At 45.4% G+C, this 57671-nt stretch carries 49 protein-coding genes and 1 tRNA gene (2 of these 50 running past the window's edge); 25 read left to right on the forward strand and 25 right to left on the reverse strand.

The window, feature by feature from the left end; translation table 11 throughout:
- On the reverse strand, nt 1-154 hold the start of the coding sequence (gene folB / locus VCHENC03_RS02180; protein WP_005436044.1) for a bifunctional dihydroneopterin aldolase/7,8-dihydroneopterin epimerase. It extends 206 nt beyond the left edge of the window; 154 of the gene's 360 nt are visible here — the first part of the coding sequence; its start codon is at nt 152-154; its stop codon lies off the left edge, out of view.
- Nucleotides 155-420: 266 nt separating this feature from the next.
- Between folB and plsY the strand changes: the two genes are divergently transcribed.
- On the forward strand, nt 421-1032 hold the full coding sequence (plsY, locus tag VCHENC03_RS02175; RefSeq protein ID WP_009707765.1) for a glycerol-3-phosphate 1-O-acyltransferase PlsY: 612 nt from the start codon (nt 421-423) through the stop codon (nt 1030-1032).
- Nucleotides 1033-1071: 39 nt separating this feature from the next.
- On the opposite strand, the gene VCHENC03_RS02170 is transcribed toward plsY, so the two are convergent.
- Both VCHENC03_RS02170 and tsaD read right to left on the reverse strand, forming a co-directional pair.
- Complete coding sequence (locus VCHENC03_RS02170; RefSeq protein WP_009707766.1) at nt 1072-1887, reverse strand: alpha/beta fold hydrolase; 816 nt, start codon at nt 1885-1887, stop codon at nt 1072-1074.
- A 186-nt stretch (nt 1888-2073) separates the two neighbouring features.
- Complete coding sequence (gene tsaD, locus VCHENC03_RS02165) at nt 2074-3090, reverse strand: tRNA (adenosine(37)-N6)-threonylcarbamoyltransferase complex transferase subunit TsaD (RefSeq protein ID WP_009707767.1); 1017 nt, start codon at nt 3088-3090, stop codon at nt 2074-2076.
- 230 nt (nt 3091-3320) lie between these two features.
- Here tsaD and rpsU point away from each other — a divergent pair, with 230 nt between their 5' ends.
- The 5 genes from rpsU (at nt 3321) to VCHENC03_RS02140 (ending at nt 8102) form a co-directional block, all read left to right on the forward strand.
- Nucleotides 3321-3536 carry a 30S ribosomal protein S21 gene (gene rpsU / locus VCHENC03_RS02160; protein ID WP_001145625.1) on the forward strand — a complete coding sequence of 72 codons (216 nt, stop codon included), beginning with the start codon at nt 3321-3323 and terminating at the stop codon, nt 3534-3536.
- 28 nt (nt 3537-3564) lie between these two features.
- Nucleotides 3565-4008, forward strand: a complete 444-nt coding sequence (locus tag VCHENC03_RS02155) for a GatB/YqeY domain-containing protein (RefSeq protein WP_009707768.1) — start codon at nt 3565-3567, stop codon at nt 4006-4008.
- Between the two features lie 148 nt (nt 4009-4156).
- Entirely contained in the window at nt 4157-5920 is a 1764-nt protein-coding gene (gene dnaG / locus VCHENC03_RS02150; RefSeq protein ID WP_009707769.1) for a DNA primase, read from the forward strand.
- A gap of 99 nt (nt 5921-6019) precedes the next feature.
- Nucleotides 6020-7882: an RNA polymerase sigma factor RpoD gene (rpoD, locus tag VCHENC03_RS02145; RefSeq protein WP_009707770.1), complete on the forward strand. Its 1863-nt coding sequence runs from the start codon at nt 6020-6022 to the stop codon at nt 7880-7882.
- A 144-nt stretch (nt 7883-8026) separates the two neighbouring features.
- Nucleotides 8027-8102: transfer RNA gene (locus VCHENC03_RS02140), tRNA-Ile, on the forward strand.
- A 123-nt stretch (nt 8103-8225) separates the two neighbouring features.
- On the opposite strand, the gene VCHENC03_RS02135 is transcribed toward VCHENC03_RS02140, so the two are convergent.
- Both VCHENC03_RS02135 and VCHENC03_RS02130 read right to left on the reverse strand, forming a co-directional pair.
- Complete coding sequence (locus VCHENC03_RS02135) at nt 8226-8498, reverse strand: hypothetical protein (protein WP_005436028.1); 273 nt, start codon at nt 8496-8498, stop codon at nt 8226-8228.
- Between the two features lie 229 nt (nt 8499-8727).
- Nucleotides 8728-9447, reverse strand: a complete 720-nt coding sequence (locus VCHENC03_RS02130; RefSeq protein ID WP_009707771.1) for an SIMPL domain-containing protein — start codon at nt 9445-9447, stop codon at nt 8728-8730.
- Nucleotides 9448-9611: 164 nt separating this feature from the next.
- On the opposite strand from VCHENC03_RS02130, the gene VCHENC03_RS02125 reads away from it, so the two are divergent.
- From VCHENC03_RS02125 to VCHENC03_RS02100, 6 genes are all read left to right on the forward strand, one after another.
- On the forward strand, nt 9612-9902 hold the full coding sequence (locus VCHENC03_RS02125; protein WP_009707772.1) for a hypothetical protein: 291 nt from the start codon (nt 9612-9614) through the stop codon (nt 9900-9902).
- A gap of 141 nt (nt 9903-10043) precedes the next feature.
- Complete coding sequence (locus VCHENC03_RS02120; RefSeq protein ID WP_009707773.1) at nt 10044-11807, forward strand: lysophospholipid acyltransferase family protein; 1764 nt, start codon at nt 10044-10046, stop codon at nt 11805-11807.
- Nucleotides 11808-12397: 590 nt separating this feature from the next.
- Nucleotides 12398-14350 (forward strand): PTS mannitol transporter subunit IICBA, encoded by a 1953-nt coding sequence (locus VCHENC03_RS02115; RefSeq protein ID WP_009707774.1) that lies wholly within the window; start codon nt 12398-12400, stop codon nt 14348-14350.
- A 113-nt stretch (nt 14351-14463) separates the two neighbouring features.
- Nucleotides 14464-15612 carry a mannitol-1-phosphate 5-dehydrogenase gene (locus VCHENC03_RS02110; RefSeq protein WP_005437419.1) on the forward strand — a complete coding sequence of 383 codons (1149 nt, stop codon included), beginning with the start codon at nt 14464-14466 and terminating at the stop codon, nt 15610-15612.
- Between the two features lie 85 nt (nt 15613-15697).
- Nucleotides 15698-16228, forward strand: coding sequence for an MltR family transcriptional regulator (locus tag VCHENC03_RS02105; protein ID WP_005437418.1), 531 nt, complete (start codon nt 15698-15700; stop codon nt 16226-16228).
- Between the two features lie 108 nt (nt 16229-16336).
- Nucleotides 16337-16981 (forward strand): HAD family hydrolase, encoded by a 645-nt coding sequence (locus VCHENC03_RS02100; protein WP_009707775.1) that lies wholly within the window; start codon nt 16337-16339, stop codon nt 16979-16981.
- Here the strand turns inward: VCHENC03_RS02100 and VCHENC03_RS02095 are convergent.
- The 6 genes from VCHENC03_RS02095 to VCHENC03_RS02070 all read right to left on the reverse strand — a co-directional run bounded on the left by VCHENC03_RS02095 (nt 16935) and on the right by VCHENC03_RS02070 (nt 23662).
- Nucleotides 16935-18329, reverse strand: a complete 1395-nt coding sequence (locus VCHENC03_RS02095; protein ID WP_005437416.1) for a heavy metal sensor histidine kinase — start codon at nt 18327-18329, stop codon at nt 16935-16937. The two genes, VCHENC03_RS02100 and VCHENC03_RS02095, sit on opposite strands and share 47 nt — an antisense overlap.
- Nucleotides 18322-19011, reverse strand: a complete 690-nt coding sequence (locus VCHENC03_RS02090) for a heavy metal response regulator transcription factor (RefSeq protein WP_009707776.1) — start codon at nt 19009-19011, stop codon at nt 18322-18324. Before VCHENC03_RS02090 ends, VCHENC03_RS02095 begins: the two co-directional genes overlap by 8 nt.
- A gap of 94 nt (nt 19012-19105) precedes the next feature.
- Entirely contained in the window at nt 19106-19483 is a 378-nt protein-coding gene (locus VCHENC03_RS02085; RefSeq protein ID WP_009707777.1) for a DUF3316 domain-containing protein, read from the reverse strand.
- A gap of 131 nt (nt 19484-19614) precedes the next feature.
- Nucleotides 19615-20730, reverse strand: coding sequence for a DUF481 domain-containing protein (locus VCHENC03_RS02080; RefSeq protein ID WP_009707778.1), 1116 nt, complete (start codon nt 20728-20730; stop codon nt 19615-19617).
- A 222-nt stretch (nt 20731-20952) separates the two neighbouring features.
- A complete protein-coding gene (glmS, locus tag VCHENC03_RS02075) occupies nt 20953-22785 on the reverse strand; it encodes a glutamine--fructose-6-phosphate transaminase (isomerizing) (protein ID WP_005437406.1) in 1833 nt (610 codons plus the stop codon).
- 115 nt (nt 22786-22900) lie between these two features.
- Nucleotides 22901-23662 (reverse strand): DeoR/GlpR family DNA-binding transcription regulator, encoded by a 762-nt coding sequence (locus tag VCHENC03_RS02070; protein WP_005437403.1) that lies wholly within the window; start codon nt 23660-23662, stop codon nt 22901-22903.
- Between the two features lie 432 nt (nt 23663-24094).
- Here VCHENC03_RS02070 and pykF point away from each other — a divergent pair, with 432 nt between their 5' ends.
- Nucleotides 24095-25507 (forward strand): pyruvate kinase PykF, encoded by a 1413-nt coding sequence (gene pykF / locus VCHENC03_RS02065; RefSeq protein WP_009707779.1) that lies wholly within the window; start codon nt 24095-24097, stop codon nt 25505-25507.
- Nucleotides 25508-25658: 151 nt separating this feature from the next.
- Nucleotides 25659-26336, forward strand: a complete 678-nt coding sequence (locus tag VCHENC03_RS02060; RefSeq protein WP_027726531.1) for a GntR family transcriptional regulator — start codon at nt 25659-25661, stop codon at nt 26334-26336.
- A gap of 91 nt (nt 26337-26427) precedes the next feature.
- Here VCHENC03_RS02060 and VCHENC03_RS02055 read toward each other — a convergent pair whose 3' ends face one another.
- From VCHENC03_RS02055 to VCHENC03_RS02015, 9 genes are all read right to left on the reverse strand, one after another.
- Nucleotides 26428-28308 carry a sensor domain-containing diguanylate cyclase gene (locus VCHENC03_RS02055; protein WP_032803104.1) on the reverse strand — a complete coding sequence of 627 codons (1881 nt, stop codon included), beginning with the start codon at nt 28306-28308 and terminating at the stop codon, nt 26428-26430.
- A gap of 112 nt (nt 28309-28420) precedes the next feature.
- Nucleotides 28421-28915: an acetolactate synthase small subunit gene (gene ilvN / locus VCHENC03_RS02050; protein ID WP_009707783.1), complete on the reverse strand. Its 495-nt coding sequence runs from the start codon at nt 28913-28915 to the stop codon at nt 28421-28423.
- Nucleotide 28916: 1 nt separating this feature from the next.
- Complete coding sequence (locus VCHENC03_RS02045; protein WP_032803106.1) at nt 28917-30641, reverse strand: acetolactate synthase 3 large subunit; 1725 nt, start codon at nt 30639-30641, stop codon at nt 28917-28919.
- 448 nt (nt 30642-31089) lie between these two features.
- Nucleotides 31090-32898, reverse strand: a complete 1809-nt coding sequence (locus VCHENC03_RS02040) for an AMP-dependent synthetase/ligase (protein WP_009707785.1) — start codon at nt 32896-32898, stop codon at nt 31090-31092.
- Nucleotides 32899-33197: 299 nt separating this feature from the next.
- Nucleotides 33198-34157 (reverse strand): LysR family transcriptional regulator CalR, encoded by a 960-nt coding sequence (gene calR / locus VCHENC03_RS02035; protein WP_005437396.1) that lies wholly within the window; start codon nt 34155-34157, stop codon nt 33198-33200.
- A gap of 531 nt (nt 34158-34688) precedes the next feature.
- Entirely contained in the window at nt 34689-35735 is a 1047-nt protein-coding gene (locus tag VCHENC03_RS02030; RefSeq protein ID WP_009707786.1) for an MJ1255/VC2487 family glycosyltransferase, read from the reverse strand.
- A gap of 3 nt (nt 35736-35738) precedes the next feature.
- A complete protein-coding gene (locus VCHENC03_RS27610; RefSeq protein WP_009707787.1) occupies nt 35739-36287 on the reverse strand; it encodes a phosphatase PAP2 family protein in 549 nt (182 codons plus the stop codon).
- A 200-nt stretch (nt 36288-36487) separates the two neighbouring features.
- Nucleotides 36488-37279: an SH3 domain-containing protein gene (locus tag VCHENC03_RS02020; RefSeq protein ID WP_009707788.1), complete on the reverse strand. Its 792-nt coding sequence runs from the start codon at nt 37277-37279 to the stop codon at nt 36488-36490.
- A 217-nt stretch (nt 37280-37496) separates the two neighbouring features.
- On the reverse strand, nt 37497-40565 hold the full coding sequence (locus VCHENC03_RS02015) for a thrombospondin type 3 repeat-containing protein (RefSeq protein ID WP_009707789.1): 3069 nt from the start codon (nt 40563-40565) through the stop codon (nt 37497-37499).
- Between the two features lie 581 nt (nt 40566-41146).
- Here VCHENC03_RS02015 and leuA point away from each other — a divergent pair.
- From leuA to VCHENC03_RS01990, 5 genes are all read left to right on the forward strand, one after another.
- Complete coding sequence (gene leuA / locus VCHENC03_RS02010; RefSeq protein WP_005437391.1) at nt 41147-42694, forward strand: 2-isopropylmalate synthase; 1548 nt, start codon at nt 41147-41149, stop codon at nt 42692-42694.
- A 94-nt stretch (nt 42695-42788) separates the two neighbouring features.
- Nucleotides 42789-43880 (forward strand): 3-isopropylmalate dehydrogenase, encoded by a 1092-nt coding sequence (gene leuB / locus VCHENC03_RS02005; RefSeq protein WP_005430431.1) that lies wholly within the window; start codon nt 42789-42791, stop codon nt 43878-43880.
- A 73-nt stretch (nt 43881-43953) separates the two neighbouring features.
- Nucleotides 43954-45354: a 3-isopropylmalate dehydratase large subunit gene (gene leuC / locus VCHENC03_RS02000; RefSeq protein ID WP_009707790.1), complete on the forward strand. Its 1401-nt coding sequence runs from the start codon at nt 43954-43956 to the stop codon at nt 45352-45354.
- Nucleotides 45355-45370: 16 nt separating this feature from the next.
- A complete protein-coding gene (gene leuD / locus VCHENC03_RS01995) occupies nt 45371-45973 on the forward strand; it encodes a 3-isopropylmalate dehydratase small subunit (protein ID WP_009707791.1) in 603 nt (200 codons plus the stop codon).
- A gap of 135 nt (nt 45974-46108) precedes the next feature.
- Nucleotides 46109-46891, forward strand: a complete 783-nt coding sequence (locus tag VCHENC03_RS01990) for a DUF547 domain-containing protein (protein WP_009707792.1) — start codon at nt 46109-46111, stop codon at nt 46889-46891.
- A 139-nt stretch (nt 46892-47030) separates the two neighbouring features.
- Here the strand turns inward: VCHENC03_RS01990 and djlA are convergent, their stop codons facing one another.
- Nucleotides 47031-47891, reverse strand: a complete 861-nt coding sequence (gene djlA, locus VCHENC03_RS01985; protein ID WP_009707793.1) for a co-chaperone DjlA — start codon at nt 47889-47891, stop codon at nt 47031-47033.
- 269 nt (nt 47892-48160) lie between these two features.
- Here djlA and lptD point away from each other — a divergent pair, with 269 nt between their 5' ends.
- From lptD to apaH, 6 genes are all read left to right on the forward strand, one after another.
- Nucleotides 48161-50506 carry an LPS assembly protein LptD gene (lptD, locus tag VCHENC03_RS01980; protein WP_009707794.1) on the forward strand — a complete coding sequence of 782 codons (2346 nt, stop codon included), beginning with the start codon at nt 48161-48163 and terminating at the stop codon, nt 50504-50506.
- Between the two features lie 60 nt (nt 50507-50566).
- Nucleotides 50567-51850, forward strand: coding sequence for a peptidylprolyl isomerase SurA (gene surA, locus VCHENC03_RS01975; RefSeq protein WP_009707795.1), 1284 nt, complete (start codon nt 50567-50569; stop codon nt 51848-51850).
- Nucleotides 51840-52838: a 4-hydroxythreonine-4-phosphate dehydrogenase PdxA gene (pdxA, locus tag VCHENC03_RS01970; protein WP_009707796.1), complete on the forward strand. Its 999-nt coding sequence runs from the start codon at nt 51840-51842 to the stop codon at nt 52836-52838. Before surA ends, pdxA begins: the two co-directional genes overlap by 11 nt.
- Nucleotides 52835-53644 (forward strand): 16S rRNA (adenine(1518)-N(6)/adenine(1519)-N(6))-dimethyltransferase RsmA, encoded by an 810-nt coding sequence (gene rsmA / locus VCHENC03_RS01965; RefSeq protein WP_009707797.1) that lies wholly within the window; start codon nt 52835-52837, stop codon nt 53642-53644. Before pdxA ends, rsmA begins: the two co-directional genes overlap by 4 nt.
- 76 nt (nt 53645-53720) lie before the next feature.
- The gene (gene apaG / locus VCHENC03_RS01960; protein ID WP_005437382.1) at nt 53721-54101 is read left to right on the forward strand and encodes a Co2+/Mg2+ efflux protein ApaG; all 381 of its coding nucleotides are present in this window, start codon (nt 53721-53723) and stop codon (nt 54099-54101) included.
- Between the two features lie 12 nt (nt 54102-54113).
- Nucleotides 54114-54920 (forward strand): bis(5'-nucleosyl)-tetraphosphatase (symmetrical) ApaH, encoded by an 807-nt coding sequence (apaH, locus tag VCHENC03_RS01955; protein ID WP_009707798.1) that lies wholly within the window; start codon nt 54114-54116, stop codon nt 54918-54920.
- 67 nt (nt 54921-54987) lie between these two features.
- Here the strand turns inward: apaH and folA are convergent, their stop codons facing one another.
- The 4 genes from folA to cgtA all read right to left on the reverse strand — a co-directional run.
- Nucleotides 54988-55467, reverse strand: coding sequence for a type 3 dihydrofolate reductase (gene folA, locus VCHENC03_RS01950; protein WP_009707799.1), 480 nt, complete (start codon nt 55465-55467; stop codon nt 54988-54990).
- 9 nt (nt 55468-55476) lie between these two features.
- Complete coding sequence (locus VCHENC03_RS01945) at nt 55477-55950, reverse strand: threonine/serine exporter family protein (RefSeq protein ID WP_005437379.1); 474 nt, start codon at nt 55948-55950, stop codon at nt 55477-55479.
- Complete coding sequence (locus VCHENC03_RS01940) at nt 55950-56750, reverse strand: threonine/serine exporter family protein (protein ID WP_032803107.1); 801 nt, start codon at nt 56748-56750, stop codon at nt 55950-55952. Before VCHENC03_RS01940 ends, VCHENC03_RS01945 begins: the two co-directional genes overlap by 1 nt.
- A 116-nt stretch (nt 56751-56866) precedes the next feature.
- Nucleotides 56867-57671: the 3' portion of an Obg family GTPase CgtA gene (cgtA, locus tag VCHENC03_RS01935; RefSeq protein ID WP_005437377.1), read on the reverse strand. It continues 371 nt past the right edge of the window; 805 of the gene's 1176 nt are visible here — the last part of the coding sequence; its start codon lies beyond the right edge, outside the window — the gene reads right to left on this strand; the stop codon is at nt 56867-56869.

The following is a 57671-nucleotide window of genomic DNA, read 5'->3' on the forward strand; positions in this document are numbered from 1 at the left end:
CATCTTGAACATCATCACTCTTGCCCGCCGGCTTGTTATCGTGCGCCATTTCGATGTCCAGAACCAGCTTCTGCTTGATTTGCTGTTCCCAATCGTAAACGCCGATGGTGGTGATCACTTCTAACTGTTCAATAAAAACTTTATCCAGAGCCATCTTATGTCCTTCTATTACAGAGGTCGGATACCCGATTTGGGCATTTTGATCGTACTATTCTATACCCAAGCAACCTGTTGCGGCCTTTAACCACGTCAATTGGTGGCAAAAAGTCGCTTGGGTATAAACTGCGAAGACTCTTTATATACAAGAAATCCCATAATGCAAGCTCTATCGCAGAGAGTATTTTTGCTCGCAGCCGAATCGCGGTATGATAGCAATTACTCAGGAACTGAGCATTAAATTCCAATCCATCAAGGACTTCTATGGACGCACTGGCACTAATAATGACAATGGCCGCCTATTTGCTGGGTTCGATCTCCAGTGCGGTTCTAATTTGTCGTTTGCTGAGACTGCCAGATCCACGCAAAGTTGGCTCGAATAACCCAGGCGCCACCAACGTATTACGTATTGGTGGTAAAGGGGCAGCGATTGCCGTATTGCTTTGCGATATGCTCAAAGGCACCATTCCAGTGTGGGGCGGCTACTTCCTTGGTATCGACCCAATCATCCTTGGTGTTATCGCCATCGCGGCCTGTCTTGGCCATATGTATCCGATCTTCTTTCACTTTAAAGGTGGCAAAGGCGTTGCAACGGCACTGGGCGCAATTGCGCCGATTGGTTTGGATTTAACTGGGCTGGTGATGCTCACTTGGCTCTCTGTGGCGGCTTTATTCCGTTACTCTTCCTTGGCTGCCTTGGTGACGGTTCTGGTTACTCCTTTTTATACTTGGATGTTCAAACCCCAATACACTCTGCCCGTGGCCATGTTGTGTTGTTTAATCGTCTTTAAGCACCATCAAAACATCCGCCGATTATTGTCCGGTGAAGAGCCCAAGATTGGCGAGAAGAAACTGATAGAAAAAAACTCGGCTTAATGCCGAGTTTTTTGTATTTGAATCATGCTGTTCAAGATTTTATGCATGTACTTTGTTGAGGAAATTCAACAGCATTTGGTTAACGAACTCTGGCTGTTCTAAAGAGCTGATATGTCCCGCTTCAGGAATCTCCACTAACTCGCTGCCCGTAATGCAATCATTCATTAAGTAAGATTCAAACACTGGACGTGGCTTATCCTCACGACCGACCGCAATCAACGTTGGCAGTGCAAACATCTCAGAATCTTCAATCACATCACGACGGCCAAACACCATACGTCCAATACGAGCAACTTCGACTGCACGCTCACCTTGCAGAGCTTCCAGACTTTGTTTGAATGAAGCGACTAACTCAGGGTTCACTTGCTCGGCATTATTGGCAAAAAACAGCGGAGTAACGGCCTCAACAATTGGCGCTGGCACGGCTTGCACTTGGCTGATGGTATCTAACATCGCAAAGTACTTCTTGTGCGTCACTTCAGGCTCAAGCCCAATGAAGGTATCCATCAACACCAATGACTTCACACGCTGTGGCGCTTGAGAAGTCAGCTCTGCACCCCACATGCCACCGACAGACAAACCAACAATAGAGAACTGTTCGATCTCCAAATGATCCATCAATGCCAGCATGTGCTGAGCGTAATCCACCAAAGAACGGGTTGAAGCTGGCGCAGCATCTGACTCACCATGCCCCCAAAGGTCTGGCACAATACAACGGTACGATTGGCTCAACACTTCAATTTGTGGAGCCCACATTTGGCAATCCCAAAGGTAGCTGTGACCAAACAGAAGCACAGGACCTTCGCCCTTGTCTAAGTAAGCAAGTTCTTGGCCTTCAATTTCAAACTTATTCATTGTTATATCCATTTCTTATTCTTGCGCATCATCCTATCACCAAAACAATATAGAACTGCTCGCATCAGTCAGACTTTCACATTAATTACACGAAGCCTTTCAATTCGTTAGCTAAAAATAAAGGCCTCTGATGAGCAGAGACCTTTATTGTCATGAATCTATTTCAAACCTTCAGCTGAAGTTTGCTTACGCGATTGGCGTCAGTTGGTCAATTGGCCAACGTGGACGCGCTTCTACGGCCATGTCTGACACTTCGCCATTCTTCAGGCGTTGCATACCAGCATAGGCGATCATCGCACCGTTGTCGGTACAGAATTCCGTACGTGGGTAGTAAACTTCACCACCGACTTTCTTCGCCAGTTTCTCAAGCTCAGCACGCAAACGACGGTTAGCACTTACACCGCCAGCAATAACGATGCGCTTCATGCCTGTTTGCTCTAGTGCACGCTTACATTTGATTGCGAGTGTTGCACATACGGCTTCTTCGAATGCTAAAGCGATGTCCGCGCGTGTTTGCTCATCATCACCGTTTGCCGCGATAGTATTGGCCGTAAAAGTCTTTAGACCAGAGAAGCTCATGTCCAAACCTGGCACGTTGGTCATTGGACGTGGGAACTTAAAGCGACCCGGAGTGCCTTTTTCTGCCAGTTTAGACAGCAGTGGACCACCTGGGTAATCCAAGCCCATTAGCTTAGCGGTTTTATCAAACGCTTCACCCGCTGCGTCATCAATCGATTCGCCTAGGATTTTGTACTCGCCGATGCCTTTCACTTCCACCATCATTGAGTGGCCACCTGATACCAATACCGCCACAAACGGGAACGGTGGTGGGTTATCTTCTAACATAGGCGCAAGAAGGTGACCTTCCATATGGTGAACAGGTACCGCAGGCACGCCCCAAGCGTAAGCGATACTGCGACCAATCGTTGCACCAACAAGCAAAGCACCAACAAGACCAGGGCCTGCCGTGTACGCCACACCATCGATGTCTTTTGGGGTTAGGTTTGCTTCTTTTAGCGCTTCTTTAATAAGAGGAATGGTTTTCTTAACGTGGTCACGTGAAGCCAACTCAGGCACCACGCCACCGTAATCCGCGTGAAGTTTTACTTGGCTGTAAAGCTGGTGTGATAGCAGACCTTTTTCATCGTCGTAAATCGCGATGCCAGTCTCGTCACATGAGGTTTCAATACCGATAATGCGCATGGTTTTCTCAGTGGGCTTTCTATATAAAGGAAATTTGGGCGTCATATTACCTTGCCTTGGTGCTTCAAACAAATTTTGTACAGACAATAAGCGATAAAAGGCTTTACAAAGCTTATGTGATCGGATTAAAATTCCGCACCATTTTTGATCAAGCTGGTAATAGACCAAACAATTGTGATTTGGTTTACTGAAATCCAGCGTTAACGAATAACCCCTGAGGTGAAAGGCATATGCCAGTAGTTAAAGTACGTGAAAACGAACCGTTCGACGTTGCTCTACGTCGTTTCAAGCGCTCTTGCGAAAAAGCAGGTATCCTTTCTGAAGTGCGTCGTCGTGAGCACTACGAAAAACCAACTACAGTTCGCAAACGCGCTAAAGCAGCAGCTCAAAAGCGTCACGCTAAGAAGCTTGCTCGCGAAAACGCTCGTCGCGTTCGCCTGTACTAATAACTGAGCTCCGGAAAGGAATTTAGTTATGGCTCTGATTGATAAACTCAAAGAAGAGCAAAAATTAGCGATGAAAGCCAAGGACAAATTGCGCCTTGGTACTATTCGTTTAGCTCTATCAGCAATTAAGCAACGTGAAGTTGACGAACAGATCACTCTGGGCGACGACGACATTCTTGCTGTATTGACTAAGATGGTTAAACAACGTCGCGACTCTGTAACGCAATTTGAAGCAGCGGGTCGTCAAGATCTAGCTGATGCGGAACAAGCTGAAATTACGGTTCTTGAGGACTTTATGCCTCAACCACTGACAGACGAAGAGGTTGCTACTCTTATCGAGAGTGCAATTGCGGAATCTGGTGCAGCTGGCATGCAAGACATGGGCAAAGTAATGGGTGTTCTGAAACCGCAAATTCAAGGGCGTGCAGATATGGGTAAAGTAAGCGGTCTAGTTCGCGCTAAATTGGCTTAATACCCCACCCAATTGCAGCAAGCCGTGCTATCCTTTGGAACGCACGGCTTGTTTGTATCTGGCAGAATGGAATAACAAAAAGCCGTACACATGCTTTTCTCTGTAACCCATTCACACCAATCATGATTTTCTTTTTTTGTTAGGTTTTATGGCTGGACACATCCCTCGCAGTTTTATTGATGACCTCCTAGCTCGACTCGATATTGTCGATATCATCGACGCGCGCGTAAAACTTAAGAAAAAAGGCAAAAACTACGGTGCTTGCTGCCCTTTCCATAACGAAAAGACCCCTTCTTTCAGTGTTAGCCAAGAAAAACAGTTTTATCACTGCTTTGGTTGTGGCGCGCACGGCAATGCCATCGACTTCATTATGGAGTTCGAACGTTTAGAGTTTGTCGAAGCGATTGAAGAACTGGCGTCTTACCTTGGTTTGGACGTACCACGCGAACAGCGCAGTGGTGGCGGTGGTCAGTTTAAATCTGGCCCTCAAGCAAGCAGCAGTGAAAAACGCAGTCTTTACGATTTGATGGGCAGCATTGCTCAATTCTATCGTAACCAACTCAAGCAGCCAGCAAGCAAAGTGGCGATTGAGTACCTGAAAGATCGCGGTCTATCTGGCGAAATCGTACAGAAGTTTGGCATCGGCTACGTAGCTGATGAATGGGATTTGGTCCGCAAAAACTTCGGCCAGAACAAAGACAACCAAGACATGCTGGTAACTGGCGGCATGTTGATCGAGAACGACAAAGGTAACCGTTATGACCGCTTCCGTGGTCGTATCATGTTTCCGATTCGTGATCGTCGTGGTCGGGTGATTGGGTTTGGTGGTCGCGTCCTTGGCGACGGTACTCCGAAATACCTAAACTCACCAGAAACGCCTATCTTCCATAAAGGTAAAGAGCTTTATGGCCTTTATGAAGTTTTACAGGCATATCGTGAACCACCACGAATTTTAGTGGTTGAAGGTTACATGGATGTGGTGGCTTTGGCGCAATATGGCGTAGATTACTCTGTCGCTTCATTGGGCACGTCAACGACCGGTGACCACATTCAAATGCTATTCCGACAAACCAACACCGTTGTGTGTTGTTATGACGGTGACCGAGCAGGTAAAGAAGCCGCATGGCGCGCATTAGAGAACGCACTTCAATACCTAAAAACAGGTAACACATTGAAGTTCTTGTTCTTGCCTGATGGTGAAGACCCGGACAGCTACGTTCGCAAATACGGCAAACAAGCCTTCGAACAACAAATTGAACAAGCGACACCGCTTTCGAGCTATCTTTTCGATAACCTGATTGAACTGCATCAAATCAACTTGGGCAACAATGAAGGTAAATCCGCACTACGTGCCTACGCGAGTGCCTTGATAGACAAAATTCCTGACCCATACTTTCAGGAGTTACTTGAAAAACTTTTGGATGAGCGTACAGGGTTTGACAACAACTTACGTCAGACTCGCAGAAAAAACACTGATACTCGACCTCAACCGCATAAAGAGATTAAACGAACTCCAATGCGTGAGGTTATCGCTCTACTTATCCAAAATCCGAGCTATGCTCAAATGGTACCTGATTTGTCTTCGGTAAGAGATTTATCAATACCAGGACTAAGTTTATTTGTTGATGTACTTGATAAATGTCAGGCACATCCCCATATCAACACAGGCCAATTATTAGAGCATTGGCGCAACAGCCAAAATGAGACCCTTCTGTCTCGTCTTGCGAGCTGGGATATCCCCCTCGATGAAGACAATCAAGAAGAAGTATTTTTTGACTCACTGGATAAAATTATTGCCCAGTGCGTAGAAAGACAAATTGAAAACCTGCAGGCCAAAGCAAGAAGTGTCGGTTTATCAACCGAAGAAAAAAGGGAGCTTCAAGATTTAATCATGAGAGACTTGAAAGCGTAACCCTGATTAATTAGTCAGCAACAATTTAATTTGTTATAGTAAGTGGTTTGCATTTCGCATACTAATTCCTTCACCAGATTACGAAGTTGGATACCGTCTATGGATCAAAATCCGCAGTCACAGCTAAAGTTACTTGTTATTAAAGGCAAGGAACAAGGCTATCTGACCTACGCCGAAGTAAATGACCACCTGCCTGCTGAAATCGTAGATTCAGAACAGGTAGAAGACATCATTCAGATGATCAACGATATGGGTATCAAGGTAGTAGAAACTGCCCCTGATGCCGATGATCTAGCACTGAACGATGACACAAACATTACCGATGAAGATGCAGCAGAAGCTGCAGCAGCAGCACTTTCTAGCGTAGAAAGTGAAATTGGTCGTACAACAGACCCAGTACGTATGTACATGCGTGAAATGGGTACTGTAGAGCTGCTGACTCGCGAAGGCGAAATCGACATCGCAAAACGTATTGAAGAAGGTATTAACCAAGTTCAATCGTCTGTTGCTGAATACCCTGGCACTATCCCATACATTCTTGAGCAATTTGACAAAGTTCAAGCAGAAGAACTTCGTCTAACAGACCTAATCTCTGGATTTGTTGACCCTGATGCAGAAGATACAGCTGCACCAACAGCAACGCACATCGGTTCTGAACTGACTGAATCTCAGCTAGAAGAAGAAGACGAAGAAGACGTTGATGAAGACGAAGAAAGCGATGACGATTCAGATGATGCTGAAGAAGATGTTGGTATCGACCCAGAGCTAGCGCTTGAGAAATTCAACCAGCTACGCAGCACGTACCAAAACCTTCAGCTTGCAATCAACGAGCACGGTTACGAGAGCCCGAAAGCAACAGTAGCTAACGAGTTGATGCTAGACGTATTCAAAGAATTCCGTCTAACGCCAAAACAGTTTGATCACCTAGTGAATGAACTGCGCACGGCGATGGATCGCGTTCGTACTCAAGAACGTTTGATCATGAAGGCTGCTGTTGAATACGGCAAAATGCCGAAGAAATCATTCATTGCACTGTTCACAGGCAACGAATCAAGCGAAGCATGGTTGGATGAAATCCTATCATCTGACAAGCCATACGCTGAAAAAATCAAACGTAGCGAAGAAGAAATCCGTCGTTCAATCACTAAACTAAAAATGATTGAAGAAGAGACTTCTCTAAACGTTCAAAACATTAAAGACATCAGCCGTCGCATGTCTATCGGTGAAGCAAAAGCTCGCCGTGCGAAGAAAGAGATGGTTGAAGCGAACTTACGTCTAGTAATTTCTATCGCGAAGAAATACACCAACCGTGGTCTACAGTTCTTAGATCTAATCCAAGAAGGTAACATCGGTCTGATGAAAGCGGTAGATAAGTTCGAATACCGTCGTGGTTACAAGTTCTCGACTTACGCAACGTGGTGGATCCGTCAGGCAATCACTCGTTCAATCGCGGACCAAGCACGTACAATTCGTATTCCGGTACACATGATCGAAACGATCAACAAGCTAAACCGTATCTCTCGCCAAATGCTGCAAGAGATGGGTCGTGAGCCGCTACCGGAAGAACTGGCAGAGCGCATGCAGATGCCAGAAGACAAGATTCGTAAAGTACTGAAAATCGCTAAAGAGCCAATCTCTATGGAGACACCAATCGGTGACGACGAAGATTCGCATCTAGGTGATTTCATCGAAGATACTACGCTAGAACTACCGCTAGATTCTGCAACTGCGACAAGCCTGAAAATGGCAACCAAAGACGTACTTGCAGGCCTAACGCCACGTGAAGCAAAAGTTCTTCGTATGCGCTTTGGTATCGACATGAACACTGACCACACTCTAGAAGAAGTTGGTAAGCAGTTCGACGTTACTCGTGAACGTATTCGTCAGATCGAAGCGAAAGCACTGCGTAAACTACGTCACCCAAGCCGCTCAGAAACACTGCGCAGCTTCCTAGACGAGTAATCGAAGCGATTAAAATCAAAAAAGGTGACCAACGGTCACCTTTTTTATTATCCGTGAAGCTAAGTGAATAAAAACTAAGCGCAATTGCCCTACCTAGTGGCTAGACACCTTGCAACGCTTCCCCTATAATCGTTGACCTATTAAGGCCCCTTAGCTCAGTGGTTAGAGCAGTCGACTCATAATCGATTGGTCCCCAGTTCAAGTCTGGGAGGGGCCACCAAATTCAGAAGGCTCGTAGAGAAATCTACGGGCCTTTGTTGTATCAGGAAGACAGAGATTCCATCCAATACCAACGACCCAACACTAACTTTAGAGGTAGTTTAGAACTGAGGTTTGTTTAGAGCTAAGGGCGCTCTAACTCAAGCTTGCTGACTTGGTAATCCTCTGTCGCTGCGACTAAGTCAGGGCGATTAATGACTTTCCACAAGAAATAAGGCGGGATCAGAAACGCGACGAAGTAAAACGATTCGTGGAAGAAGATATGCGCGATATTTTCTTGATGCTCGCACAGTGCCGCAAGGGCGCAGAAATCCAATAAGATACTCAAAACCCCGAACACCACAGAGACCACGATGGTCAAACCCAGTAACTCTCTGAGGTAATGTTTAAATGCCATTCTAGTAATTCCTTCTAGCTAATCAGTGCGGTCAAAATTACGCCTCTAACTCCTTCTCTGAATTGACTTTTATCAACTTCATCGCCAAACAAATAAGAACTTAGTTTTATAAAAGATCACTTGCACAAATCAGAAAAAGAGCGGCAATTAAAATGCAATTAATTGAACATTAAAAAAGCCAATCAAATGACTGGCTTCTACTGTTATTCAGGGTTAGCAAGAAATAGAGTTAATCTGACAAGTAATACTGAACAGTTGAGACAACGCGTACTTTTTTAATATACGGCGTGTTGCTATCACGATCGTAAATAGAGAACTGGCCTTGCGTCGCACGCTTGATTTTACCAAGCGAGCTTTGCGAATCTTTGGCGAACTTCTCTGCCACTTCACGAGCGTTCTTGGTCGCTTCCTCAATCATATCTGGCTTGATGTCATTGAGCTTAGTAAAGCTGTACTCAACACGATTTGCATAAGGGTCTTGGTTAAGCAAAACGCCCTGTTTACCTAGCTCACCAATTTCATTGATCGCCGCTCTGACGACATCAATATTCTGGCTGTAGACCGTCACCGTTCGATTGGCTAAGTAACGATACTCAATGTCCTGTTCATTGCCGTATTGCTGCGCTTTGCGGTCTGTTACAGCAGGAGAGGAAAGAGAAAAGTTTGATTCATCCAGCCCTTTAGCAGCCAGAAAATCGAGCACCAGCTTAGTTTGCTGATCAATCTCATCAAACATCGTCGGCATATCATTACTCGCAACCGTAAATTGAATTGGCCAAATCACCGTATCTGCTGGGTACTCACGCTCAGATAAGCCCTTTACCGTCACGACGCGTTCATAGGCTTTGTATTTTACCGCGGTCTGTTGAATGAAAAAGCCCAACACTCCTAACCCGATGATTAAGCACAGCCCTAGCCACAGTGATGACTTATTGGAAATCCGCTCCATTCATCCTCCTAATTTCGTTAAACCAATCAATTTGTTATCTAGATAACATAGCCCAGATACCGCAGGAAAATAGCGACTGAAAGCTAAGTTTTTGTCATATCGCTCGAAATGATAAGCGCAATAGCATAAAATCGAACAGTGTTTTATTTTCGAGTTTCATTACTATGTTAAAAACAAAGTTGATGGTGTTGCTCAGTGCCCTACTCGTCTCTGCGTCTTGTTTGAGTGCTGACGAGATTTCCTCTGAAGAGATGAGTGAAGAACAAGTTGTCGAAAACGCAGTTCTAGACGAATCAGCGGTTGCTTGTACTGAGGAACATTGCGAAGGCAAGGGCTTTGATGGGCGTATTCTGTTAGACAACGAGCCAACCAAGCAGGTATTGAGCTCTCTCGAAAGCCTTGGTGAAACACTGAACTCACTGAGTTTCTTAATGTTCGCTGGGGATAAAACCTAAAGCTACCATTAGTAACTCTCGCCTCAACGCCTTTGGTCAATAAAGCTTCATTGGTTTGTCACCAAAGGCTCATGCTTTTGCCTCTTAACTGTCATCTGTAATTTCTACTATCCAATCAGCAACTTGTACGCTGAGGTAAATATGGATAGTTCGACCCCTTTTCGTCTCCCACGTAAAACGCCGTTTGGCATTGGTGAAAACGTTGCTGAATGGGCAACCGGTTTAAACCAACTTGATAAGTTCTACGCCCAGCGCCCCGTTAATGCCGATACCAAAACTTTTCTTCGCTTCACGCTGGATATCTTAGGTATCGACTATCGCATTGCTCATGGTTCACTCGACTCAGTTCCTAAACAAGGTGCTACCGTCATTGTGGCGAACCACCCGCTTGGTTGTGTGGAAGGCGTGATCTTGGCTGAATTACTGTTGATGGTTAGAGACGATATCCAAATCCTAGCCAATCAATATCTTAAAACCGTGCCGGAGTTAGATCAGCTCTTTATTGGTGTCGATGTATTTGAAGGCAAAGACGCCGTCAAATCGAATATGAAAGCCCTGAGAGCGGCCAATAAACACCTCGCAAGTGGCGGCTTATTGCTTGTATTTCCTGCCGGTGAGGTTTCCCAGTTAGTCGATGCCAAACAGCAACGCTTGGAAGACAAATCGTGGAGTCGAAGCGTAAGTAGCCTGATCCGCAAAAACAAAGCAACGACAGTTCCAGTATTCATCAGTGGTCAGAACTCGAAACGCTTCTATATGGCAGGGAAAATCCATCCACTTTTGCGTACCCTACTGCTCGGGCGAGAACTGCTGAACAAACAGGCGCAAACCATCGATTTATCTTTTGGCCAAGCAATCAAATTCAAAGAGCTCAACACACTTAGCGATGATCAAGTGGTGAACTATTTACGGCTCAACACTTACTTGCTCAATCGAGAGACCCAATCGGTGAAACCCTCTTCCTCATCAGAACGGCTCTCTCCAATAGCGGCAGGGTTACCCGTAGGCGAATTGCTTGAAGAGCTGAACAACTTACCAAAAGAGTCCAAGCTGCTAACAAGTGGTGAGTTCGATGTTTACTGCACGGAGTCGCAGAATATCCCTTCTATACTGCATGAAATCGGTCGCCTACGTGAGCTCAATTTTCGACAGGTTGGCGAAGGGACGGGACTAGCAATAGACATTGACCATTTCGATCATGATTACCTGCATCTGTTTGTGTGGGACAGAGAAAACCAATGCTTGGTAGGCGCGTATCGTTTAGGTCTGGTTGATCAACTGATTGAAAAGCGCGGCGTAGCAGGTCTATATTCACGAACGTTGTTTAACTATGACCAACGCTTTATCGACCAAATGGGTAAATCCATCGAGATGGGGCGCTCAGTGATTGCGCAGCAATATCAAAAGAGCATGAGCGCGCTGCTGCTGCTGTGGAAAGGCATCGCAACCTTCGTGCATAAAAACCCAGATTACACTCACCTATTTGGTCCGGTAAGCATTAGCAACGACTATAGCGATACTGCACGCCAACTGCTGGCTCAATCAATGACACTGCACCACTACGATAGCAACTGCGCAGAGTACGTCACACCTTCTAACCCACTTCCTGAGCACCACCGTGACTGGAACACCAGCATGCTTACTGCTCTGGGAGATTTACAGTTACTATCACGCGTAATTGCCAGAATCGATGAAGGGAAAGGTGTGCCCGTTTTACTGCGTCAGTACTTAAGCCTCAATGGCAAACTGGTGTGCTTCAATGTCGACCCTGCATTCAATAACGCTCTAGATGGGTTGATTACGGTGGATTTGCGCGATGTTCAAGAAAAGACGTTGGCAAGGTATATGGGACGCGAGCAAACTCATGAATACCTCACCTACCATGCTAATAGCAACCATAAGTAAGAGCAGTGAGTAAGAAGGGAGTTGTGAGTCAATAAAAGCGGTGTAGCGACTCTCTTTTACTTTTCTATCAATTAGATAAGAGCACTTCGTGAAGTACGCCGAAAAGACTCTTATAAATACATTCTATCGAAGAGTCGCAATGACATTGATCACGCCAATTCCGTCACAAACTTTCACAAAACACCAAAATCGACTTAGATCACATTTTATATCCAGACCAAACCAGCACAGAATGTGACATTGATCGTTACTGGTATTTAATTTGAATTTCAAAAGAAATAAAAAGTGATCAAAGTCACAAAGTATTTTGATTTTAAATTTGTCAGAAGATCGAATTGATCACTAAGATTTTTATTGACAGATTTGAAAGTGGCTTTTTGTTATTAAGTTACAAGTTAATAAGTTGAACTTGGTCACTTAAAAACCGTTTCTCAGCCTAAGAAATGCGGGCGTAGATCACGAAAAACCCGTTGTCAGTTCCAATTGGAAAATGTGTGGTAAATTGATTGGGTACTAAGCAATCAAACAAACGGTTTTGGCGAACCGTTTACTACAACAAGATTCATCAGAACATCGAACGGGGAATTGTTATGATATCACCAGATGCCAAGATCAAGATACAAAATTTTGGTCGTTTTCTGTCAAACATGGTAATGCCAAACATCGGCGCGTTTATCGCGTGGGGCTTTATCACTGCTCTATTTATCCCAACTGGATGGCTACCAAACGAAACGTTAGCCTCTATGGTTGGCCCAATGATTACCTACTTGCTGCCACTACTTATCGGTTACACCGGTGGTAAATTAGTTGGTGGCGATCGTGGTGCGGTAGTCGGTGCAATCACAACAATGGGTGTGATTGTCGGCACAGACATCCCAATGTTTATGGGTGCAATGATGGTCGGCCCAATGGGCGGCTGGGCTATCAAGAAATTCGATAACTACATCGATGGTAAAGTAAAAAGTGGCTTCGAGATGTTGGTTAACAACTTCTCTGCGGGCATCATCGGTATGCTATGTGCGATCCTTGCTTTCATCTTTATCGGTCCATTCGTAAAAATTCTTTCTGGTGGTTTGGCGGCCGGCGTTAACTTCCTAGTTTCTGCTCACCTACTACCACTAACTTCAATCTTCGTTGAACCTGCGAAGATCCTGTTCCTAAACAACGCGATCAACCACGGTATCTTCTCTCCGCTAGGTATCCAACAAGCGTCTGAGACAGGTCAATCGATCTTCTTCCTAATCGAAGCAAACCCAGGTCCTGGTCTAGGTATCCTGCTAGCTTACATGGTGTTTGGTAAAGGTACGGCTCGTCAAACGGCAGGTGGTGCATCAGTCATCCACTTCTTCGGCGGTATCCACGAGATTTACTTCCCATACATCCTAATGAACCCTCGCCTAATCCTTGCGGCTATCGCAGGCGGTATGACTGGCGTATTCGTTCTAACTATCTTTAACGCAGGTATCGTTTCTCCAGCATCACCGGGTTCAATCTTTGCAATCTTGTTGATGACTCAGAAAGGCTCAATCGTTGGTGTACTAGCATCTATCGCAGCAGCAACAGGCGTGTCATTCGCGGTAGCAGCACTGCTAATGAAGACTCAAACGTCAACAGAAGAAGACGGTGATGAAGCAGCACTAGAAAAAGCAACATCACAAATGAAAGACATGAAATCTGCATCTAAAAACGATGCGGTGGTAAACAGCCAAAGCAAAGGTGACGTAGACCTAGCGACAGTACAAAGCATCATTGTCGCTTGTGATGCGGGCATGGGCTCGAGTGCAATGGGCGCGAGCATGCTACGCAAAAAGGTTCAAGACGCAGGTCTGAACATCCACGTAACCAACCTTGCCATTAACAGCTTACCAGAGAGTGCAGATATCGTGATTACTCATAAAGACTTAACGGATCGTGCACGTAAGCATGCTCCAAACGCACACCACATTTCATTGACTAACTTCCTAGATAGCGAAATGTACAACCAGCTAGTCACCAAACTACTAGCAGCACAAAACCAATCCGCAGCCAATGACGACCAGATGGTAAAAGTGTCAGTCATGGCGGCAAACGACGACAGCTTTGAGCCACAACAACCATCGGTATTCCAAATCCAGCGTGAGAACATTCACCTAGGTTTGAAAGCAGCCAACAAAGAAGAAGCCATTCGCTTTGCAGGCAACAAATTGGTTGAACTTGGCTACGCAGAACCAGAATACGTAGACGCGATGTTTGAGCGTGAAGCGTTGGTTCCAACTTACCTAGGCGAATCTATCGCAGTACCTCACGGTACGGTAGAAGCGAAAGACCGCGTGAAGAAAACCGGCATTGTAATCTGCCAATACCCATCGGGTATCCAATTTACTGAAGACGACGATGATGTAGCGAAACTGGTTATCGGCATTGCCGCTAAGAACGATGAGCACATCCAGGTGATTACCACCATTACAAACGCGCTCGATGAGCCGGAGGCAATTGAGAAGCTAACTAGCACCAACGATGTGGAAGAGATTCTGAACATCCTTGGCGGCCAGCAAGCGGCTTAATCACTCCCTTTAATTTGCTCCTGAGCAAACCGAGGTCAGCTGTCACCCCCTATGCGGTTGGCCTCACCCTAAATTCGTTTAGTCAACATTTCAGACATTGGTAGGTGAGAATTATGAAAAACGCAGTTCATTTTGGCGCAGGTAACATTGGTCGTGGCTTCATCGGTAAACTATTAGCAGACGCAGAAGTCGAGGTGACATTTGCAGACGTTGATGCACCACTCGTCGATCAGCTGAGTCACAAGCAAGAATATAAAGTAAAAGTGGTCGGTACTGAGTGCCAAATAGACACAGTAACTCACGTTACCGCGGTTAACTCAGCCAGTGAAGATGTCATCGACCGCATTGTAAAAACCGACTTGGTAACAACAGCGGTTGGCCCTAACGTACTGGACATCATTGCAAAAACCATCGCTACCGGCATTGCTAAACGCTTTGCAGCAGGTAACGATAAACCACTGAACATCATCGCGTGTGAAAACATGGTTCGCGGTACCACACACCTAAAAGGTGAAGTGTACAAACACTTGGATGAATCATTGCACGCAAAAGCAGACGAGTTGGTTGGCTTTGTCGATTCAGCGGTAGACCGCATCGTACCACCAGCAGAAGCGGCGAACGATGATCCACTAGAAGTGACGGTAGAAAGCTTTAGCGAATGGATTGTGGATGAACAGCAATTCAAGGGCGAAATCCCTGATATCGCAGGCATGGAAAAAACCAACAACCTAATGGCATTTGTAGAACGCAAGCTGTTCACACTCAATACAGGTCACTGCATTACCGCTTACCTAGGTTGCTTGAAAGGCCATCGTACTATTCGTGAAGCGATTGAAGACCCAAGTATTCATGCTGAAGTAAAACAGGCGATGCAAGAGAGTGGTGAAGTGCTGATCAAACGTTACGGTTTCGACCGTGACATGCACAATGCTTACATCGAGAAGATTCTAGGACGCTTTGCCAACCCATACTTAGTGGATGAGGTTGATCGCGTAGGTCGTCAACCAATTCGTAAATTAGGTGCAAACGATAGATTAGTGAAGCCTTTACTCGGTACAATTGAGTATGGCACTGAAAATAAAACACTTTTGAAAGGCATTGCCGCTGCGTTGAAGTACACTAACGACACTGACCCACAAGCCGTAGAGCTACAAAACTCATTAAAAGAAGTGGGTGTGAAGAAGACGCTAGCGACATACACAGGTCTTGCAGAAAACAGTGCTGAAGTGACTCAAATCGAGACACTTTACAACCAACTTTGATTTACCTAGGGGAGCTTGGCTCCCCTTCTATATCCATCTCCATTGAAGAGTTGGAATAGCTAATAATTAGAAATGTATTCAGTATATGGCAGATAACATCAACGAAACCGAGATCATTGAGCGATTAAACAGCGCACCATCGGTACGAGGCTTTTTCATTGCAGCAGTCGACGTTTTTAACGATTCGATCGACGGGTTAGTGCAAAGAATTTTTCGTAAAGATAACTTCGCTGTTCAATCGGTTGTCGGTCCGCTGTTACAAGACTCGGGACCGCTGGGCGATCTGTCTGTTCGTTTGAAGTTATTGTTTGGCTTGGGTGTGCTTCCCGATGATATTTACCACGACATCGAAGACATCATTAAGCTCAAAAACCATCTCAATAGCGACGCTTCTGACTACGAGTTCACTGACCCTAATATTCTAGATCCAATCAAAAAGCTGCATTTGGTGAAGAAGATGGGCATGGTGCAACTGGAAGTCAACGAACCAGATGACGACATCGACCTTGAGTTTTATCAGCTACAACTGCAACGTCAACAACAAATCATTAAGTCAGGGCTTTCGCTTGCGATTGTCGAGATCTGCAATGAACTCGGCAAAGAGAGCCCATTCTAACGCCACATTTTATACCCAAGCTACCTTCAAAAGGATTCGAGGTTGCTTGGGTATAACAAGATAACAATGTCAGCCGCTCTACACCCAAAAACGTAGGAGCCCTACCCAATGTTAAAAGCTGTACTTTTTGATATGGATGGACTGATTTTCGATACCGAATCCATCTACAAGCAAAGTTGGCAATACGCCGCGACCGAGCAAGGCTTAACCATCACCGATGATTTCTACCAACAGTTTATCGGTGTCCAAGACCCTGAATGTGAAAGAATACTCGCCGAGCATTTTCAAGATGCCATCGATATGCCGCGCTATAAAGCCGTGCGAGATGAACACTTCCATAATCTAAGAAATCAAGGCATTGCACTCAAACCCGGATTCGACGCACTGTTTTATGCCATCAAACAACATGGCTTATTAACCGCGATTGTCACTTCTTCTCACCTTCCGGAGGTGAAACACAATTTCTCAGGCAGCGAGTACCTTGCACAGTTCGATTTAGTGATTACCGCCGAAGATGTAGAACGTGGCAAACCAAACCCTGATTGCTATCAAATGGCTTATCGCCACTTAGGTGTGGACGCCAAGCAGTGCTTAGTATTGGAAGATTCGAACAACGGCATCAAAGCCGCACTCGCTGCAAAATGCCAAGCTGTCATGATTCCGGATTTACTTCCACCTCTGCCAGAGCTCGAAGACAAAGTCATCATTAAAGCGTCTCTTGAGGAAGTGATTCCACTGCTGAGTCAGCTTTAGCCGCTGGTAGTATCAAACAAAACTGGGTTTGGCCATCTTCTGAAGTGACGCTGATGCTTCCATCGTAGGCGTGAACAATCGATTGAGTGATCGACAAACCCAGCCCGGCTCCCACGCTACCTGAATGTTGGCGAGACTTGTCGACCCGATAAAAGCGGTCAAACAGATACGGCAGGTTTTGCTTGGGAATAGCCTCACCAACGTTGCTGACGGTTATCTTCACAAGTTCACCAACCTGCTCAATATCAACCGAAATCGTCGTCTCGTCATACGCATGGCGAATCGCGTTGGACAATAAGTTACTGATTGCGCGCTCAAACATGTTTCGGTCCATATACAGCATCGCCTCACCTGAAGTGGTAATGGCCAGCGCTGAATCTTCCGCCAGTATTTCGAAGTACTCGATCAAATGAGCCACTTGTTCATGAGCTGCGAAGCGCTCGTTGTGTCGATGGATCAGTTTGTTTTCTGCTTTGGCGATATACAGTAAGTCATTGATGGTTTTGGTTATCCGTTCAAGCTCTTCCAAAGTAGAAGCAATCGCTTCTTGATACTCCTCAGAACTGCGGGCAGCACCAAGGATTACTTGGTTTTGAGTGGTGATGTTAGTCAGCGGCGTTTTAAGCTCATGAGCAATATCAGAGGAGAACTCACTCAAACGATGAAAGCCAGTTTGTAATCGATCCAACATCGCATTGTGCTTTATCGCTAATTCTCTTAGCTCGATCGGCAACGTCTCAGGGTCAATACGAATATCTAACTGTTCAGGGGTAATATGTTGGATGTGTTTGTTTAAGGTAAGGATCGGCCTCAAACCTCGATTTACAATGGTTCGGCTATACAGAGCAGAAGCTAAAAACGCGAAGCCCAACGACCAGAATAGAATCCACCCCAGTTTGTTGAGGAACAGTATATGGTGGTTAATGCTGGTGCCTATCACCACAGTGACATCTTTGGCTTTAAAGGCGAAGGCTCGAATATCCAAAGAATCTTCATGCCATTCAATCGCATTGTTTTGATTCAAAATCTGCGGTGAACTCAAGGTGAGAGACAGTTTGTTAGGAATAGAAAGCGTTGAGTTTTTGTAGGTCTGCTCTCCCTCCTCAAACGCCCACATGTAAGCGGAGCTGTTGTCGATAAGCAGATAAGCCGACTCAGGAGAAACCATCATGGTCTTCTCTATCGCATTATATTTGCTGACCATTTCGTTATAGTCTTGAGTAAAGAAATGGCGCTCGATGGTGTAATAGAGAATAAAGGCTAAAGCGAGGTACACCACCAGCGTCGTGCCGACAAACATCAGCACGAGTTTGTTTTGCATGGATAGGTTGGCTGGGCGTTTAAACATCTGGCGCTTCCAGCTTATACCCCATCCCTCTGATGGTATGAATCAGAGGCGTTTCAAATGGCTTGTCGACTTTATTGCGCAGTCGTTTGATGGCGACATCAATGACGTTCGTATCGCTATCAAAGTTCATGTCCCACACCAATGACGCAATCGTGGTCCGTGATAACACCTGACCTTCTTTGCGCATCAAAAGCTCAAGCAGCGCGTACTCCTTTGCCGTTAGCGTAATACTTTGCCCGCCTCGCGTTGCCACTCGCTTCATCATGTCGAGCTCTAGATCCGCAATTTGCAGTGTCTGAGAAGAGGTCTGTACACGAGAAGAAGTATAATGACGAAAGACATTCTGAATGCGTGCCAGCAGCTCAGCAAACGCATAAGGTTTTACCACGTAGTCGTTGGCTCCTAACTCAAAGCCACGCACGCGATCTTCTATCTGCTCTTTGGCAGTAAGCATGATAACTGGGGTGTGAATGTCACTACTGCGCAGCGTGTTGAGCACTTGCCAACCGTCGAGTTTGGGCAGCATGATATCGAGAAGAATAAGATCATAAGGTTCACTGGTTGCGTGATATAAGCCATCTACACCGTCGCGAACCCAATCAACAACATAGCCCGATTCCACTAGCCCTTTTTGCAAGTATTCCCCTGCTTTAACTTCATCTTCTACAATCAGTAGTTTCAATTTCAGCCCTCTATCTCAACGGGATGTGCTCAGCATTGACGATCGCAAAAAGAGTACGACACAAATTGCATCATACTCTTTTCATTCAATGTTTTTATCGATTACTGTCGCGCTGTGCGTAGTTCACTTTCACGTTCACAGTACCCAGATATTCCAACTGTCCCTGCTCGTTCATGCGCTCTTGTACCGTAACAAAACCACCGTCCTGCAGGTGCGTGCTGTTTCTCGCGACATCGAAAGTTACGATGTTCAACTCTTTATTAAGCTCATGAGACGACATGTCTTTTAAAGAGTTTAGTTCAGCTAACGCTTGTTGATAAGCCGCATCCGAGGTTGCCGTTGGCTCAACAGAAATGGTCTTCATTTCTTCACGGCTAATGTATTTTCCACCAGTGAAAGTCGGTTGAGCGAATGCTGATGCGCTAGTGATTGCCATTGTTGTTACAAGGAGAGCGGTTTTCAGTACTTTCATGTTGATGACCTTTGAGTGTGTTTGTTTTCAATGGCTTCATTATTCAACAACACACCTGACACCAACCTATCTCGAAAATGACATTTTTGTCATAAACCAAAATAGCGATTGATTACCGATAACCACCCAAACTACAGCTCGTAAGTCAGACCAAAATGGAACTTATAGTCGTCTTTCTCTGGCACCACACCTTCCGCATCGGCTTTGGTATCCGAAACATGATCCCAAATCGCTTTAATGCTCAGATCTAGATCATCGACAAGATCGATATCAAAACCGAGCTCGTTGGTATGCCGAGTACCACCAGCATCGTTGCTCGCCCAGTTGAGGTTATAGGTATGACTGAAATCGATGTCATCGGTCAGTTCATACTCAAAGTTAGATTCGAAGGTTAAGGTGTTACTGGTCGCATCGCCAGATTCCCCTTCTTCTACCGTTTTAAAATCGGTGTACTGGTAACCGGGACCGATGGAGACATCCCATTCTGTCTGTGAATTAGCAATGATGAAATAACCCATCTGCATCGAGGCATTAACTTGATAATCAATGTTTTGGAACTCATCCCTGAGCAGCGAGAGCTTAAGTGGCCTAAAGAAGAGTCGGTTACTTAGGTAAATATCGTAGGAGCCATCAAACGAACTGTTATTCGCTGTAGTCTCATCATTGGTCTTGGAGTTTTCGTGCTTGGCTTTCAGTTTAGTCCGCGAGCCCACGGTATTCCTTTCCGCTTCTACTTCACCAAGGAGTGAGAACTCATCAGTGTTGCCTTTGCTGATGTCTAATCCCAAAAAGATCTCAGTCGTCCAGTGGTCTGAATCTGTCTCTGAACCACGATAGATCGACACGACTTCTGTCACAGGGAATGCGATCTCTTCACCACCATTGTTGAGGTATAACTTGTCTTCGCGGATCGACAAATAGCCATCGTAGATATCGCCACTAGAAGTCCGGATGGTAAAGAAACTTGCCGTTTCTAACACCGCAATGTCTTCCAGTTCGATCTCTTGATCGCCAAGATCATCACTATCGAATTCAACTTCTTGATCGAACGAGTTGGTTTCTTCCTTGATCGTGCCAGTCAGTTCCCCTTTGATCACTTCACCAGATTTGAGTTGTAACCAGTCATCGCTTTCATCGATGAATACTGTTTGGCTTTTGCGCTCTTCTGTTTGTGTTTCTTCCTCTGCCATCACTGATGGATGGTAAATCGAGGACGCGATACATAAAGCCAAGAGTTTGATTTTCATAGTGACCTTTTCAGTTCAATGGAAACCACATCCGTTGGGCTTACGATAGTGATGCTCACCGCTCGGCGTGTCAGAAAGTAAACAATTGAATGTCAACGTATTGCGCATCATAACCATGTCTACAGACATAAAAAAAGCGAAGTCATGTGACTTCGCTTTAGGTTCTCGCTACTTACATAGCGCAACATAAACAAGTGTAATCTCAATCACACCTTGCGTTGCTTACTCTACCGTTACCGCTTTCGCTAGGTTACGAGGTTGGTCTACGTCCGTACCTTTGATCAACGCTACGTAGTAAGACAGTAGCTGCATTGGGATGGTGTAGTAGATCGCCGCCGTGATTTCACTAACGTGTGGCATAGTGATGATCTTCATGGTCTCATCGCCTTCGAAGCCTGCATCAGCATCTGCGAATACGTAAAGTAGACCACCACGCGCACGCACTTCTTCAACGTTTGATTTCAGTTTCTCTAGAAGATCGTTGCTTGGCGCAACAACCACAACTGGCATATCTGCATCGATCAACGCTAGAGGACCGTGTTTCAGCTCACCCGCTGCGTACGCTTCTGCGTGAATGTAAGAGATCTCTTTCAGTTTTAGAGATGCTTCCATCGCGATTGGGTAGAACTCGCCACGACCTAAGAATAGAGTGTGGTGCTTATCAGCAAAATCTGGTGCTAGTGCTTCGATTTCTTTTTCGAAAGACAACGCTGCGTTGATTTGCTTCGGTAGAGCGTGAAGCGCTTCTACGATCTCTTTTTCTTTCTCTTTGCTGATGCGGTTTTGTTGCTTACCAAGAGCAGTTACCAGCATCAGTAGCGCAGAAAGCTGAGTCGTGAACGCTTTAGTTGATGCCACGCCGATTTCCACACCTGCACGGGTCATAAATGCGAAATCAGATTCACGAACCAAAGAAGAACCCGCTACGTTACAGATGGTCATTGCCGCCATGTAACCTTTCTCTTTTGCTAGGCGAAGTGCTGCTAGCGTATCGGCAGTTTCACCAGACTGAGAAAGCGTGATCAATAGGCTGTTTGGACGCGTCACAAACTTGCGGTAACGGAATTCAGAAGCGATTTCTACGTCACAGCTTACGCCTGCAATGTCTTCGAACCAGTAACGTGCTGTCATACCTGCATTGTAAGACGTACCACAGGCAACGATCTGTACGTGTTCCACTTTGCTTAGGATTTCTGCCGCGTTAACACCGATTGCCTCAGTAACAACAGAATCAGCCGTGATACGACCTTCCATTGTGTTGATCAGCGCAGTTGGTTGCTCGTAAATTTCTTTCTGCATGAAGTGACGGTATTGGCCTTTATCGCCTGCGTCGTGTTCCGCGTTTGATTCTGTGATTTCGCGTTCTACGCGCTCACCTGTTGCATCAAATACAGTCACGTCACGACGAGTGATTTCTGCCACGTCACCTTCTTCTAGGTACATGAAACGACGTGTCACGTTAAGAAGCGCAAGTTGGTCAGAAGCAAGGAAGTTTTCACCCACACCAAAACCAATGACGATTGGGCTGCCTGAACGTGCTACGACGATGCGTGAAGGATCTTTACGATCCAACGCTACCGTGCCGTATGCGCCATCCAATTGTTTTGCTGTCTTCTGTACCGCTTCTAGTAGCGTTTCTGAAGTGCGAAGTTCCCACTCAACCATGTGAGCGATAACTTCAGTATCCGTTTGAGATTCAAATACGTAACCACGAGATTGAAGCAGTTCACGTAGCTCTTCGTGGTTTTCGATGATGCCATTGTGCACCACTGCAATGTCACCAGACATGTGTGGGTGTGCGTTCACTTCTGAAGGTTCACCGTGTGTTGCCCAACGAGTGTGCGCAATACCAGTACCACCGATCACTTTTGCTTCGTCTACTGCGTCTGCCAGCTCTTGTACCTTACCTAGACGACGAATACGCGTTAGGTTTGTCTCACCATCAACAATCGCAACGCCCGCAGAGTCGTAACCGCGGTATTCCAAGCGACGTAGGCCTTCAACTAAAATTTCTGCAACATCTCGTTGTGCTACTGCACCTACGATTCCACACATGTGTTTATCTCCGTTTGTAGTTTTGTTCTTCCCTGACCATGATTTCAAATAGAGGCAGCAAGCAAAGGCCTTTATCCAGAGGGAAGTGAAATATGAAACTGTTTACATTATTAGATTAGGCGCAAATGACTTTAACGCCATGTTGTTCAATCTGTATTTTGTGTTCTGGCTGTAACTCTGCATCAGTAACCAACACATTAATTTGGTCCCAAGCGAGTTCTAAGTTCGGGATCTTGCGTCCTACTTTTTCTGACTCAATCATGACGATGACTTCACGAGACACTTCTGCCATGACCTTACTTAAGCCAACTAATTCGTTAAACGTGGTGGTACCGCGTTCTAAATCGATGCCATCAGCACCAATAAATAACTGGTCAAAGTCGTAAGCTCTTAATACAGATTCGGCTACTTTGCCCTGGAAGGATTCTGAGTGCGTATCCCAAGTTCCGCCTGTCATTAACAGGGTTGGTTCGCTCTCTAATTCGTTAAGTGCATTGGCGACATGCAACGAGTTGGTCATAACAACCAAGCCTCGTTTGTCGTTTAATTGTTGAATCAGCGCAGCCGTTGTACTGCCACTGTCGATCACAATTCGGTTATGTTCTCGGATCAGTGATGCCGCTGCTTTTGCCAGACTTAACTTTCGACTCGAAACATTCGGACTCATTTCTTCATGGATAACTTCCGTTGGAATCGCAATTGCACCACCGTAACGGCGCAAAAGTTGTCCGTTTTTCTCTAAAGAAGCTAAATCCTTTCTAATCGTGACCTCTGAGGTTTCAAATTTCTGCGCTAGCTCATCTACGCTAACTTCCCCAAGCTCATTTACTAGGTTAGAAATGGCGTGTCTTCTTAATTGAGTGTTTCGTTTCGACATTTAAATTTTGATTTTAAGTTTCGGTTTGAAATTTATTATAGTCAAAACGAAACTTTCAAGTCCATTTATTTCGATCCAAAAAATTAATATTTCTCGATAAAACCTTGTCCTAAGACAATTCTTAAACAGTGATATTGGATTCATTCGGTGGTAGAATTCGCCACCGAAAAGAAAAAAAATTACAGAATTGACGGTTATTTTTTTGCAACTTTCTGCATATAAAGTGGGATTAGTCACAAAAAGGTAACCATAATCGCCGATCTTTTAGTCATAAAATGACTAAACTTGGTGAAAGACTTTCAGAATCTGAAGTTCCAATAATGTGGCGGAAAATCGGTGGGTGGCAGGCACTAAATGTCATCAAAGCGCCCTAACTTCAGAGTAAACAACCGACTTTCAAATTGTAACTATACTTACCGGAGAGTATCTTCCATGAAAAAGACCAAAATCGTATGTACGATTGGCCCTAAAACTGAATCTGTAGAGAAGCTAACTGAACTAGTAAACGCTGGCATGAACGTTATGCGTCTTAACTTCTCTCACGGTGACTACGCAGAGCACGGCACTCGTATCGCGAACTTCCGCCAAGTAATGGAAGCTACAGGCAAACAACTTGCAATCCTTCTAGACACTAAAGGTCCAGAAATCCGCACTATCAAACTAGAAGACGGCAACGACGTTGATCTAGTAGCTGGTCAAGAATTCACTTTCACAACTGACATCTCAGTTGTAGGTAACAAAGACAAAGTTGCAGTAACTTACGCTGGTTTTGCTAACGACCTAAACGTTGGTAACACTATCCTAGTAGACGACGGTCTAATCGAAATGGAAGTGCTTGCAACTTCTGAAACTGAAGTTAAGTGTAAAGTTCTTAACAACGGTGCTCTAGGCGAAAACAAAGGTGTTAACCTTCCTGGTGTTTCTGTAAACCTACCTGCACTATCTGAAAAAGATAAGAACGACCTTAAATTCGGTTGTGAGCAAGGCGTTGACTTCGTAGCTGCTTCTTTCATCCGTAAAGCTTCTGACGTTCAAGAAATCCGTGAAGTACTTGCTGCAAACGGCGGCGAGAACATCCACATCATCTCTAAGATCGAAAACCAAGAAGGTGTTGATAACTTCGACGAGATCCTAGAGCTTTCTGACGGCATCATGGTTGCTCGTGGTGACCTAGGTGTTGAAATCCCAGCTGAAGAAGTAATCTTCGCTCAGAAAATGATGATCGAGAAGTGTAACCGTGCACGTAAGATGGTTATCACTGCAACTCAAATGCTTGATTCTATGATCAACAACCCACGTCCTACTCGTGCGGAAGCAGGCGACGTTGCTAACGCGGTAATGGACGGTACTGACGCAGTAATGCTTTCTGGTGAAACTGCTAAAGGTAAGTACCCAGTTGAAGCAGTAACTATCATGGCTCAAATCGCGAACCGTACTGATTCAGCTCTAAAAGCTGAGCTAGGTTCTCGTCTAGACAGCCCACGTCTACGCATCACTGAAGCAGTATGTAAAGGCGCAGTAGACACAGCTGAGAAACTAGCTGCTCCACTTATCGTTGTTGCAACTGAAGGTGGTAAGTCTGCACGTTCAGTACGTAAGTACTTCCCAACTGCAAACATCCTAGCACTAACTACTAACACTAAGACTGCTGCACAGCTAGTTCTAACTAAAGGTGTTACTCCAGTAGTTGTTGACTCTATCGCGAACACAGACGCGTTCTACGTAGCAGGTAAAGAACTTGCTCTAGAATCTGGTCTAGGTAACAAAGGCGACATCGTTGTTATGGTTTCTGGTGCTCTAGTAGCTTCAGGTACAACGAACACGGCTTCTGTACACGTTCTATAAGACTGACGTATTCAATCATCAGTTCAATAAAAAAGAGGGCTTCGGCCCTCTTTTTTTATATATTTTATCTTGCCCTCATAATCAGTACGCTGTATTATCAACCACAACCGAACTACGTACTGTTTAGTTGTCGTCACGATAATAAAATTTCATGAGGTTGCTTGTGTCTAGTCCTACCCTAACCGATAAAGTTGCAAAAATGATCTGCCAGGACATCCTGACAGGTGCTCTAAAACCAGGCCAAAAGCTTGTGGTTGCTGACCTGAAAGAGAAATACAACGTTGGTGCATCACCTATCCGCGAAGCCCTTGTGCAACTGTCTTGGAGCAAGTATGTAAAGCTTGAGCCACAAAAAGGCTGTTGGGTTGCACCCGTGTGCAAAAAAGAATTGAACGATCTATACGAAAGCCTTCGTGTGGTTTCTTCTGTATTGCTTAAGAAAGCAATCTTGGCGGGTGATGAAAGCTGGGAGTTGGATGTACTGACTTCTTACCACAAGCTATCTCGTCTGAACTTTGATGAAACTTTCTGCTGGCAAGAGTGGGAAGAGCGTCATCACCAGTTCCATGTTTCTCTGCTTGAAGGCGCGGATTCAAAGAACATGTTTGAGTTCTTTAGTGACCTGATTAACCAGATCAAGCGTTACCGTTACTTTGCAATGCAAACGTTAAACTCAGAACAAGACGCACTGTTCAACATTGATGAGCATGAGATGATCATGAAGCTTGTTCTTGCGAAGAACAGCGAAGAAGCAATGGACTTACTTGATAAGCACTTGTTGAGCTCAATGCAACGCATCGAAACAGCGTTAGAGCTAGAAACCGCTTAATTCGGTTCAGCAGCGAATAGAAAAAATCGGGGTTATCCCGATTTTTTGTTTTGTAGAAAAGCCTCAGCCTATCTGTTTATCGCAACAGTCTCTAAGCAATGTCATCGAAACTGTGACAAATCGACACTCGGTTACGCCCTGCACTCTTTGATTCGTACAGGGCGATATCCGCACATTTATAGCTGCGTGTTCGGTCTCCAGTGAGATCACTGTAACCCACACTCACTGTCACTGCTTTTTCACTGTTTAACTCTACGGCAACTCGAAGTCGATTCAATACTACTTCCGCTTCTTGCGTCGTCGTATGTGGCATGATCACGGCAAACTCTTCTCCGCCGACACGAGCAACAAAATCGGTATTTCTTACCCCATTCGACAACGTGTCTGCCACGCCGCAAATCACTTTATCACCCTCATCATGGCCCATTTCATCATTAATGCGTTTGAAATGGTCGATATCAAACAGTGCAAGGCAAGTCGTTGGCGTATCCGGATAACGTTCAACCATATTGGCATATTGCGCGAGCTGCTCTTCAAACTTACGACGATTCCATAAGCTGGTTAAGCCGTCTTTCTCACTCAAGTTTCGCAGTTTCTCTTCTAGCTCTTTACGCTCAGAAATATCCACCAGCGAAGTAATGTAATAGCTAACTTTGCCAGACTTCGCCATGATGGCCTGAATGCGCATGATAGCGGTAAATACGTGGTTGAGCTTAGTGCGACAACGTACTTCCCCTTCCCACACTTGCTCGATACCAAGCTTATTCCAAATCGCCAGAATCTCTTCGATGTCTTCAGGAATGAAGATTAGGTTATGTGCATTCCAACCACGCAATCGCGAAGAGCTATAGCCCATCATGTTTTCAAACTCTTGGTTCACCATCATGATTCGATGTGACGTGTCCGAAATCATCACCGCCGTCATGCCATCCAATGCAGCACGGGCAAGTTTAGATTCAATGCTATGACGACGATAATGCAGTGCCAACGAAGTGATAGGCAGAGCAAACACCAACATTAAACTCAGCACAAAGAAGGCTTCTTGGACTAAGTCATCGATATCTCGGTCAGCTCGCTCCAACAATTGTTCTTGAGAGAGGTCAATGAGTAAATGGAGAGGCTCACCTGGCACAAATTCAATCGTGTTGAAGGCAATCAGGTGTTTACCATCATACTTATAGCCCATCTTCTGTGAGCCGATGTTTTGCCAGATATCAGGATGGAGCAAACCAAAGTTAAAGCGAGCACGATCTGGGATAATATCGCCGTACAGCTTGTCGCTGTGAGAGCTTGCTGCGTAATAACCCGATTGGTTTATCAGCTCGATGTTGAAATCTCTGACTGGGGAATAATTCAAACGAGAAGAAAGGTATTTTACGTCGATATTGAGGATCAAATAGCCTTCACGAATGTCATTCATAGCCACTGGCATCATAATGCGAACAGAAGGGCTGTACGGGTAAACGAGATTGCCGTTCTCTTGCTCGAGTTCAATTCCCCAAGAGCCGATTTGGTCATTTTTTAAATTCTGAGCATATTGGAAATACTCGCGATCGGATTTGTCTTGCAGAGTACGAGCGGCAGCTGCGGTGCCAGTTTTAAAGTCGTAGTTGATTCTGACATTCTCTTGCCCATTGACGTTAAGGAAGCGAATCTGTCGATACCATTTCTGGTTAACCGCAACAGAACTCCACACCTCTTCTAAAATGGCGAGATTCTTTGGGTTTGGGTGGCGCAGGTAGTCGTAAAGGCTTTGGCTATGACCAAGCAGGTCACTGATGGAAGAAATTTGGTCTTGAACGTTGTTGTATTCACGCTCTGAGTAAGCCAGCTGATGAAGGGCTTCTTTCGCTGTATTTTCTACATTAGCCGCTAACAGAGTCTGGTATTTCTGGTAGTAGTAGATAGAGATGAGCGCGCTAAAAAATAGCGTGGTTGCCAGCAAAGCGCTGACTAACTTCCTTACTTTCACGCGTCCTACTACCCAATTTGTTTACGAAAGCAGCAATTATATCATTAATTGTTATTTTCTAAACAAAAAGCCATCGATGAACGATGGCTTTTCTTAAATGCATTCAGTGTAATTACGGTTTGAGACAACGCTCTCCTCGTGCCACACCGACCACACCACTTCGAGCGACTTCAACAACTTCGGTAACTTCAGAGATTGCTTGGATAAACGCATCCAGCTTTTCACTCGTACCTGCAAGTTGAACCGTATACTGAGCAGCCGTGACATCAACAATCTGACCACGGAAGATATCCGCTGTGCGTTTTACTTCTGCACGCGCAAAACCGCTCGCTTTAACCTTCACCATCATCAACTCACGTTCGATGTGATCAAACTCTGTCACTTCTTGCACTTTCAATACATCAATCAGTTTGTGCAGTTGCTTTTGGATCTGCTCAAGCTGCATTTCATCCGAGTTCGTCGTGATGTTTAAGCGCGATAGCGTCTCATCATCGGTTGGTGAAACGTTCAGAGACTCGATGTTGTAACCACGCTGAGAAAACAGACCAACAACTCGAGACAGCGCACCAGGTTGGTTTTCCATTAACAAAGAAATAATGTGTCTCATATTAAGTACGCTCCGTTTTGCTTAGCCACATCTTGTCCATACCCTCGCCTTTGATCTGCATTGGGTATACGTGTTCGGTTTCGTCTACGTTGATGTCAACAAACACCAGACGATCTTTCATGTCTAACGCTTTTTGTAGACCCGCTTCAAGCTGATCTGGCGTTTCAATGCGAATACCGACGTGACCATAAGCTTCTGCAATCGCTGCAAAATCAGGAACAGAACTCATGTATGAGTTAGAGTGACGGCCTTGGTAAATAATGTCTTGCCACTGTTTTACCATGCCTAAGAATCGGTTGTTCAAGTTGATGATCTTCACTGGAATGTCGTATTGCATTGCTGTCGACAGTTCTTGGATGTTCATCTGAATACTGCCGTCACCAGTTACCACCACCACTTCTTCTTCTGGCATCGCGAACTTCACGCCCATACCAGCAGGCAGACCAAAGCCCATCGTGCCGAGACCACCAGAGTTAATCCAACGGCGTGGCTTATTAAATGGGTAGTAAAGCGCAGCGAACATTTGGTGCTGGCCTACATCCGACGCCACATAAGCATCACCGTTGGTCAGTTTATGCAGTGTTTCAATAACCTGTTGAGGTTTGATACGTTCAGGCGACGTTTCGTATGCAAGACAGTTACGTTCACGCCAAACTTGAATGTCGTCCCACCATTGAGCAATTGCTTCTTGGTCATTGCTACTGCTTTGCTCATTCAGCAAGCCAACCATGGTCGCTAGCACTTTATCGGCTGAGCCTACAATAGGCAGATCCACTTTCACGTTTTTAGAGATTGAAGAAGGGTCGATGTCGATGTGCATGACTTTCGCGTTAGGACAGTACTTCTCAAGGTTGTTGGTTGTACGGTCATCAAAACGAACACCAATACCGAAGATAAGGTCAGCTTCATGCATCGCCATATTGGCTTCGTATGTGCCGTGCATCCCGAGCATACCTAGAGAGTTTTTGTGAGTGCCCGGGAATGCCCCCAAGCCCATCAAAGTGCTCACAACGGGTAGATTCAATTCGTCTGACAATGCTTGAATATGCTCGTGGGCACCAGAAATAACGGCACCGCCACCGATGTACAAAACAGGCTTCTTCGCCTCAAGCAAGGCTTTAAGTGCTTTCTTGATTTGACCTTTGTGGCCAGACGTCGTTGGCTTGTAGGAACGCATTGAGATGCTTTCCGGATACTCGTAAGGGAGCTTGATTTGCGGATTAAGGATATCCTTTGGCAAATCAATCACAACTGGACCTGGTCGGCCAGTCGTCGAGATATAAAACGCTTTTTTGATCGTCTCTGGAATGTCTTCCGCTTTCTTAACTAAGAAGCTGTGTTTCACCACTGGGCGAGATACACCCACGATGTCACACTCTTGGAATGCATCATTACCGATGAGATTGTTTGGTACGTTACCAGAGATAACGATCATTGGGATTGAGTCCATGTACGCCGTAGCAATACCTGTGATGGTGTTGGTTGCACCTGGACCCGAACATACTAGTACCACACCCGGCTTACCCGTTGCTCGAGCATAACCATCTGCCATATGCGTAGCAGCTTGCTCGTGTCTCACTAATACGTGTTTGATTTGGTCTGTTTTGGCGTGCAGGGCATCGTAGATATCTAAAACGGAACCACCTGGGTAACCAAAGATTTGTTCTACGCTCTCTTCGACCAGAGATTGCACAACCATCTCTGCGCCTGACAACATTGCTGTCATAATTGCTCTCCTTACCAGTTTTCCTCACCGTAAGGCCAACGGTTTGGTCTGGTTTTACATAGTCTAGGTCTTATTCGTAGCCTAATAGAAATACTTCCACTTTTTCAGCTATGTCTTGCGTCTGTCATAACAAAACGCAAGGTAACACAACAAATGTAACGTTTTATTATCAACGGGTCTAATGAGAGTTGAATCAAATTTTAAACAAGATGCTGTAAATCAGAACAAAGGTAGGGTTTGACGCTATCAAGCGCGTTCAATTTGGAATCAATAAAAGAAAGAAGAAGAAAATAAAGTGAATAATTTCACTCAAAATAGCTACTTCGAGTGATTATTTCTCTTTATCAAGGGGAAAGAAGTGTGAAAGACAGTCATAAAAAATCCCCAGCAGCACAATATTAGGCAACTGGGGATAATTTCATCAATCTGAAATCTAAGTCAGCTTAAGTTACTTTTTATCTGACTTTTCGTTGTACATTTCTTCGATTTCATCTTGGTATTTGTCATTAATGACTTTACGACGAAGTTTTTGCGTTGGGGTCAACTCACCATCATCCATCGAGAACGCTTTTGGTAACAGTTTGAATTTCTTAACTTGTTCAAACTTAGCCAGTTCTTTTTGCAGGTCATTTACGCGCTTTTCAAGCATCTCAACGATTTGGTGGTGTTTGATCAATTCCACACGATCGTGATACTTGATGTTCAGCTCTTTCGCGTACTCTTCTAGCGAGTCATAACACGGAACAATAAGCGCTGATACAAACTTACGTGTATCGGCAATAACCGCAATTTGCTCGATGAAGTGGTCCTTACCGATCGCACCTTCGACAACTTGAGGAGCAATGTACTTACCGTTTGAGGTCTTCATCAGCTCTTTAATACGGTCAGTAATGAACAGGTTGCCATTTTCATCAATGTAACCTGCATCACCCGTCTTCAAGAAGCCGTGCTCGTCGAATGTCTTCTCGGTTTCTTCCGGCATTTTGTAGTAGCCACGCATCACCATTGGGCCACGCACCAAGATCTCGTTGTTTTCGCCGATCTTAACTTGTGCACCTGGCATCGCCATACCGATGGAGCTTGGATCAAAACACTGGTCATCCCAACAAGAAACCGTAGCCGTGGTTTCTGTCATACCGTAACCAAGCTTCACGTTGATGCCAATCGCATGGAAGAAACGACCAATGGTCTCATCCAACTTCGCGCCACCACATGGCATGAAGTTAATGCGGCCACCAAGTAATGCACGTAGCTTGCTCAGAACCAGTTTGTCCGCCAGAGCGTATGACTTACGCAGCATCAACGAAGGTTTACGGCCTTCTTGATGACAAGCCGCCATCTTCGCGCCCATGTTTACGGCCCAAGTGAACATAATCTTACGGTGAACAGGTGCTCGTGATACTTTCTCATGAATTGCTGAGAAGATTTTTTCGTAGAAGCGAGGTACCGCACTCATTACTGTAGGGCGTACTTCACTCAGAGCATCACGTACTTGCATGGTGTCTTGTAGGTAGCAGTTCGTCGCGCCTTTGTAGAGCACGTAGAACGTCCAAGCACGCTCAAATACATGTGATAACGGAAGGAAACACAAAGACACGTCATCTTCAGTCAAACTTAAACGCTCATCGTGGCCTTCAAGCTGAGCCGAAATGTTCGCGTAATCTAACATCACGCCTTTTGGTTGACCCGTTGTACCAGAGGTATAAATCAACGTGAGAAGGTCTTCTTCTTGCGCTTGCTCTAAACGAGAAGTTAACTCGGGCTGCTGACTATCATCACCTTTGGCAATGAAATCATCCCACGTCATTGCAAACGCGTGTTCGCCGAGTTCAATGTCATCCGACATCGCAACGATCAGTTCTAGCTGCTGGCATTCGTCAAAGATGCTGACAGCTGCGTCAAATTGAGGTTGCTCACCGACAAACAGCACTTTTACGTCTGCATTATCGATGATGTAAGCAGACTGTGCTGCTGTGTTGGTTGGGTAGATCGGAACGGTTACACCACGTAACTGCAACGCTGCAAAGTCAGCGATAGTCCACTGCGGCATGTTGTTTGAGAAAATACCGATCTTATCTTGAACGCCCAATCCTTGAGCCAAAAGTGCAAGCGACAAAGCATCCACTTGCTGACCAAATTGCTCCCAAGTAATACCTTGCCATGCGTCGCCTACTTTATGTTTGAGCGCAACACGAGTACCACCCTTCGCAATTTGTTCACGAATACGTTTAACGATATGAAAATCTAACTTGGCCATTCTTTACATTACCTTTTGGCTTACAGGCGTAAGCTATTTGAGCGCACAAGTGTAACCTCGACGCTTAAAAACGCAACTGACCATTATCAAACTTATCATTATTAAGAGAGCACTATCACTAATGAGAGCATAGCTCATGTTTAACTGATGAAGGTTTAATCAACTTAAGTCGCTGTTTCAGCTGTTATTTAGCGGATATAAAAAGACCCCGAGAGACGGCAATCTCTCGGGGCCAAGGAATTGTAAAAATTGATGATTACAAATCCAGTCTGACCAGTTAGTCAGGCTAAAAGTTAGGCTTATTTAAGCGCTACAACTTCACCACAAGTGATCATTAGTTGATCACGTAGCCAGATGTGGCCTTTGTCTTTCTCACTTGATTCGTGCCAGCTTAGGTAGCCGCTGATTTCTTTGTTTTCAAATGGGAAATCTAGGATTTGTAGCTGATCGCTGTTTACTGCGTTTTCAGCCATCCAACGTGGTGCGATAGTCACAAGCTCAGACTGGCTTACTACGTATAGTAGGTTGCTTAGGCTTGAACCTTCGTATGCCGCTTGGCAATCAAGCTCACGGTAAGCTTGCTCAGAGAAGCTACGTTGGCCATGTACACGTGATAGTTTCGCGTGTTTCTCGTTGATCAGTTGCTCTGCAGATACACCACCTTGGATGCGAGGGTGTGTCTTAGATGCAATCACAACTAGCTCATCTTTGAAGATTTCAGTGCTTGAGAAACCTTGGTCATCGAAACGAGCGTAGTCGATTACAAAGTCGATTTCTTGGTAGCGCATGCGCTCAGAAAGAAGACGATCAAATTCCGCATCTAGGTGAAGCTGTACGCTTGGCGCTTGCTCATTGACGTTCGCCATGATGCGAGGTGCAAAACGCATGTCACATGGGCTACAAATCGCTAGCTTAAATAGACGAGTTGAAGACTCAGGTTGGAATACTGAGCTTGGTAGTTCGTTGCGGATAAGCTGTAGTGCTTGGCGAATTGGGCCAAACAGCTGACGAGCGCGTTGAGTTGGCTGAATACCACGACCCTGACGCATGAATAGCTCATCATTAAACATTACTTTTAGGCGAGCAACCGCGTTACTTACCGCTGGTTGAGACATGCCTAGGTTGTGTGCTGCACGAGTGATATTTTGCTCTTGCATCACAGCATCAAATACAGTCAATAGGTTTAAATCTACACCACGCAATGTGCTTTCCATACGGTAGCTAGCAATTGCGCTCATCGCGTCTTTTTTATCTAACATGGAGTGCGCCTCTTATGTAATCGTCAACTTGGTTCAATGAATTCTTAACGAATAGAATCCCTTTGCGCACAAACGACCGTGGCTGGATTCAAATCATTTTTGAAGGAATAGAAAACCGAATTTGTATTATATTTATCGTCCGGATGTTTCCGGCTTGAACTGTACTATCAACTAATCAATCAAGGTTTCGCAACTAGATTGATATTTAATCATTAAATTTTAGCCAATTAGGTATTTAATCTATATTTATCATAACGTTAAGAAAAACATAAAAAAGTATAAAACAACTAAATCAGAGATTTCTGACAACCTATTTAGCACGTTAATGACAATCTACAGGGGTTATACAATCCATTTGCGGGGATTATTATTTCCATTTCACTTCAAAAACCAGCATCAATAGTTCCGTTCACAAAACACACAAATCAGTTAAAGAGGCAGCAAAATCGCAGTGAATAGAAATGATTTTGAGGGCATAAAAATGCAGCCAATCAGGTCATGAATGACTGCAAGAGAAATATGGGGTGAGAGTTAAATATTGGCTACATAACTTGGAAAATCCACTTGTTCCCAAAGTTGTTCAGAAAGCTTCTCCGGCGCGTCCCATGCACCCTGTAATACCCAACTTGCGATGGCTTTGGCTACATCGGGATACTTTACGCTTTCGGCATGTTGCTCCTTCAACCACTGACGTACGATCGAAATATCCAGATTATCCATAGAAGTCGCTAAACCAAGATCTTCTAACGTGGCGACATTACTCTGTTGCTCAAATTGTCCCGCCAGTGGTTTAAGCAGTAACTTCTTACCAAGCGACAGGGCCTCTGAGGGAAGCTCAAACCCACCGTTGGCAATCACGCCACTACAACGCTGCAAATGATATTGGAAATTGGTGTGACACAACGGACGCAATTCAATGTTTTCGATACGCTCACACTCAATCACGTTTGGGTGGTAGCAGACGAAAGATTGTTGATTAAAATGAAATAGCAAATCACTGATGTCTTCAATTGATTCAAACGGCAGGTAAACCAAAACAAAATCTTCACTGCCTGAGGCATGGTCTAGTGTATGAACAATAGGAGGAAGGATGGGCTGATCAAAGTGGTACCAATGCAAGCCTAAGTGATGTTGCGAAGGAGCAAAGTGTTCAATCACCGATTTATCAAACCAACTCGCACCTTTTAATGGAACCGGATAGCGAAATGCATTTTGATGACTGATCCCAATACAAGGTTTGTTTTGCTTACGAGCCGCCCAAGCCGAAACGGGTTCAAAGTCATTGATGACTAAATCATAAGAAGAAAGATCAAGCTGCTTCACTTCTTTAAAAAACTGAATGAGATTATTGTTCAAAGCGGTTTTGGTGTAGTTCACCGATCCTTTTTCCGTCACAAAAGTGAATCCGCGACGCGTTTGATAGTCCCCAAATGCTTCCATAGAAAAGTACTTTTCTGGCTCACGTCCTGAAAAAAGAAAATCGACCTGCACATCGTGCTCTTTGAATGCTTCACTCATGGCTCTTGCCCGAGCGATGTGACCATTCCCCGTACCTTGAACACCGTAAAGGATTTTCATCCACTAGCCTCCTACTATAGCAATTGCTAAAGAACCACAAAGGCTGCCCAACAAGGCGCCAATAATGATGTCCGTAAAGAAATGCACGCCGAGCAAAATTCGTGACGTGCCAATTAAGCTCGCCCATACAAAGGCGAAAGTTCCAAGCTCTGGGTAAAAGTGATTGATGATGGTCGCCATAACAAAACCGGCAGCGGTGTGACCAGAGGGTAAGCTATAGCGATCAGACGGCGTGATAAATGCAGGTAGAAGCGCACTCAATTCTTCAGGACGACGACGCTTAAAACTGTTCTTAAGCATCCAATAGATTGGCAGTTCAAACGCAAATGCGGTAAGCCCTGCGAGTAAAAACCATTGCCCATGCTGCTTATCAAGGAACCAAGCCAGCAAACCTAGCACCAAGTAAAGGTGCCCATCCCCACTGTGGGAGACGCCTTTACTGATATTTGCGACTTGTTGGTTAAAGCGGTGCTGTAAGCACACACTAGAAAACGCCAAATCAAATTTAGCGATGCTTGCCATTGGCTGTGAAATTGTCTCTAAAGCTCGCATGTGACTTCCCTATACTTTGACAACGCCCTTTTATGAAAAGTAGGCGCAGAAAGTGACAGCTACATGACGAGAATTTGGACAATTAATGACACGTGATGGCTTAGGAGAAAGAGAGAAATAAACAATGATTAGACGGAACTAAAAAGCTCGGTGACAAATACATTATCAACCGAGCTTGATCATTGAGAGGAGGAAGTGATTTAAGATTGGTTCGAGCTCGCCATCGGAACATCGATATACCAAACTTTTCTTTTTTTACGGCATGCTCTGAGTGAACCCGCGGTAATATGGCCGTCTTTCGTCAGCTCATAACTCAAATCACGGCAAGTGTAGTTACCGAACAGCTCACTTTCGGCCGGCTCCACAGGCGCAGGTTCATCACCACACAATAAAGGGTTTGGCTTAATAGAGAGAATATCGTGATTGACCTCGTTGATACGCGCATAGTCCTTATGAACATAACCTCGAACCATGCCCTTTTGCTCGACTAACAACCAAGGCTCACCCTCAACTTTTGCAATCGCATTAAACTCTTCATCCTTATTTAGCTCCCCAAGCTTTTCTCCGTCTAAGCTTGGCTTTGAGCGTAAATTCAGGTTGGCTTTAGAGCGGTATGACACATCCATAAACTCTAGTGTTTTAGAGGTGTCCACTCCGTCGACGATTGGGCGACTGACTTCCGCCTCTTTCCATTGGTTAGGCTGAACTCGGATCTTCCACCATGAATATGTATCGGGGTCTTTGCCTTTGAACTTGTTACGATTGTCAGACTCCAACGCCACCAGCATCTGATTCAGAAATGATGCTCGTCCATCTTCACTCAGGTACTGATCCATCTGTTGATTGATCACCATAACGCTTTCAGCATGATCATCCATCATCACAGAAGAAACCGTATGGGGCTGAGAACCAAACTGCAACAGTTGGCACCCAGATAAAGAAACCACAGCGATTGCCAGCGCAGAACGTCCAAATTGTTTTGCTAAATCCATTAATCCCTGACCTATTTACTTTGAAACTCTATAAATGCATCCGCTCTACTATAAAACGCTCTGATGGAATTATGCCAACCAATTGCCCCCTTTGTGTGATACCTCGCAAAGCGTGCGGTATAAAAAGTCATCTCACCCATGTTCCGCTTTCTTGTTCACCCAAGAAACAACTCGTTCTATAAAAAAGCGGCTACCGAAGTAACCGCATTCAGACTTATTAATGATTGGTGGATGTTCGATTCCACACTTCTGTTGACCAGATGTTATTGCTTCGCTCTCGCTGTACGATACCCTTGCTATCGTAGCTATCGGTCTGACGTTGCCACTCGGTCATATCGTTTAACTTTGTGCCTGATTCATCGAAGTATTCCGATGTGCTGTAGCTAAACTGTTGGCATACCTCAGCCTGATATTGCTGGCCGTCCACATCGTAATTAATCGTTTTCTTGCCCGCGTAGGTTTGGCTGTACATCACGTTACCAGTGCGCCAATCGACGAGCTGGTCGTCATCACTATCGCCGCCATACTGAGTTGAAGGATCATGGATTGAGAATTGACTGTACGTGACATTAGGAATTCGATAATAAGCATTTTCACCCCACGCTAATTGCTTAGTCGTTCGAGAGCCCCATTTTATATCAACGTCACTATTCGGCTCATACCCTTCTACGCCCAGCCAATCTCCGTTTTGACTAGTGTGATAGTGCTCTTTAAACCAAGCAGAACTATCGAGTAACGTCGCAAACAATTGCTCCAGACGAACATTCATGTCATTCCACTGATAGTTTTCATTCACTAACAGGTGCCACTCGTAATTCGCCTCCTGCTCAACATACTCATCAAACTCATTGAAGCGAGAGCGCTGCATTCGGTAGGTGTTGATATCGCCAACCTCTGCGACATATTCACCCTCTTCTAGAGATGCCAAACATTGCTCGAAAGTCGCGAACTCACCTTCTGGGACTCTAGAGAGGATCGGGTCTTTACCATAAGCTTGATTATTGATGGTAAAGCCTTCCAATTGCTTGACGTAGTTACTCCATCCCCAGACAGGCGTCACTTTTGCCTCGTCTGCATACTCCATGTATGAACGTTCACTTTTCACCACAAGATTTTGGCCAGCGGTGTAGTTTGTCGTTGTCTCTGAAATATATACAGGCGCAGGCTCGTTGCTGCCATCGTTGTCTGCAAAGGCATAGTTGCCCTCATGTCCTGAAATACACACTTCAACTAGAGTGCCATCCACATTTAAAATATCTTTTCCTTTGTAGAACAAAGTGGTGGCATCTTGATTAAAGGTTGGAGACTCGGCATCGGTGTTCCATTTATGGATGCGAGTGTAATCAACAACGAGTGGAGTATTGAGTACCACGTCGTGCTCTTGCTGAATCGTAGGGACAAAACCCCACCAGCGGTAGTAGGTATCATGGAAGCCGTAATACATACCGCTTACCGCGTCGGTATACTCTAACTCTGCAATCGGATCCCATTCGCTGACAGCACCACCAAAATCCGGTGTCACTTGGGTAACATGGAAAGTTCGATCCGACAGTAATCCATTAGGTAACCCTGATTGCTGGCCAAGTAAGATTTCGGTTTGAGAAAACTGTTGGGTGTCGCCATTGTTCACTTCTCGCGTAATGGAATAAAGTTTACTGTCTCGCCTTTCATCAATCCCCACTGTAGAGAACTGATTCTCAGGTAAAGAAGCAACACATTGCGCTAACGTATTCGGTATGTTGAGGGCTTCAAGTGGTTGGTTATCTTCAGCATCTAAGTAACCGTCACCATCATCATCGGTGTCAGCATTGTTACCTATTCCATCCCCATCGGTATCGAGTGTTTCCGTCGGGTCGTTTGGCAAAGCATCAGCATTGTCGCCTACACCATCTTTATCACTGTCTTTCGATTCTGAAGCATCACTTGGGAAGGCATCATTGTTGTCACCGACACCGTCCTTATCACTGTCTTTAGATTCTGATGCATCATTTGGGAAAGCATCGCTGTTGTCGCCCACGCCATCTTTATCGCTGTCTTTAGATTCTGTCGCATCAGTTGGGAAAACATCGCTATTGTCACCAATGCCATCTTTATCGCTGTCTTTAGATTCTGATGCATCAGTTGGGAAAGCATCACTATTGTTGCCGACACCGTCTTTATCGCTGTCTTTAGATTCTGATGCATCAGTTGGGAAAACATCGCTATTGTCACCAACGCCATCTTTATCGCTGTCTTTCGATTCTGATGCGTCAGTTGGGAAAGCATCACTATTGTTGCCGACACCGTCTTTATCGCTGTCTTTAGACTCTGAGGCATCATTTGGGAAGGCATCGCTGTTATCACCGACACCATCTTTATCACTGTCTGTCGTTTCTGATGGATCGTTAGGGAAAGCATCAGCATTATCGCCAACAGCGTCTTTATCCGTATCTTTGCTCTCACTTGGGTCGAGAGGGAAAACGTCTTGATTATCCCCAACTTTATCACCGTCGGTGTCGTACCATTCAGTATCATCATTAGGGAAGGCATCAAGCGCATCAATAATAAGATCGCCATCGCTGTCATGAGTGGAAACCAGCATCAGCTCATTCGTTTCAGGATCTTTAATCACGATATGATCATCACTAGCATTCTCGACCAAAAGGTTCACTTGCTCAGAATCTGCGATAATATTTTGGGCTTGTTCAAGCTCTTGAACGGAGGCAGGCATAGCGCCAGAAGCAACTAAAGAGACCGCACTTTTTTGTACTTTCTTCGCCTCTTCTGTTTGAGATGCAATATAGTCAGAAACCACCGATGCTTCACTTACCCCAAGAGCTTGTGCAACCTCGCTTACTGCCTGCTGATAAGCATCCACTTCACTAGTATTGGTAACACCCATACGCATTTTAGCTTCAACCAATGTCGTTAATGGCGTAACAACCTTGCCCTGATAAGCGACCATCAACAGATCTTCAGCAATGGGTTTACCATGATCTAAGTCGATCGCGACACCTGCTTCAGCAAAGGTGATGAGTTGGTAGTCATTAATGTCATCGATTTGAGTCAGATCCAGAGACACCGCACCTGTTTCATCAGTGGTACCACTTAGCTCTCCGTCTTCCAAAATGTAGTTAACGCTGTCTTTTCTTTCTAACCATACTTTTGCATTTTGAATGTAGCCATCTATCACCTTAACGGTTAACACATTGTCGGTAACCTTTGGCTGATTGGAATCGTCACCACCACAGGCAGAAAGAACCAAAGTACTACTGATCGCCAATGCAACTCGGGATTTATAAAACATAACTCACCATCCTTGATTAATTTGCCCTCCATTTTAAATATCTCACCGCTAGCCGTAATGCATTCACCCAGCTAATAACAAGAGATCGATCGAAAACAATCAAGAAATGTTACGTAACTAAAGTGCAGCAAAACAAACGGTTACATTTAGTATCAAAGCGCAATAAACACCTGCATTTAAAAGCTATTATGAGACTGAAAAATCTCCTCCTCTGAGCAAACTAAAAACGATTCACGCTGCGAATAACCGCCAGAGCTTGAGTCCCCCTAAAAGCTATTAACAGAAATCCACTCATCCGATATGAATAAAAAATCGACTTTAGGGTTGACGTGTTCCATTGAGTGCGGTACTAATTTGTTAACTTAATTTTGTGGAATGCTTAACAACTATGTCAGCACGTTTTTCTATCCTGCTTAGCCTCCTCCTGATCGTGACCAACTCGCGCGGGTAGGCTGTGGAAGAAAAATAACCACACCATTTTCTAAGAAACCCGCATGCAAATGCGGGTTTTTTTATATCTAAATACCGGAAGTAAACGATTAAATTGCACGAAAAGTGCAGAAATCATGAAGGAAGCAAACATGAACGATCAGGTCATTATATTCGACACCACATTGCGTGATGGCGAACAAGCGTTGTCAGCAAGCTTGACGGTTAAAGAAAAACTGCAAATTGCCTATGCGCTGGAGAGGCTAGGCGTTGATGTTATAGAAGCGGGTTTTCCGGTTTCTTCTCCTGGTGATTTCGAGTCCGTACAAACTATTGCAAAACACATTAAAAACAGCCGAGTTTGTGCCCTTTCGCGTGCCGTTGCGAAAGATATCGATGCTGCAGCTGAAGCGCTAAAAGTCGCAGATGCATTCCGAATCCACACCTTCATTTCTACCTCTACCGTCCACGTTCAAGACAAATTGCGCCGTAGCTACGACGATGTTGTAGAAATGGGCGTGAAAGCCGTAAGACACGCACGTAATTACACGGACGACGTTGAGTTTTCTTGTGAAGACGCAGGTCGCACGCCAATCGACAACCTATGTCGCATGGTTGAAGCGGCCATTGATGCTGGCGCAAGCACCATCAATATTCCAGACACCGTTGGCTACACGGTACCAAGTGAATTTGGCGGCATCATTGAGACCCTATTCAACCGTGTACCAAACATCGACAAAGCGATCATATCTGTTCACTGTCACGATGACTTGGGCATGTCTGTTGCGAACTCTATCGCTGCGGTTCAAGCAGGCGCTCGACAAGTAGAAGGTACCATTAACGGTATCGGTGAGCGTGCAGGTAACTGTTCTCTAGAAGAAATCGCGATGATCCTAAAAACTCGCCAAGAGTTCATGGGCGTGCATACGGGTCTAAAACATGACGAAATCCACCGTACCAGCAAGTTGGTCAGCCAGCTATGTAACATGCCAATCCAGAGCAACAAAGCGATCGTTGGTGCCAACGCGTTCAGCCACTCTTCAGGTATTCACCAAGATGGCATGCTGAAGAACAAGAACACTTACGAGATCATGACGCCTGAGTCAATTGGCCTTAAGAACCAAGCATTGAACCTAACCAGTCGCAGTGGCCGTGCTGCGGTTAAGAGTCACATGGACGCAATGGGCTACAAAGAAGAAGAGTACAACCTAGATGCGCTGTACGAAGACTTCTTGAAGCTTGCTGACCGCAAAGGTCAGGTGTTCGACTACGACCTAGAAGCACTAATGCACTTCTCGAATTTGCGTGAAGAAGACGACTTCTACAAGTTGAACTACCTAAGCGTTCAATCTGGCAGCGTAATGGCAACCACCAGCGTCAAAATGCAATGTGGCGATGAAGAAATGTGTGAAGCTGCCGTCGGTAATGGTCCGGTTGATGCGCTATACCAATGTATCTACCGCGTGACAGGTTACGAAATCGTCCTAGACAAGTTTGACCTAACCGCAAAAGGCGAAGGTGAAGACGGTCTTGGTCAAGCAGACATCATCGCTAACTACAAAGGCCGTAAGTACCACGGTACCGGCGTTTCTACCGATATCGTAGAAGCATCTGGCCAAGCGCTATTACACGTTATCAACAGCATTCATCGTGCCGATAAGATTGAAGAGATGAAGCAAAAGAGAATTGCGACGGTTTAATGATTAATTCATTGGAGCTTGAGCCTCACAACTCAGGCTCAAAAAAAATTCGTTTTAGACAAGCTCAAAAATTTAGAAAACTTAAAGGATTACCATGACAGACAAATCATACAAAATAGCCGTTTTACCAGGCGACGGCATCGGCCCAGAAGTAATGGCGCAAGCACACAAGGTGCTAGATGCAATCGAGAAGAAACACGGCATTGCGTTTGAGCGTGACGAGCATGATGTGGGCGGCATTGCGATTGATAATCACGGTTGCCCACTTCCAGAAAGCACAGTAAAAGCGTGTGAAGAGTCTGATGCAGTCCTATTCGGCTCAGTTGGCGGCCCTAAGTGGGAACACTTACCACCAAACGACCAACCTGAGCGCGGTGCCCTACTGCCGCTACGTAAACACTTCCAATTATTCTGTAACCTACGCCCAGCGCAAATCCACTCAGGCCTTGAAGCTTTCTCACCACTACGTGCGGACATTTCCGGTCGTGGTTTTGATATCGTTGTTGTTCGTGAACTGACGGGCGGCATCTACTTCGGCCAACCAAAAGGTCGTGAAGGTGAAGGTCCAACAGAGAAAGCGTTCGACACTGAGGTGTACCACCGTTACGAAATCGAACGTATTGCAAAAATCGCTTTTGAGTCTGCTCGCCTACGTCGTAAGAAAGTGTGCTCTATCGACAAAGCGAACGTTCTACAAAGCTCTATCCTATGGCGTGAAGTGGTCGAAGAAATCGCAAAAGACTACCCAGATGTCGAGCTGTCACACATGTACATTGATAACGCAACCATGCAGCTTATCAAAGACCCAGCACAGTTCGACGTGATGCTTTGTTCAAACATCTTCGGCGACATCATTTCTGATGAGTGCGCGATGATCACTGGCTCTATGGGTATGCTGCCTTCAGCGAGCCTAAACGAAAGCAAATTCGGTCTGTACGAACCAGCAGGCGGCAGTGCACCAGATATCGCAGGTAAGAACATCGCTAACCCAGTGGCACAAATCCTATCTGCTGCACTGATGTTGCGTTACAGCCTAGGTGAAGAAACGGCGGCACAAGACATCGAAACGGCCGTTTCAAAAGCACTATCAGCGGGTGAGCTAACAGGCGACCTTGCTGGTGACAACCCAGCACTTTCGACGTCTGAGATGGGCGATAAGATCGCTGAGTACATCTTAAACTCTTAATACCGCACGATTTGATAATAATTATTTGCTCCTGATGAGCCGTTGTCGGGAGCTATACACGAGATAGCAAACAATGGGCAAAACACTATACGAAAAAGTCTACGACGCACACGTTGCCGTCGCAGCAGAAGGGGAAAACCCAATCTTATACATCGACCGTCACTTGGTACACGAAGTGACGTCTCCGCAAGCATTTGACGGCTTGCGTGAAAAAGGTCGTAAAGTGCGTCAGGTCAGCAAAACTTTTGCTACGATGGACCACAACGTTTCGACAACCACCAAAGACATCAACGCATCCGGTGAGATGGCTCGTATCCAGATGGAAACGCTATCGAAAAACTGTGAAGAGTTTGGCGTTACGCTTTACGACATCAACCATAAATACCAAGGTATTGTGCACGTTATGGGCCCAGAGCTTGGTATTACCCTACCGGGTATGACCATCGTTTGTGGTGACTCGCACACGGCTACACACGGTGCATTCGGCTCTCTAGCTTTTGGTATTGGTACATCAGAAGTTGAGCACGTATTAGCGACTCAAACGCTAAAACAAGCGCGCGCTAAAACGATGAAGATCGAAGTGAAAGGCAAAGTGGCGCCGGGGATCACAGCGAAAGATATCGTGCTAGCGATCATCGGTGAAACTACAGCAGCTGGCGGTACAGGCTACGTGGTTGAATTCTGTGGTGAGGCGATCACCGACCTTTCAATGGAAGGCCGTATGACCGTATGTAACATGGCAATTGAGCTAGGTGCGAAAGCCGGTTTGATTGCACCAGATGAAACCACATTCGAATACATCAAAGGCCGTAAATTCTCACCCCAAGGGGCCGATTTTGATGCAGCAGTAGAATACTGGAAGACATTAAAAACTGACGATGACGCTCAGTTTGATGCGGTTGTGACGCTAAAAGCAGCAGACATTAAACCACAAGTCACTTGGGGTACTAACCCAGGCCAAGTTATCGCAGTAGACCAACCGATCCCAGCACCAGAAAGTTTTGCCGATCCAGTAGAAAAAGCCTCGGCAGAAAAAGCATTGGCTTACATGGGTCTAGAAGCGGGCAAAGCACTTTCTGATTACAACGTCGATAAAGTCTTCGTTGGTTCTTGTACTAACTCACGTATCGAAGACATGCGCGCAGCCGCTGAAGTAGCGAAAGGTCGCAAAGTCGCGTCTCACGTTCAAGCGCTAATCGTTCCTGGCTCTGAGCAAGTAAAAGCGCAAGCAGAAGCGGAAGGCTTGGACGTTATCTTTAAAGAAGCGGGGTTTGAGTGGCGCCTACCAGGTTGTTCAATGTGTCTAGCAATGAACAACGACCGTTTGGGTCCACATGAACGTTGTGCGTCTACTTCAAACCGTAACTTTGAAGGTCGCCAAGGTCGTGATGGTCGTACCCACTTGGTTAGCCCTGCTATGGCAGCGGCAGCAGCAATTGCTGGTCACTTTGTTGATATTCGTGAGTTGGATTAGGTTAAGGAGAGAACAGATGTCAGGTTTTAAACAACACACAGGCTTAGTTGTTCCTCTAGATGCAGCGAACGTTGATACTGATGCCATCATTCCAAAGCAGTTCCTACAAAAGGTCTCTCGCCTAGGGTTTGGTAAGCACCTATTCCATGACTGGCGCTTCCTAGATGATGCTGGCGAACAACCGAACCCAGAGTTCGTGATGAACGCTCCTCGCTACCAAGGTGCATCTATACTGCTAGCGCGTGAAAACTTCGGTTGTGGTTCTTCTCGTGAGCACGCACCGTGGGCACTAGCGGATTACGGCATCAAAGCGATGATCGCACCAAGCTTTGCCGATATTTTTTACGGCAACTCGATCAACAACCAAATGGTGCCAGTTCGTTTGACGGAGCAAGAAGTGGATGAAATCTTCCAGTTCGTTGAGGCGAATGAAGGCGCAGAAGTGGAAGTAGACCTAGAAGCCAATGTCGTTCGTGCTAACGGCAAAGAGTACAGCTTTGAAATCGACTCATTCCGTCGTCACTGCCTGCTAAACGGTTTGGACAATATCGGCCTTACCCTTCAACACGAAGATAAGATTGCCGAGTACGAAGCGAATATCCCAAGCTTCTTAAGCTAATTAAAATCGCAATTTAAACAAACAAAAGGTTGGCTTATGCCAGCCTTTTTTCTTTTATTTTCATTGCCTCAAGAAAGAAACTTCGCCTTATGCAGGTCTACAATATCAATAAGGTTTTAACCCAAAGGTATCTCTATGAAGCGTCTGTTATTACTCTTGTGTGCGCTCGTTTCTTTCTCGACATTTGCCGCACCTAAATCCGACTTATGGCCGTATTGGAAACAATCGAATCAAGCCAATCAAAGTCAAATCTCTCATCAAGATTGGCAGCAATTGCTCGATACTTACTTAGTTGAACAAGGCGAGAATACCTTGTTTCGTTACAGCCAAGTCACCTCGGCCGATAAAACTAAGCTGAAACAATACATCCAGCGTTTGGCAAAACTCGACCCTCTACAATACAACCAAGCAGAGCAATACGCCTACTGGGTAAACCTTTACAACGCCATCACTGTAGACTTAATCCTAGATAACTATCCTGTCGAGTCGATTACCAAACTTGGCGGGCTATTTAGCTTTGGCCCTTGGGGGGATGATGTGGTCGTGATCAACGGGAAGGATCTGACTTTAAACGATATTGAACATCGCATTTTACGTCCAATTTGGAATGACCCGAGAACACATTACGCGGTTAACTGTGCCAGCTTAGGATGCCCTAATCTGCAGTCTCAAGCATTCACAGCTGACAACACGCAAGCTCTACTGGATGGTGCAGCTAAAACATTTATTAACAGCAGCAAAGGCGTATCTATCCAAGGTAACACGGCACAGCTTTCTTCCATTTATGATTGGTTTGCCAATGACTTTGGCGGTGAGAAGCGAGTATTCAACCACATTGCTCAATATGCCCCGCAATACAAAAATTTCTCTGGCAAAGTGAAATACGAATACGATTGGGACTTGAATCAAGCCAACTAAACTGGGGAATTTGAGGTCAATTAGCATTAGGATCATGATAGGTCAAAAGCTAAAGACATCGGTAACTCAAAGACTAAGACATGAAAAAAGGGCACTCTGTGCCCTTTTTTAAATCCAATACCTGATAGAAAACGTCCGACTACTTAAAGCCTTTGACTTTCTTAATAAGATCGTAAGCGTTTTGAATCTCTTGAGACTTCTCTTTCGCGACGTTCATCATCTCTGGTGGCAAACCTTTTGCCATCAATTTATCTGGGTGATGCTCATTCATTAATTTACGGTAAGCACGTTTGACAGTTTTGCCGTCCGCATCTGAAGAGACATCAAGGATTTTGTAGGCATCCGCCAGTTGATCCGCTTGTGAAGCTTGCTGCCAACCTGCTCCTGAAGATTGATATTGCCCTTGTTGCTGACCATGGAAACCACCTTGGCTTTGAAAACGGAACGCCGCTTCTTGCATGTTCAGGCGACGTTCTAGTTGTTCAGAAGAGAACCCTAAACCACGGGCAATTTTGTGTAATACACTGCGCTCACTCGGGTGGATGGAACCATCAGCAAACGCCGCTGAGATTTGTAGTTCCAAAAAGAACTGCAACAAGTCAAAACGCCCTGCTGAAGAGATTTTCACGCGAACCAATACATCTTCAAGTGGGAAATCACTCTCTTTACCATCACGGAACGCTTCTTGTGCTGCACGACGTTGATCTCCATGCAAACTCATGCGGTCCATCATTGCAGACGCAAGTTGAATCTCTTCTTTGGTCACTTGACCTTTGGCTTTTGCCACATGTCCCATAACTGCGAATGCAGCCTTAAAAAATTCTTCTTGGCGCTGGGCTTGGCTTGGACCTTTACCAAAGCCTCCGGTAGAAAACCCCGCTTGGCTTAAACGACGTGCTTTATCGAATTGGTGACCGATAAATAGGCCAAACAACAAACCGAATGGACCACCGAGTAACAAGCCAAAAAAGGCACCCAAAATTTTGCCAAAAATATGCATTATGTGTTCTCTATCAATGAATTTTTATCGACGACGGCGGTCTTATAGTGCCGGACGCAACGATTTCCTTTATGATAATGGAATTAGTTTTTTTATGATCAGGCTATTTCGCCTGCTTATCTTTGCAGCTATTTTATATCGGCATTATGCCACAGCGAATCCATGCTCTGGGATAATTGCAAACTATAGTTGATTCATTTGGCTATAAAGCGAGGGTACAACAAGCCCTATAGCCATCGAGTAGTAGTGACACAGGAAAGTTCAATTCAATGCAACATTTCTCCCGCACATGTTTAGCGGCCTCTATCAGCACCGCCTTGTTTGTACCCACCACTCAAGCTGAAGCGAATATCAATGATAGTGTGCAGGAAATGCCCACCACAGATCAATGTTTGGTCGAAACAAGTGGTGAGGAGGACGCGCTTAACTCCGAAGTCGTAGTACAAGCAGACCGCTTACAAGCCATCAATGGTGACAAAGCTCAGTACTCTGGCAACGTAGAAGTCACGCAAGGTCCGAAGAAAATCACCGCGGATAGCGTAACGCTTCACCAACAAGACAATGTTGTTGTCGCTGAAGGTAACGTAACCTTCAACGATGGCAAAGTAAAAGCACGCTCAGATCGCGTCACCAACGACATTAATCAAGATACTTTCTCGCTAGAAAACACCGATTACCAATTCCTCTGCCAACAAGGTCGCGGTACAGCTGCGTACATTGCACGCACGGGCCAATCTGTTTACGAACTAGAAGATGGTTCCATTACCTCTTGCCCACAAGGTGATAACTCTTGGCGATTAGTGGCATCAGGAATCGATGTTGATCAAGACGAAGAAACGGCAACTCTGCACCACCCTCGTTTTGAGGTGTTGGATGTACCAGTGTTCTACGTGCCTTACTTGACGATGCCAATTGGCGATACGCGTAAAACAGGTTTCCTCTTCCCTTCTATGTCGTACGGTTCAAGCGATGGTCTGGAAGTTGAAATTCCGTTCTACTGGAACATCGCCCCTCAATACGACATGACGATTACGCCTCTGTACATGCAAAAGCGTGGTACTAAGCTAGATACTGACTTCCGATACTTAACCAATGGTTGGGGTGACGGTGAGCTCAAAGGCGAATACATGGGCAGCGATAAACGTTACCAAGACGAATCGCGCTGGGGTTACCAATTCAAACACGATGGTATTATCAATAAACAATGGGTTGTCAGCCTTGATTACTCCAAGGTGAGTGACATCGACTACTTCCGAGATCTCGACTCTGATATTGGTAACCGCGAAGATGGTCAATTGCTACAAGAAGGTGAAGTTCAATACCGTTCTGATTTCTGGGATGCGTCACTCCGAGTACGTGATTTCCAAATCCTGCTCCAAGAAGACAACCAACCATACCGCTTGCTTCCTCAGCTTGATCTTAACTACTACACGCCGCTTTGGGGCAACTACGTCAACTTTGATGTGAAGAGCCAAGTGAGCCGCTTCGACACCGATGACGCTGCAAAACCAAACGCAACTCGTGTTCACGTTGAGCCAGGTATTACCATCCCGCTGTCAAACTCGTGGGCAGATTGGACGACAGAAGCACGCATCTTATCGACTTACTACTCTCAAGACCTTACTGGCCTAACTGATACAGACTTGCGTAACACACTGGATGAAAACGTGTCACGTGTGATCCCAGAGTTCCGCACGCACGCTCGCATGTACTTAGAGCGTGATACTAGCTGGATCGAAGGTTACACACAGACGTTAGAACCACAGTTACAGTACTTGTATGTTCCTGATGAAGATCAGAGCAACATTTACAACTACGATACCACCTTGCTGCAAACCGACTATTACGGTCTATTCCGCAGTCGTAAATACAGTGGCATCGACAAAATTGCTTCAGCAAACCAGTTAAGCTACGGTGCAAGTACTCGCTTTTTCGATGATGACTACAAAGAGCGCTTGAACGTCTCGTTTGGTCAGATCTATTACTTTGATAAGAAGACGAAGATCAGTAACAACCCAAGCTTGCCGGATGAAACATCAAACTACTCATCGTGGGCGGTTGAGACTGACTTCAACTACAACGATTACCTGTTCTACCACGGCGGTATCCAGTACGACATCGACTTGAGCTCGATGCAGCTTGCAAACAGCACGTTGGAATACCAATTTAATGGCGGCTTTATTCAAGGTAACTACCGTTATGTAACGCGCGAATACATTGAAGATACGATCATTGTCGAAAACCTAGATACGATCACTCGTAAAGGTATTTCACAAGCAGGTATCGTGGCGGCATACGAGTTCAACCCGAACTGGTCTGCAAGTGGCCAGTACTACTACGATCTGAATGAAAACATTGATATGGAATGGCTTGCTAGCGTTCGTTACCAATCAGATTGTTGGTACTTTGGTCTGACTTACTCGAACCAACTACTGGGTTGGGATGACAGAGCAATCGGCAGTGATGGTGCATCACCAGAATACGAGAACAACATCAGTGTGAACTTCGGTATTCAAGGCTTTGCAACCAACCAACGCGCAGATTCGGCCGCGAAAGAGCTTGATGGCTCAGACAACGCGATTAAATACGGTCGTCCATTCTATTTGAACAATTAATTGAATTAAGCGTCTTACCTATAACAAGACGCTTAAACACCATTACTGACGGAATTTTTAATGAAAATTTGGAAATCACTCTTATTCACCACCCTACTATCTTGTGGTGTAACAGCAGCGCCAGTAGAGCTTGATAAGGTTGCAGTCATCGTTAACGATGGTGTAATTCTACAAAGCGACATCAATACCGCGATGAAAACGCTGCAAGCTAATGCTCGCCAAAGTGGCAAGAGTCTCCCTTCGGCAAGTGTGCTGAAAGACCAAGTGGTAGAGAAACTGATCATCGACACATTGCAAGGCCAAGAGGCGGAGCGTATCGGTGTTCGTATTGATGACAACCGCCTGAACCAAGCGATCGCAGAAATTGCTCGCAACAACAATCAAAGCGTGGAGCAGTTAGCTGCGTCTGTTCAAGCAGAAGGTCTAAGCTACCCAGAATTCCGTGAGCAGATTCGTAAAGAGATTGCGGCTTCTGAAGCGCGTAATGCACTCGTTCGTCGTCGTATCAACATTTTGCCAGCTGAAGTCGATAGCCTTGCCGACCAATTAGCGACCGAAACTAACGCTACAGTTCAATACAAGATTGGCCACATCCAACTTCGTTTCTCTGACGATAAAGACAAGTCAGAAGTCGAAGCAGAAGCCAATGCATTGGTTAAGAAACTAAAAGACGGTGCAGACTTCTCTGAAATGGCATACACCTACTCAAAAGGTCCTAAAGCACTACAAGGTGGTGATTGGGGTTGGATGCGTAAAGAAGAAATGCCAACCATCTTTGCAGACCAAATCAAGATGCAAAACAAAGGCAGCATTATTGGCCCATTCCGCAGCGGCATCGGCTTCCACATCCTAAAAGTAGAGGATGTGAAAGGTCTTGAGACCGTAGCGGTAACAGAGGTAAATGCTCGCCACATTCTGATCAAACCAACCGTTATCTTGAGTGACGACGGTGCGAAGAAAGAACTAAACGAGTTCATTCGTCGCATCAAAGCAGGTGAAGCAACCTTTGCTCAACTGGCAACACAGTACAGCCAAGATCCAGGTTCAGCGGCTCAAAATGGTGAGCTAGGTTACCAAACACCTGATTTATACGTACCAGAATTTAAGCACCAAGTAGAAACGCTACCTGTAGGCTCAATCAGTGAACCTTTCAAAACGGTACACGGTTGGCACATTGTTGAAGTTCTAGACCGTCGCCAAGTCGACCGTACAGACTCAGCAATGAAGAACAAAGCTTACCGCATTCTATTTAACCGTAAGTTTAATGAAGAAGCTGGCGCATGGATGCAAGAGCTACGCGCAAGCGCATTCGTTGAAATCGTGGATGACAATGATGGCAACTAATTCGATTCGCAGAATCGTCGTGACCGCAGGGGAACCTGCGGGTATCGGCCCGGATTTGGTACTGGCTCTGTCTAAGGAAGACTGGGCTCATCAAATCGTTGTCTGCGCAGACAAAAATATGCTGTTGGAACGTGCCAACTTGCTTGGCATTGATGTTCAACTGACTGATTACAATCCAGAAGAAGCGCCAAAGGCACAAAAAGCAGGCACCTTGATCGTTGACCATATCGAAATGGCAGAAAATGTCATCACGGGTCAACTCAATGAAGCCAACGGCCACTACGTGTTAAAAACACTAGAAAGGGCCGCTTTGGGCTGTATGAATGATGAATTTGATGCTATTGTCACCGGCCCTGTACATAAGGGGGTGATCAATCGCTCTGGTGTTGCGTTCAGTGGGCATACTGAATTCTTCGCCGAGAAGTCCAACACACCGTTGGTCGTGATGATGCTAGCCACCGAAGGGCTGCGAGTTGCTCTAGTAACAACGCATATTCCTTTGGCTTACGTATCTAAAGCCGTCACGGAAGAGCGATTAGAAAAAATCATCGATATTCTTCATAAAGATCTTGTAGAAAAATTTGCCATCTCCCAACCAAACATCTATGTTTGCGGGCTAAATCCACATGCGGGAGAAGATGGCTGTTTGGGTCGCGAAGAGATCGAGACCATCACTCCAACATTGGAAAAGATTCGACAAGAAAAAGGAATCAATCTGATCGGTCCATTACCGGCAGACACCATTTTCAATGAAAAGTATTTAAACGATGCTGATGCTGTTTTAGGCATGTACCACGATCAAGTATTGCCAGTTTTAAAATACAAAGGCTTTGGTCGTTCAGTAAACATTACTCTTGGTCTACCTTTTATTAGAACATCGGTGGATCACGGTACTGCATTAGAACTGGCAGGGACAGGTCAAGCGGATACAGGGAGCTTCCGAACAGCGCTCACGCATGCGATAGAATTGGTAGAGAAGAAACAATGAGAAATGATGTCCATTTAGGACACAAAGCGCGTAAACGTTTTGGTCAAAACTTCCTGAACGACCCATACATTATTGATGGCATCGTATCAGCAATTAACCCAAGACCAGGGCAAAACCTGGTTGAAATCGGCCCTGGTCTAGGTGCAATCACCGAGCCTGTTGGCCGCGAAGTCGACAAGTTCACGGTAATCGAATTGGACCGTGACTTAGCAGAACGTCTACGTAACCACCCTGAATTGGCAGACAAACTTACGATTCATGAAGGCGATGCAATGCGCTTTGACTTCACGCAGTTAGTGAAGCCAAACAACAAGCTACGTATCTTCGGTAACTTGCCATACAACATCTCTACACCATTGATGTTCCACCTATTTGAATTCCATAAAGACATTCAAGACATGCACTTTATGCTTCAAAAAGAAGTGGTAAATCGCTTAGCGGCAGGCCCTGGTAGCAAAGCATACGGCCGTCTAACGGTTATGGCGCAGTACTACTGTAAAGTGGTGCCAGTACTAGAAGTACCGCCAACGGCATTTGTTCCGCCACCGAAAGTAGACTCAGCCGTAGTACGCTTGGTTCCTTACGAAGAGCTGCCACACCCAGCAAAAGATCTACGTTTGTTGGAGCGTGTATGTCGCGAAGGTTTTAACCAACGCCGTAAGACTGTACGTAATTGCTACAAGTCGCTACTAAGTACTGAAGTACTTGAAGAACTGGGTATCAACCCTAGCATGCGTCCAGAGAACCTAACGCTACAACAGTTCGTCGCCATGGCGAACTGGCTCGCGGACAACCCGCAGCAATAAGAACTCAAACGATAAGCCAAACCCTTGCCGGTTTGGCTTATTATTATTGGGATACAACGTTTCTCGAGGAGTGCACATGGACGTCATTCAACCTTGCATCAAAATCCAAGTTCATACCAAATACATTGAAGAACAGTCCAACCCAGAACTGCAGCGATACGTCTTCGCTTATATCATCACAATAAAAAACCTCAGCCAACAAACTGTCCAATTAGTTAGCCGTCGCTGGTTAATCACCGACTCAAACGGTAAACAAATGACGGTCGAAGGTGAAGGTGTGGTTGGTCAACAGCCTTTTATTCCGGGTAACGACGAATACACTTACAGCAGCGGAACTGCGCTTGAAACACCGGTTGGCGTTATGCAAGGACACTACATGTTGTTGGATGAAAAAGGACAGCAATTTATCACCGAGATTGATCCATTCCGTTTAGCGGTTCCAAACGTCTTAAATTAATCAGGAGATTCAGTGGCGACTTATATTGTTGGTGATATTCAGGGCTGTTTTGATGAGCTTCAGCAGTTACTAGAACAGGTTAATTTCTCTTCACAGCACGACCAGCTTTGGCTAGCGGGAGATCTCGTCGCTCGCGGACCTAAATCTCTAGAAACATTACGTTTTGTTAAGTCTCTGGGTGACAGTGCCAAAGTGGTACTTGGTAATCATGACCTACACCTAATGGCGGTGTCGCACGGACTGAAAAAAGTCAAAGACAAGGATAAGACTGCACCTATTTTTTCCGCTCCGGATAAACGAGAGCTGCTTACTTGGTTGGCTCAGCAACCTCTTATGGCCGAGCATGACGAGTTCGTTATGTGTCACGCTGGCATCTCTCCATTGTGGGATCTTGATACTGCAAGAGCGTGTGCACGTGAAGTTGAAAGCATCATTCAAAGTGAAAAGCTACCTTGGTTGCTAGAAAACATGTACAGCAACCAACCCGATCTTTGGAATGAATCCTTGTCGGGTCTCGATCGTTATCGCTACACCATCAATGCGTTTACTCGCATGCGTTTTTGCTTTACTGATGGTCGCTTGGATATGGATTGCAAACTACCACCGCAAGAAGTGTCTGAAGATGAACTCGTGCCTTGGTTTAAGCTCCCACAACGAGTCCCACTAGAAAAAGCAGTGCTATTTGGGCACTGGGCAGCACTACAAGGTCATATAGATGAAAGCATCATTGGTCTTGATACTGGCTGCGTTTGGGGTGGTTCACTCACCATGATTCGTTGGGAAGACAAGCAAGTCTTCACTCAAGACGCTCTCAGTTAACGGTTCTGATTGCCGGACTAGAAAACAAAAAGCACCGCATTTGCGGTGCTTTTCTCATTCTATCCGATTACTTTTCGAGGACAGTAAAACGCATGTTGTAAGCGTTTTTCTCATCCGCTTGGTACGCTTCAGAGTACGTTTCTTTGAACTCAGTTCCCCAATCGGGGAACTGAGTATCTCCATCAATTTCAGCTTCAATATGAGTAACATACAGCTTGTTAGCCATGGGGAGGCACGCGGCATAAATCGCTCCGCCACCAATAATCATGACTTCTTCCACTTCACCAGCAACCTCAAGTGCTTGCTCAATTGACGTGACCGTTGTAACACCTTCAATGGAAAGTGAAGCATCACGGCTGATGACAATGTTCAAACGACCAGGTAATGGACGCCCAATAGACTCATAGGTTTTACGCCCCATAACAACTGGCTTGCCCATGGTGCAACGCTTAAACCATGCAAAATCGGCAGGAAGGTGCCAAGGCATCTGGTTGTCTTTACCGATGATTCGGTTGTCTGCCATCGCGGCAATCATGCTGATGATCATATTGGATCCTTATACTATGGGTCTGCGGCGATAGAATAACAGCCCCGGAACCGCCAAGCCAACCGCTAAGCCAGCAATAATAAACATCGCCTTAAGAAAGTTTTCCATGCACGTCGCAATAAGTTCAGGTGAGTAACCTAAGTGGTTTATCTCTACCATGGCGATCATGGCCTTATATGCGAATACGCCCGGAACCATAGGAATCAAAGCAGCCACAGTGAAGACTTTAGGGTGAGCAAGAAAACGATGGGACCAATGCACACCGATCAAACCGACTAACGTCGCTGCAAAAAACGTTGCCCATTCAATTGGCAAGCCAAAGTGCATCATTAGGTAGCGACTGCCATGACCAATCGCACCACCTACAGCGCAGTATTTGAGTGCTTTCTGCGGCACATTAAACACCATAGCAAAACCAACGGCAGGAATAGCGGCGAAGAACATATCGTTCAACAGCCCTAAGATGAGTTCAAATACGCTCATTAGCTCATCCACCCCCAAATCCCCGTGACTTCCATTGCCGCAACAATGCCGAGGCAAGTTGCTAAGGTTAATAAGCTCGCCATGGTAAATCGTGCAATGCCCATGTTGATATGGCCTTTCAGCATATCGGCAACCGAGTTAATCAGCGGGAAGCCGGGCACTAGCATCAATACCGATGATGCCATCGCAACGGTTGGCAGATTACCAATGTCAAAAATCACCGCTTGAGCAGAAATTAGTGTGGTCACAAACGCCGTGGCAGCGAAGTTGAGAAGAGGATTAAAGTGGCGATGGCCAATTTCTTGTCGAACGGTCATGCCGCCTGCGGAAGCAAGAAACGTCATGACAAACACACCTAAATCTCCACCCGCTAAATGACTGAAGGCCGCACAAGAAAGGCCGATCATGAACACCACCAACCAACGGTTATAGCGCTCAGGGCTAATGGTATTGAGTTTCTTCTGCGCCATTCTCACATCGAGTAAGCCGCGCTCCATCATGATACAAATTCGTTGGATCTGGGTGATCACTCGCATGTTGATCCCGCGATCGGCGCAACTTCTGGTCGTTGTAATGCAATGATCGTCTTTGACTGTAGTGACAACCAAAGCATTTGCAGATAATGCCACTGCCACTTCACTGACACCACAGGCAATACCGATGCGCTGCATGATGTCACTCACAAGCGTACTTTCAGCCCCGTGGGCTAAGAGCATTTGCCCTGCTTGGGCAACGAGCCGAGAAATGGCCCTTTGATTGGATGCCGTCGTTGCACAAGACGGTATAACTTCCGATGTCATAAATACTTCCTAAGTCCGTTAAGCTTATTATTGTGCCGCAAATCACATCGTCTAAACATGATTTAGATACAAAAAAAGCCGCAATAAACATTGCGGCTTAATGAATTAGCTAGCGATTAGTCGCGGACGTAAACAACGTGACCGTCGTCTTCTTCATCGTCCCAATCATCCCAATCGTCGTCATCTTCTTCAGTGATAACGTCTTTACCAGCGATTGCGTCTTTATGGTAATCATCCCACATGAAGTTCACTTTATCTTCTTCAGCAACTTCTTCCTCTTCGCGAGGTAGGTTTTCCATAAAGTCTGCTAACTTGTAGCAAAGCTCTTTTGTACCGTTACGGTTGATCGCTGAGATCTTAAAGAACTCGTCTTCCCAACCTAGAGCGTCCAAGATCTCTTGGATCTTTTCATTCGCTTCTTCTTCTGGCATCAGATCCGTTTTGTTGAAGACTAGCCAACGAGGTTTACCTGCTAGTTTCTCACTGTATTGCTCCAGTTCATCAATGATGGTTAGGGCATTTTGAATTGGATCTGACTGATCGATAGGCATGATATCAATCATGTGTAGCAGTACGCGGCAACGCTCTAGGTGCTTAAGGAAGCGAATACCTAGACCAGCACCGTCAGCTGCGCCTTCGATTAGACCAGGGATGTCTGCAACCACAAAGCTCTTCTCAGGAACCACACTCACAACACCCAAGCTTGGGATTAGCGTTGTAAATGGGTAATCTGCTACTTTTGGTTTTGCTGCTGATACTGCGCGGATAAAGGTTGATTTACCTGCGTTAGGTAGACCAAGCATACCAACGTCAGCCAATAGCAATAACTCTAGACGGATTTCACGGATTTCACCTTTAGTACCTAGCGTTCTCTGACGAGGAGCGCGGTTTACTGAAGATTTAAAACGCGTGTTACCAAGA

It is taken from the genome of Vibrio sp. HENC-03 (assembly GCF_000305755.2).
Lineage (GTDB): Bacteria > Pseudomonadota > Gammaproteobacteria > Enterobacterales > Vibrionaceae > Vibrio > Vibrio owensii.

Bases quoted from the DNA above. Each gene is read 5' to 3' on its own strand.
- VCHENC03_RS02130 (WP_009707771.1), bottom strand. From the start codon at position 9,447: ATGGAGCGGATTTCCAATAAGTCATCACTGTGGCTAGGGCTGTGCTTA.
- rpsU (WP_001145625.1), top strand. From the start codon at position 3,321: ATGCCAGTAGTTAAAGTACGTGAAAACGAACCGTTCGACGTTGCTCTA.
- VCHENC03_RS02125 (WP_009707772.1), top strand. From the start codon at position 9,612: ATGTTAAAAACAAAGTTGATGGTGTTGCTCAGTGCCCTACTCGTCTCT.
- VCHENC03_RS02045 (WP_032803106.1), bottom strand. From the start codon at position 30,641: ATGACAGCAATGTTGTCAGGCGCAGAGATGGTTGTGCAATCTCTGGTC.
- rsmA (WP_009707797.1), top strand. From the start codon at position 52,835: ATGAGAAATGATGTCCATTTAGGACACAAAGCGCGTAAACGTTTTGGT.
- VCHENC03_RS02155 (WP_009707768.1), top strand. From the start codon at position 3,565: ATGGCTCTGATTGATAAACTCAAAGAAGAGCAAAAATTAGCGATGAAA.
- leuD (WP_009707791.1), top strand. From the start codon at position 45,371: ATGTCAGGTTTTAAACAACACACAGGCTTAGTTGTTCCTCTAGATGCA.
- folA (WP_009707799.1), bottom strand. From the start codon at position 55,467: ATGATCATCAGCATGATTGCCGCGATGGCAGACAACCGAATCATCGGT.
- leuA (WP_005437391.1), top strand. From the start codon at position 41,147: ATGAACGATCAGGTCATTATATTCGACACCACATTGCGTGATGGCGAA.
- VCHENC03_RS27610 (WP_009707787.1), bottom strand. From the start codon at position 36,287: ATGCGAGCTTTAGAGACAATTTCACAGCCAATGGCAAGCATCGCTAAA.
- VCHENC03_RS02015 (WP_009707789.1), bottom strand. From the start codon at position 40,565: ATGTTTTATAAATCCCGAGTTGCATTGGCGATCAGTAGTACTTTGGTT.
- lptD (WP_009707794.1), top strand. From the start codon at position 48,161: ATGCAACATTTCTCCCGCACATGTTTAGCGGCCTCTATCAGCACCGCC.
- VCHENC03_RS02060 (WP_027726531.1), top strand. From the start codon at position 25,659: ATGAGGTTGCTTGTGTCTAGTCCTACCCTAACCGATAAAGTTGCAAAA.
- VCHENC03_RS02070 (WP_005437403.1), bottom strand. From the start codon at position 23,662: ATGTCGAAACGAAACACTCAATTAAGAAGACACGCCATTTCTAACCTA.
- VCHENC03_RS02095 (WP_005437416.1), bottom strand. From the start codon at position 18,329: ATGTTTAAACGCCCAGCCAACCTATCCATGCAAAACAAACTCGTGCTG.
- VCHENC03_RS02085 (WP_009707777.1), bottom strand. From the start codon at position 19,483: ATGAAAGTACTGAAAACCGCTCTCCTTGTAACAACAATGGCAATCACT.
- leuB (WP_005430431.1), top strand. From the start codon at position 42,789: ATGACAGACAAATCATACAAAATAGCCGTTTTACCAGGCGACGGCATC.
- plsY (WP_009707765.1), top strand. From the start codon at position 421: ATGGACGCACTGGCACTAATAATGACAATGGCCGCCTATTTGCTGGGT.
- calR (WP_005437396.1), bottom strand. From the start codon at position 34,157: ATGTTAGATAAAAAAGACGCGATGAGCGCAATTGCTAGCTACCGTATG.
- VCHENC03_RS02040 (WP_009707785.1), bottom strand. From the start codon at position 32,898: ATGGCCAAGTTAGATTTTCATATCGTTAAACGTATTCGTGAACAAATT.
- VCHENC03_RS02100 (WP_009707775.1), top strand. From the start codon at position 16,337: ATGTTAAAAGCTGTACTTTTTGATATGGATGGACTGATTTTCGATACC.
- surA (WP_009707795.1), top strand. From the start codon at position 50,567: ATGAAAATTTGGAAATCACTCTTATTCACCACCCTACTATCTTGTGGT.
- dnaG (WP_009707769.1), top strand. From the start codon at position 4,157: ATGGCTGGACACATCCCTCGCAGTTTTATTGATGACCTCCTAGCTCGA.
- leuC (WP_009707790.1), top strand. From the start codon at position 43,954: ATGGGCAAAACACTATACGAAAAAGTCTACGACGCACACGTTGCCGTC.
- rpoD (WP_009707770.1), top strand. From the start codon at position 6,020: ATGGATCAAAATCCGCAGTCACAGCTAAAGTTACTTGTTATTAAAGGC.
- VCHENC03_RS02120 (WP_009707773.1), top strand. From the start codon at position 10,044: ATGGATAGTTCGACCCCTTTTCGTCTCCCACGTAAAACGCCGTTTGGC.
- tsaD (WP_009707767.1), bottom strand. From the start codon at position 3,090: ATGCGCATTATCGGTATTGAAACCTCATGTGACGAGACTGGCATCGCG.
- pykF (WP_009707779.1), top strand. From the start codon at position 24,095: ATGAAAAAGACCAAAATCGTATGTACGATTGGCCCTAAAACTGAATCT.
- VCHENC03_RS01945 (WP_005437379.1), bottom strand. From the start codon at position 55,950: ATGAGCGTATTTGAACTCATCTTAGGGCTGTTGAACGATATGTTCTTC.
- glmS (WP_005437406.1), bottom strand. From the start codon at position 22,785: ATGTGTGGAATCGTAGGTGCAGTAGCACAACGAGATGTTGCAGAAATT.
- VCHENC03_RS02115 (WP_009707774.1), top strand. From the start codon at position 12,398: ATGATATCACCAGATGCCAAGATCAAGATACAAAATTTTGGTCGTTTT.
- VCHENC03_RS02020 (WP_009707788.1), bottom strand. From the start codon at position 37,279: ATGGATTTAGCAAAACAATTTGGACGTTCTGCGCTGGCAATCGCTGTG.
- apaG (WP_005437382.1), top strand. From the start codon at position 53,721: ATGGACGTCATTCAACCTTGCATCAAAATCCAAGTTCATACCAAATAC.
- djlA (WP_009707793.1), bottom strand. From the start codon at position 47,891: ATGCATATTTTTGGCAAAATTTTGGGTGCCTTTTTTGGCTTGTTACTC.
- ilvN (WP_009707783.1), bottom strand. From the start codon at position 28,915: ATGAGACACATTATTTCTTTGTTAATGGAAAACCAACCTGGTGCGCTG.
- pdxA (WP_009707796.1), top strand. From the start codon at position 51,840: ATGGCAACTAATTCGATTCGCAGAATCGTCGTGACCGCAGGGGAACCT.
- VCHENC03_RS02080 (WP_009707778.1), bottom strand. From the start codon at position 20,730: ATGAAAATCAAACTCTTGGCTTTATGTATCGCGTCCTCGATTTACCAT.
- VCHENC03_RS02105 (WP_005437418.1), top strand. From the start codon at position 15,698: ATGGCAGATAACATCAACGAAACCGAGATCATTGAGCGATTAAACAGC.
- VCHENC03_RS01940 (WP_032803107.1), bottom strand. From the start codon at position 56,750: ATGACATCGGAAGTTATACCGTCTTGTGCAACGACGGCATCCAATCAA.
- VCHENC03_RS02030 (WP_009707786.1), bottom strand. From the start codon at position 35,735: ATGAAAATCCTTTACGGTGTTCAAGGTACGGGGAATGGTCACATCGCT.
- VCHENC03_RS02110 (WP_005437419.1), top strand. From the start codon at position 14,464: ATGAAAAACGCAGTTCATTTTGGCGCAGGTAACATTGGTCGTGGCTTC.
- VCHENC03_RS01990 (WP_009707792.1), top strand. From the start codon at position 46,109: ATGAAGCGTCTGTTATTACTCTTGTGTGCGCTCGTTTCTTTCTCGACA.
- VCHENC03_RS02135 (WP_005436028.1), bottom strand. From the start codon at position 8,498: ATGGCATTTAAACATTACCTCAGAGAGTTACTGGGTTTGACCATCGTG.
- VCHENC03_RS02170 (WP_009707766.1), bottom strand. From the start codon at position 1,887: ATGAATAAGTTTGAAATTGAAGGCCAAGAACTTGCTTACTTAGACAAG.